This is a genomic window from Rahnella sp. 2050 (genome assembly GCF_040544515.1).
GTDB classification, from domain to species: Bacteria; Pseudomonadota; Gammaproteobacteria; order Enterobacterales; family Enterobacteriaceae; genus Rahnella; species Rahnella aceris.
The window spans coordinates 57672-115342 of sequence record NZ_JBEPKE010000004.1; the positions used below are offsets into that span (position 1 = coordinate 57672).

At 53.0% G+C, this 57671-nt stretch carries 54 protein-coding genes and 1 pseudogene (2 of these 55 cut by a window edge); 25 read left to right on the plus strand and 30 right to left on the minus strand.

Annotated features, from left to right (window positions below; all coding sequences use genetic code 11):
- Both ABIC79_RS16370 and ABIC79_RS16375 read right to left on the minus strand, forming a co-directional pair.
- Positions 1-648 carry the 5' portion of a YopT-type cysteine protease domain-containing protein gene (locus ABIC79_RS16370; RefSeq protein ID WP_121020035.1) on the minus strand. 108 nt of this gene lie to the left of the window's left edge, so the window shows 648 of its 756 coding nt (coding positions 1-648); its start codon is at positions 646-648; its stop codon lies beyond the left edge, outside the window.
- Between the two features lie 358 nt (positions 649-1006).
- Positions 1007-2257, minus strand: coding sequence for a valine--pyruvate transaminase (locus tag ABIC79_RS16375; RefSeq protein ID WP_354567836.1), 1251 nt, complete (start codon positions 2255-2257; stop codon positions 1007-1009).
- Positions 2258-2508: 251 nt separating this feature from the next.
- On the opposite strand from ABIC79_RS16375, the gene ABIC79_RS16380 reads away from it, so the two are divergent.
- Positions 2509-3720: a hypothetical protein gene (locus tag ABIC79_RS16380; RefSeq protein WP_126124554.1), complete on the plus strand. Its 1212-nt coding sequence runs from the start codon at positions 2509-2511 to the stop codon at positions 3718-3720.
- 67 nt (positions 3721-3787) lie between these two features.
- Here the strand turns inward: ABIC79_RS16380 and ghrB are convergent, their stop codons facing one another.
- The 10 genes from ghrB to ABIC79_RS16430 form a co-directional block, all read right to left on the minus strand.
- Positions 3788-4765: a glyoxylate/hydroxypyruvate reductase GhrB gene (gene ghrB / locus ABIC79_RS16385; RefSeq protein ID WP_013573365.1), complete on the minus strand. Its 978-nt coding sequence runs from the start codon at positions 4763-4765 to the stop codon at positions 3788-3790.
- Positions 4762-6054 carry an MFS transporter gene (locus ABIC79_RS16390; RefSeq protein WP_112152000.1) on the minus strand — a complete coding sequence of 431 codons (1293 nt, stop codon included), beginning with the start codon at positions 6052-6054 and terminating at the stop codon, positions 4762-4764. Before ABIC79_RS16390 ends, ghrB begins: the two co-directional genes overlap by 4 nt.
- A gap of 43 nt (positions 6055-6097) precedes the next feature.
- Positions 6098-6847 carry a sugar phosphate isomerase/epimerase family protein gene (locus tag ABIC79_RS16395; protein WP_037033869.1) on the minus strand — a complete coding sequence of 250 codons (750 nt, stop codon included), beginning with the start codon at positions 6845-6847 and terminating at the stop codon, positions 6098-6100.
- Positions 6848-7060: 213 nt separating this feature from the next.
- Entirely contained in the window at positions 7061-8095 is a 1035-nt protein-coding gene (locus tag ABIC79_RS16400) for a LacI family DNA-binding transcriptional regulator (protein WP_354567839.1), read from the minus strand.
- 67 nt (positions 8096-8162) lie between these two features.
- Complete coding sequence (locus ABIC79_RS16405) at positions 8163-9449, minus strand: MFS transporter (protein ID WP_013573369.1); 1287 nt, start codon at positions 9447-9449, stop codon at positions 8163-8165.
- A gap of 58 nt (positions 9450-9507) precedes the next feature.
- On the minus strand, positions 9508-11634 hold the full coding sequence (locus ABIC79_RS16410; RefSeq protein WP_119261060.1) for an alpha-galactosidase: 2127 nt from the start codon (positions 11632-11634) through the stop codon (positions 9508-9510).
- A 140-nt stretch (positions 11635-11774) separates the two neighbouring features.
- A complete protein-coding gene (locus tag ABIC79_RS16415; protein ID WP_014411432.1) occupies positions 11775-12782 on the minus strand; it encodes a LacI family DNA-binding transcriptional regulator in 1008 nt (335 codons plus the stop codon).
- A gap of 103 nt (positions 12783-12885) precedes the next feature.
- Positions 12886-13548 carry an OmpA family lipoprotein gene (locus tag ABIC79_RS16420; protein ID WP_037033864.1) on the minus strand — a complete coding sequence of 221 codons (663 nt, stop codon included), beginning with the start codon at positions 13546-13548 and terminating at the stop codon, positions 12886-12888.
- A gap of 221 nt (positions 13549-13769) precedes the next feature.
- On the minus strand, positions 13770-14213 hold the full coding sequence (locus tag ABIC79_RS16425; RefSeq protein ID WP_013573373.1) for an N-acetyltransferase: 444 nt from the start codon (positions 14211-14213) through the stop codon (positions 13770-13772).
- Positions 14210-14782 (minus strand): DNA-3-methyladenine glycosylase I, encoded by a 573-nt coding sequence (locus ABIC79_RS16430; RefSeq protein ID WP_037033862.1) that lies wholly within the window; start codon positions 14780-14782, stop codon positions 14210-14212. Before ABIC79_RS16430 ends, ABIC79_RS16425 begins: the two co-directional genes overlap by 4 nt.
- 190 nt (positions 14783-14972) lie before the next feature.
- Between ABIC79_RS16430 and ABIC79_RS16435 the strand changes: the two genes are divergently transcribed.
- From ABIC79_RS16435 to ABIC79_RS16490, 12 genes are all read left to right on the plus strand, one after another.
- Complete coding sequence (locus ABIC79_RS16435) at positions 14973-16979, plus strand: autotransporter outer membrane beta-barrel domain-containing protein (protein ID WP_119261062.1); 2007 nt, start codon at positions 14973-14975, stop codon at positions 16977-16979.
- 78 nt (positions 16980-17057) lie between these two features.
- A complete protein-coding gene (locus tag ABIC79_RS16440; protein WP_013573376.1) occupies positions 17058-17306 on the plus strand; it encodes a type II toxin-antitoxin system Phd/YefM family antitoxin in 249 nt (82 codons plus the stop codon).
- Positions 17296-17580, plus strand: a complete 285-nt coding sequence (locus tag ABIC79_RS16445; RefSeq protein WP_013573377.1) for a type II toxin-antitoxin system RelE family toxin — start codon at positions 17296-17298, stop codon at positions 17578-17580. Before ABIC79_RS16440 ends, ABIC79_RS16445 begins: the two co-directional genes overlap by 11 nt.
- 121 nt (positions 17581-17701) lie before the next feature.
- Complete coding sequence (glyQ, locus tag ABIC79_RS16450; protein WP_037033860.1) at positions 17702-18637, plus strand: glycine--tRNA ligase subunit alpha; 936 nt, start codon at positions 17702-17704, stop codon at positions 18635-18637.
- A 7-nt stretch (positions 18638-18644) separates the two neighbouring features.
- Entirely contained in the window at positions 18645-20714 is a 2070-nt protein-coding gene (gene glyS / locus ABIC79_RS16455; protein ID WP_250981040.1) for a glycine--tRNA ligase subunit beta, read from the plus strand.
- Positions 20715-20923: 209 nt separating this feature from the next.
- Positions 20924-21646, plus strand: coding sequence for a DUF3053 domain-containing protein (locus ABIC79_RS16460; RefSeq protein ID WP_013573380.1), 723 nt, complete (start codon positions 20924-20926; stop codon positions 21644-21646).
- Between the two features lie 177 nt (positions 21647-21823).
- The gene (locus tag ABIC79_RS16465) at positions 21824-22618 is read left to right on the plus strand and encodes a DsbA family protein (RefSeq protein ID WP_121020031.1); all 795 of its coding nucleotides are present in this window, start codon (positions 21824-21826) and stop codon (positions 22616-22618) included.
- A 234-nt stretch (positions 22619-22852) separates the two neighbouring features.
- On the plus strand, positions 22853-23032 hold the full coding sequence (locus ABIC79_RS16470; protein WP_013573382.1) for a hypothetical protein: 180 nt from the start codon (positions 22853-22855) through the stop codon (positions 23030-23032).
- A 30-nt stretch (positions 23033-23062) separates the two neighbouring features.
- The gene (locus ABIC79_RS16475) at positions 23063-24607 is read left to right on the plus strand and encodes an anti-phage dCTP deaminase (RefSeq protein ID WP_166861280.1); all 1545 of its coding nucleotides are present in this window, start codon (positions 23063-23065) and stop codon (positions 24605-24607) included.
- A gap of 487 nt (positions 24608-25094) precedes the next feature.
- Complete coding sequence (locus ABIC79_RS16480; RefSeq protein ID WP_013573384.1) at positions 25095-27008, plus strand: PTS mannitol transporter subunit IICBA; 1914 nt, start codon at positions 25095-25097, stop codon at positions 27006-27008.
- Between the two features lie 134 nt (positions 27009-27142).
- Positions 27143-28291, plus strand: coding sequence for a mannitol-1-phosphate 5-dehydrogenase (locus ABIC79_RS16485; RefSeq protein WP_013573385.1), 1149 nt, complete (start codon positions 27143-27145; stop codon positions 28289-28291).
- Between the two features lie 136 nt (positions 28292-28427).
- On the plus strand, positions 28428-28976 hold the full coding sequence (locus ABIC79_RS16490; RefSeq protein ID WP_014411435.1) for an MltR family transcriptional regulator: 549 nt from the start codon (positions 28428-28430) through the stop codon (positions 28974-28976).
- Positions 28977-29106: 130 nt separating this feature from the next.
- Here the strand turns inward: ABIC79_RS16490 and ABIC79_RS16495 are convergent, their stop codons facing one another.
- The gene (locus ABIC79_RS16495) at positions 29107-29715 is read right to left on the minus strand and encodes a LysE family translocator (RefSeq protein WP_014333313.1); all 609 of its coding nucleotides are present in this window, start codon (positions 29713-29715) and stop codon (positions 29107-29109) included.
- A gap of 144 nt (positions 29716-29859) precedes the next feature.
- On the opposite strand from ABIC79_RS16495, the gene ABIC79_RS16500 reads away from it, so the two are divergent.
- Entirely contained in the window at positions 29860-31359 is a 1500-nt protein-coding gene (locus ABIC79_RS16500) for an aminotransferase-like domain-containing protein (RefSeq protein ID WP_354567847.1), read from the plus strand.
- Between the two features lie 65 nt (positions 31360-31424).
- Complete coding sequence (locus ABIC79_RS16505; RefSeq protein ID WP_013573390.1) at positions 31425-31784, plus strand: YibL family ribosome-associated protein; 360 nt, start codon at positions 31425-31427, stop codon at positions 31782-31784.
- A 171-nt stretch (positions 31785-31955) separates the two neighbouring features.
- Here the strand turns inward: ABIC79_RS16505 and yiiM are convergent, their stop codons facing one another.
- The 4 genes from yiiM to fdhD all read right to left on the minus strand — a co-directional run bounded on the left by yiiM (position 31956) and on the right by fdhD (position 36622).
- On the minus strand, positions 31956-32627 hold the full coding sequence (gene yiiM / locus ABIC79_RS16510; RefSeq protein ID WP_013573391.1) for a 6-hydroxyaminopurine reductase: 672 nt from the start codon (positions 32625-32627) through the stop codon (positions 31956-31958).
- Between the two features lie 103 nt (positions 32628-32730).
- Entirely contained in the window at positions 32731-34677 is a 1947-nt protein-coding gene (locus ABIC79_RS16515) for a methyl-accepting chemotaxis protein (protein WP_013573392.1), read from the minus strand.
- Positions 34678-34948: 271 nt separating this feature from the next.
- On the minus strand, positions 34949-35569 hold the full coding sequence (gene sodA / locus ABIC79_RS16520; protein ID WP_013573393.1) for a superoxide dismutase [Mn]: 621 nt from the start codon (positions 35567-35569) through the stop codon (positions 34949-34951).
- Positions 35570-35779: 210 nt separating this feature from the next.
- Complete coding sequence (fdhD, locus tag ABIC79_RS16525; RefSeq protein ID WP_013573394.1) at positions 35780-36622, minus strand: formate dehydrogenase accessory sulfurtransferase FdhD; 843 nt, start codon at positions 36620-36622, stop codon at positions 35780-35782.
- A 145-nt stretch (positions 36623-36767) separates the two neighbouring features.
- Here fdhD and fdnG point away from each other — a divergent pair, with 145 nt between their 5' ends.
- The 6 genes from fdnG to exaC all read left to right on the plus strand — a co-directional run bounded on the left by fdnG (position 36768) and on the right by exaC (position 44667).
- Positions 36768-39815: a formate dehydrogenase-N subunit alpha gene (gene fdnG, locus ABIC79_RS16530; RefSeq protein ID WP_354567851.1), complete on the plus strand. Its 3048-nt coding sequence runs from the start codon at positions 36768-36770 to the stop codon at positions 39813-39815.
- Between the two features lie 12 nt (positions 39816-39827).
- A complete protein-coding gene (gene fdxH, locus ABIC79_RS16535; protein ID WP_354567853.1) occupies positions 39828-40739 on the plus strand; it encodes a formate dehydrogenase subunit beta in 912 nt (303 codons plus the stop codon).
- Positions 40736-41389, plus strand: coding sequence for a formate dehydrogenase cytochrome b556 subunit (fdoI, locus tag ABIC79_RS16540; RefSeq protein ID WP_013573397.1), 654 nt, complete (start codon positions 40736-40738; stop codon positions 41387-41389). The genes fdxH and fdoI overlap by 4 nt, the downstream gene beginning before the upstream one ends.
- Entirely contained in the window at positions 41386-42300 is a 915-nt protein-coding gene (gene fdhE, locus ABIC79_RS16545) for a formate dehydrogenase accessory protein FdhE (protein ID WP_354567856.1), read from the plus strand. Before fdoI ends, fdhE begins: the two co-directional genes overlap by 4 nt.
- An 85-nt stretch (positions 42301-42385) precedes the next feature.
- Complete coding sequence (locus ABIC79_RS16550) at positions 42386-43027, plus strand: glutathione S-transferase (RefSeq protein ID WP_013573399.1); 642 nt, start codon at positions 42386-42388, stop codon at positions 43025-43027.
- Positions 43028-43128: 101 nt separating this feature from the next.
- Complete coding sequence (exaC, locus tag ABIC79_RS16555) at positions 43129-44667, plus strand: acetaldehyde dehydrogenase ExaC (protein ID WP_013573400.1); 1539 nt, start codon at positions 43129-43131, stop codon at positions 44665-44667.
- Between the two features lie 129 nt (positions 44668-44796).
- Here the strand turns inward: exaC and ABIC79_RS16560 are convergent, their stop codons facing one another.
- Positions 44797-46035 (minus strand): MFS transporter, encoded by a 1239-nt coding sequence (locus ABIC79_RS16560; protein ID WP_013573401.1) that lies wholly within the window; start codon positions 46033-46035, stop codon positions 44797-44799.
- Positions 46036-46270: 235 nt separating this feature from the next.
- Here ABIC79_RS16560 and ABIC79_RS16565 point away from each other — a divergent pair, with 235 nt between their 5' ends.
- Positions 46271-47266, plus strand: a complete 996-nt coding sequence (locus ABIC79_RS16565) for an acyltransferase (RefSeq protein WP_013573402.1) — start codon at positions 46271-46273, stop codon at positions 47264-47266.
- Positions 47267-47272: 6 nt separating this feature from the next.
- Here the strand turns inward: ABIC79_RS16565 and ABIC79_RS16570 are convergent, their stop codons facing one another.
- The 5 genes and pseudogenes from ABIC79_RS16570 to ABIC79_RS16590 form a co-directional block, all read right to left on the minus strand.
- Positions 47273-48187: a GlxA family transcriptional regulator gene (locus ABIC79_RS16570; protein WP_013573404.1), complete on the minus strand. Its 915-nt coding sequence runs from the start codon at positions 48185-48187 to the stop codon at positions 47273-47275.
- A 47-nt stretch (positions 48188-48234) separates the two neighbouring features.
- A pseudogene (locus ABIC79_RS16575) lies at positions 48235-48777 on the minus strand (isochorismatase family protein); the annotation flags it as partial.
- Positions 48778-48908: 131 nt separating this feature from the next.
- Entirely contained in the window at positions 48909-49505 is a 597-nt protein-coding gene (locus ABIC79_RS16580) for a DJ-1/PfpI family protein (RefSeq protein WP_014411438.1), read from the minus strand.
- Positions 49506-49592: 87 nt separating this feature from the next.
- Positions 49593-50624: an L-idonate 5-dehydrogenase gene (gene idnD / locus ABIC79_RS16585; RefSeq protein ID WP_013573407.1), complete on the minus strand. Its 1032-nt coding sequence runs from the start codon at positions 50622-50624 to the stop codon at positions 49593-49595.
- A gap of 122 nt (positions 50625-50746) precedes the next feature.
- On the minus strand, positions 50747-51949 hold the full coding sequence (locus ABIC79_RS16590; protein ID WP_013573408.1) for a benzoate/H(+) symporter BenE family transporter: 1203 nt from the start codon (positions 51947-51949) through the stop codon (positions 50747-50749).
- Positions 51950-52087: 138 nt separating this feature from the next.
- Here ABIC79_RS16590 and ABIC79_RS16595 point away from each other — a divergent pair, with 138 nt between their 5' ends.
- Together ABIC79_RS16595 and ABIC79_RS16600 are read left to right on the plus strand one after the other, a co-directional pair.
- The gene (locus ABIC79_RS16595; protein ID WP_013573409.1) at positions 52088-52654 is read left to right on the plus strand and encodes a helix-turn-helix domain-containing protein; all 567 of its coding nucleotides are present in this window, start codon (positions 52088-52090) and stop codon (positions 52652-52654) included.
- A 28-nt stretch (positions 52655-52682) separates the two neighbouring features.
- Positions 52683-53135, plus strand: a complete 453-nt coding sequence (locus tag ABIC79_RS16600; RefSeq protein ID WP_354567861.1) for a GNAT family N-acetyltransferase — start codon at positions 52683-52685, stop codon at positions 53133-53135.
- Here ABIC79_RS16600 and ABIC79_RS16605 read toward each other — a convergent pair.
- The 5 genes from ABIC79_RS16605 to ABIC79_RS16625 form a co-directional block, all read right to left on the minus strand.
- Positions 53119-53601: a GNAT family N-acetyltransferase gene (locus ABIC79_RS16605; protein ID WP_354567863.1), complete on the minus strand. Its 483-nt coding sequence runs from the start codon at positions 53599-53601 to the stop codon at positions 53119-53121. The genes ABIC79_RS16600 and ABIC79_RS16605 overlap by 17 nt on opposite strands.
- A gap of 14 nt (positions 53602-53615) precedes the next feature.
- On the minus strand, positions 53616-54155 hold the full coding sequence (locus ABIC79_RS16610) for a hypothetical protein (protein WP_013573412.1): 540 nt from the start codon (positions 54153-54155) through the stop codon (positions 53616-53618).
- A 217-nt stretch (positions 54156-54372) separates the two neighbouring features.
- Entirely contained in the window at positions 54373-54852 is a 480-nt protein-coding gene (locus ABIC79_RS16615) for an Hcp family type VI secretion system effector (protein ID WP_037033840.1), read from the minus strand.
- Positions 54853-54874: 22 nt separating this feature from the next.
- Positions 54875-55066 (minus strand): hypothetical protein, encoded by a 192-nt coding sequence (locus ABIC79_RS16620; protein ID WP_037033839.1) that lies wholly within the window; start codon positions 55064-55066, stop codon positions 54875-54877.
- A 21-nt stretch (positions 55067-55087) separates the two neighbouring features.
- Positions 55088-55738 (minus strand): Ssp6 family T6SS pore-forming effector, encoded by a 651-nt coding sequence (locus tag ABIC79_RS16625; RefSeq protein WP_037033838.1) that lies wholly within the window; start codon positions 55736-55738, stop codon positions 55088-55090.
- A 295-nt stretch (positions 55739-56033) separates the two neighbouring features.
- Between ABIC79_RS16625 and yfcF the strand changes: the two genes are divergently transcribed.
- Positions 56034-56663: a glutathione transferase gene (gene yfcF / locus ABIC79_RS16630; protein WP_013573413.1), complete on the plus strand. Its 630-nt coding sequence runs from the start codon at positions 56034-56036 to the stop codon at positions 56661-56663.
- Here the strand turns inward: yfcF and ABIC79_RS16635 are convergent.
- Both ABIC79_RS16635 and ABIC79_RS16640 read right to left on the minus strand, forming a co-directional pair.
- A complete protein-coding gene (locus ABIC79_RS16635; RefSeq protein ID WP_014411441.1) occupies positions 56655-57101 on the minus strand; it encodes a GNAT family N-acetyltransferase in 447 nt (148 codons plus the stop codon). The two genes, yfcF and ABIC79_RS16635, sit on opposite strands and share 9 nt — an antisense overlap.
- A gap of 19 nt (positions 57102-57120) precedes the next feature.
- On the minus strand, positions 57121-57671 hold the 3' portion of the coding sequence (locus ABIC79_RS16640) for a LysE family translocator (RefSeq protein ID WP_013573415.1). It continues 85 nt past the right edge of the window; the window shows 551 of its 636 coding nt (coding positions 86-636); its start codon lies beyond the right edge, outside the window; the stop codon is at positions 57121-57123.

The window sequence follows — 57671 nt, forward strand, 5'->3', positions numbered from 1 at the left end:
GTAAGATATTTCACCTATATTTGCATCAAAGAGTTTAATCATGTTCCCATCTGTTCTGATAGCGATGGAATGGCCTCCCTTGCAACCCTCATAAATACCTATTTCATATAAGCTGTCTTGCCTTAACGATTTTACCAGCCCTTCGATTCTTGCAGCGGTAGTACTGGCCTGCGGCAGAGTTGACGTTTTTAAGCAGATCAACCTCCCCTCATTCTTCATTATCAGATGGTATGCGTCTTGAGTACGCATGTAGTTTACCTTGGGGGAATGCTCTTTGCGGTGAAAATTATCAAATAAACTTTTTTGTGCTTTTAATTTAGCTTGTTTATATGCCAACGCAGAGTTCTGTTCCTGAATATTCATTATTCCTAATATCAATCGATGCGATGCGGAGGTATTGATGAAACATTTGAAACTACTCCAATCTCTACCAGTAATTAAATATGCCGCAGAGAGGCCATAACAGGCTCCACGTAATCCGTACTGAATTTGTTTACTTTCTGAGTCTCTATGACTTCCTAACCATGCTCCACCAAGATTTCGGGGGTTGTTAGCTACCCATTTGTTTTGCTGTATGTACGTCACCTGATTAAAAAAACTGTATGTACCGTTTGTTTTATTAATATATTGACGTAATCTGTTAATCATTTTCTCACCTATTTTTTAAATCAAAAAATACATATTGCATAAAAATACGCCAGTGATAATAAAATCCCCATTTAATTGATTATGTAAAATACTAAAACTCTTGACTGGGTTTTTATTTCTTTGATAAATAATTTTATTTTTTTTGTTTAACTGTAAAAAATATAAAGTGATGTATATCTATATATAAAATGAATTGATTTTTTTGAATGAATGTGTATCTGGATGCGTTGAGGGAGATATAAATAACTTTATGATGTCATTGAGAATAAGATTGTTTTCTACTCATGAGTAAGGGTCCTTAGATTGATAAAGTGACCCGAAAGAATATCATTCCTCCTGGTCACTTTATTGTGAAAAATCAGCCTTCAGCGTGGGCTTTTTCTACTTCTTCTGCCAGAATTTTCACGCCGCGCTCGATCTGTTCCGCATCAGGCACGTAATTCATCCGCATGCACTGATGGGTGTGTGGCCACGGATGCTCGAGACCCGGGAAGAAGTAATCGCCCGGTACCATAAGTACCCCACGTTGTTTCAGGCGCAGATACAGCACTTCGGTGGTGATCGGTAAATCCCTGAACCACAGCCACAGGAAAATCGCCCCTTCCGGTTTGTGGATCAGGCAACGTTCTTCCGGCAGATAACGGCGCAGCGTGGCGATAGTTTCCTGCACGCGCTGGAAATAGAACGGTTTGATCACTTCTTCGGAAAGGCGCAGCAAATCGCCACGGACAATCATTTCATGGGCAATCGCAGGGCCGACACTGCCCGGCGACAGACTGATAATCCCGTTCATATTACTGATCGCTTTGATGATTTTTTCATCAGCAATCACGATGCCACAGCGGGAACCCGGCAGGCCGAGTTTCGACAAGCTCATGCACAGGATAATATTCGGATTCCACAGTGGTGTGGCGTCAGTGAATACGATGCCCGGGAACGGCACGCCATAGGCGTTATCGATTAATAACGGAATATCTTTCTGCTGTGCCAGCGCATCGAGGCGGATCAGTTCTTCGTCAGTAATGACGTTACCGGTCGGGTTGGTCGGGCGTGACACGCAGATCAGGCCGATATCATCGGTGATATTCAGATGATCGAAATCGACGTGATATTTGAACTGGCCTTCCGGCAGTAATTCGATGTTCGGCTTGGCTGAAACAAACAGATTTTCGTCCAGACCGGCATCGGCATAACCGAGATATTCCGGTGCCAGCGGGAATAATACTTTTGACATACTACCGTCGGCACGGCGTCCGGCGAACAGGTTGAACAAATAGAAGAAGGCGCTCTGGCTGCCGTTGGTCAGTGCGATGTTTTGCGCGTCAAGCTGCCAGCCGAGTTCTTTCTGTAACATGTCTGCCAGCGCATGACGCAACACATCTTTGCCCTGCGGCCCGTCGTAATTGCACAGCGCTTCGGTCAGCTTGCCTGCGGCGAGCATTTCCGCCAGCAGCGTCTGGAAATAATCCTGCATCTCAGGAATTTGCGCCGGATTACCGCCGCCGAGCATCACCGCGCTAGGCGTGCGTAAACCGTCATTCATGTCGCCCATCAGGCGTGTGATGCCTGAAAAACGGGTAAATTTGTCACCGAAAGCAGAAAACGTCATAGAAAGCTTTGTATGTTATCGAAATGTGATACCCACCATAACGCCTGCAGCAAGGCAGTGCAATCGGACCAGCGGGTTTTGGCGTGGAGAAGTATTAAAAAAGATGAATACGGAAAATCATTCAATGTATTTTTCGAATATCCCTGAACGGAACCCTTTATGCTTAATGACAGAGTAATAAAAAACGGCTTATGATATTTTTTCTTTCTTGGCATAATTATGTTTAAGAATATATATATCAGGTTGATAAAATGAAAAGAAGCATACTTATACTGAATATTTTCACGGCAGGCGGAGGAGACCATGCGCTGGGAAAGAAAATAAAAGACATCGCGCGGAGCACCCAGGCTGAGGGGGCATTAATTACGGTGAATGCCAAAACAAGACATATTAATATGCAGGGAAAGGAAGTGTTCAGTCCGGGTAAAAAATTGGATTATGATGACCCGGTAATTATTGTGACGCCCTACAGTCTCCTGTCTCCCGATGTATTATCGACAGTGCTGGCTGATTTTTTCTATCAGCTGGACATAATCACATGCAACACCGTTATTCTCATTGATGAAATGGATGTCACCCGAGGTGCGGCTTCATCTGATCGTGATTATAAAGCTGCCCTGTTGAGTCTGTGCTTCGAAAACATCATTGTCCAGAGCCTTGGATTCGCTAAGAAATCGATGGGTTATTTACCCATGCCTGAGCAGGAAGTTATCAATATACAAAAATCAGCAAAACAGGAAATCATTAAATTACTGGACGGTTATAACTTATCGATGCCGGCAAATTGTAGCTTATATCTTGCCTATTTAAGTTCTGATACCGTGACAACCTGTGCTCAGATTTTTATTATTAATTCATTGATAGAAGACAGTGGCTTGCTGAATAATTCAGCTTATGTCCTGGTGTGCAGGGAAAAAGGGAGTATTGAACGATTACTGAAAAACCTCAAAGGTTCCTTATCAGGGTCAATTTATAATGATTTGTTTTCTGAATGTCACTATTCAACCATGCAAGACGAAAATATATTCCAGTGCCACGGCTTCTCCCGCGGTACGGGAAAGAAAAAAGTACATATCGTTATTACCCAAACCATTCCCGGCACGACGTTTAAAAATCTGACCAGTATCAGCAAGACTGGCATGATGTCGGGCGATCAAAGCCTTTCCGATTATTTGTCACTGAAAAAGCGGTTACCTTATTACGACAAGCAAACCTGGAAAGACCCTCTTATTAAAGGATTGAAGACCCGTGCCCGTGAACTGGGGGGCGAAGAATTGCTCAACAAATTTAAGTCGATGGTCGCCGGAAGAAAAGCCTTTACTGGCAGCCTTTCCTTTAAGCTTCTGGCACCCGACGATGCCCCGACGCTGGCGCTGAAAAGCAGTCTTCATGCGTTTAACAAGGAAATATATGCAAGAAAAGCTGACGGGAAAATCAGAGAGATATTAATGAAATACCTCTGACCCTTCGAAAATAATCGGGAGACCGGCCGCAGGATTGCGCCCGGACCGGTCTCGCCCATTCTTTATCTTACTTCTTCAGAACTTCCGGGTTCACGCAGAACTGTTTCACGTCACCCCTGAGTGCGGCGATCAGGTTATCCACTGCGCAGGCCGCCATATCGTAGCGGGTTTCATGCGTTGCGGAACCGATATGCGGCAGTGCCACCACGTTTGGCAGGCTCAGCAGCGGAGAATCTTTTGGCAGCGGCTCAGTCTCGAACACGTCCATACCGGCACCATAAATCGTACCGGCTTTCAGCGCTTCGATCAGGGCTGGTTCATCGATAACCGGGCCACGACCTGCGCTGATCAAAATCGCGCTGGATTTCATCTTCGCCAGCTCTTCCTTACCGATCAGATGGAAGGTTTGTTCGGTCATTGGCAGCAAGATACAGACGAAATCAGACTCTTTCAGCAGCTCATCCAGCTCGCATTTACGCGCGCCAAACTTCTCTTCCGCTTCTTTATGCTGGCTGCGTGCATTGTACAAAATCGGCATGTCGAAACCGAAATGCGCACGTTGCGCCAGCGCCAGACCGATACGGCCCATGCCGACGATGCCCATGGTTTTATGGTGAACATCAATGCCGAACCAGTCTTCGCCAATGTTTTCATTCCATTCACCGGCTTTTACGCGCTCGGCCACATTTACCACGCGGCGGGCGGTAGAGAGCACCAGTGCCATCACCGTGTCAGCGACGGTATCGGTCAGCGCCGTCGGAGTATGCATCATCGGGATTTCGCGGCGGGTCAGTTCTGCCACATCGAAATTATCATAACCGACGGAAATGGTAGAAACCGCACGCAGGCGCGGTGCATGGTCGAAAAGTTCTTTATCAATTTTCCCGCCGGAACCCAGTAACCCTTCGGCGTTTTGCAGCGCATCAAACACCTGAGCACGGTTCTTATCCGTAATGCCATCAAATTCAGTGATGGTGAAATGCTCTTCAAGACGCTGATGCAGGTCGGCGGGTAATTTTTTATATAAAACGATAGACGGCTTCATGACTTACTCCCTTGGGTTAAGGAAACTTCTTTCGGCTGAATGTTGGCCTTTCGCGGTCTCACCAGCAGGGTTAAACCTGCGGAAACCAGTAACGACACGGCCATGAAAATAAATGAGGCTGCCGGACTGCCCGTATTGCCGTTGAGATAGCCGACAAACCAGGAGCCAAAGAATGAGCCCAGTGCGCCGAGGCTGTTAATCAAAGCCATCGCGCCACCGGACACATTTTTGGGCAGCATTTCAGGAATAATGGCGAAGAACGGCCCGTACGGGGCATACATTGCCGCAGCCGCAACCACCAGTAAACTGTACGAAAGCCAGAAATTGTTTGTGCCAGCGGCCCATGAACCAAAGAACGCCAGCGCGGCCACCAGCAATAACGGCCAGACAAACAACTTACGGTTTTGCATTTTGTCCGATGCCCAGGACACCAGGATCATGGCGATAGTGGCGGCCAGATAAGGGGCGGAAGATAACCAGCCCGCTTCGACCATGCCCATTGATTTGCCGTCGCGCAAAATCGACGGCAGCCAGAGCACAAAGCCATACACGCCAATGCTCCAGAAGAAATATTGCAGGCAAAGCAGCACCACATTGCGCGAGCGGAAGGCTTCCCGGTAACCGCCCACCGCCTGAATGTCTTTCTGCTCTTTTTCCAGTTGTGCGGCCAGCGCCTGTTTCTCCTGGTCGCTCAGCCAGCTGACTTGTTCAGGTTTATCTTTGACGGTAAACCACCAGATAACCGCCCAGATCACCGCCGGAATGCCTTCGAAGATAAACATCTCGCGCCAGCCAAAGGATTTGATCAGATAGCCGGAAAGCACCGACATCCACAACACTGTCACCGGATTGCCGAGGATCAGAAAGGTGTTAGCACGGGAACGCTCGGATTTGGTGAACCAGTTGCTGATATACACCAGCATGGCGGGCATCACGGCAGCTTCCACCACGCCGAGGGCGAAGCGGATCACTGCCAGCATCGGAATGTTGGTTACCACGCCGGTTAAAGAGGCGAATCCCCCCCAAAGCAATAAACACCAGAAAATCAGTTTCTTAACACTGCGGCGTTCGGCGTAAATCGTGCCGGGGATCTGGAAGAAGAAATAGCCCAAAAAAAACAGTGCACCCAACAGGGACGACATCCCTTTGGTAATGCCCAAATCGTTGTTGATACCGGCCGCTGAGGCAAAACTGAAGTTCGAGCGGTCGACATACGCCAGACTGTAAGTGATGAACACGATCGGCATGATGTACCACCAGCGGCGGGTGGCGATCCTGGACTGGTTCATAACTGTTTCTCCTGATAGTGCATCAGCACGGTCCCGACGGCGCTTACTGACGTAACAGTTCTACGTAATGGCGCGTCACCGCGGTCAGATCATCACCTTCAAGCGGGAATTCGATACCGCGTGGCACATCCTGAGGCAGGCTTTTCAATAAAGGTTCCCAACTGCCATCGCTGTCATCGAGCGCGACGGCATGCCATTTTCCGCTACGTTTTTGTGCAGCTTTGACATGCACATAACCCACATGACGCGCCAGACGCTCAGCGGCCACGGCCGGATCCTGTCCGACCCACAGCCAGTTGGCCATGTCGAACGTCATGCTTAACGGCAGATGCAGCGACTCAGCAGCAAACATAAAAGCGTTAATGCGTGAAAGAATGCCGCAATCCGGCGACTGGTCATTCTCAACCACCAGCTTCACCGGGCTTGACGCCAGCACAACCTTCAGCGGGGTCAGATCCTGGCCCGGCATAAATTCGCCGAGAGAAAACTTAATGGTGCGGGCATTGAGAATGCGCGCCTCTTCAAAATATTGTGATGCATCAGAATTAAGCTTGCCACCGGCTGAAAACAGCGGAAACGGCACGGAATACACCGCAAACAATCCATGACTTTTAATTTTTTCTGCCAGCGCTGGCAACGAATCCAGTTCTCCGGCAGTGAACAATTCGCGACGAATTTCCACACCGTCGGCCTTAGCATCAGCAATCACTGAAAGCAGCTCCGCCTGGCCGCCGCGGGCTTTTACCACGCTGTTGCCGTAGGCTGCGGTAACAATGACGATTTCTCTTTTCATGAATACTTATCCTGTGAAAGCGCCCTGTAATCTGGCGCAGGCAATCATTTCCGAAACCTTATTTTAGTGGAACAAATGACAGGTCGAGCCGTTGTTAACGTTTTGTTTCGTTTTATACAACCTAATTGGAACCGGTTCCAATCGACAGGACAAAAGTGCAAAAATATGATCCCGCTCACGAAGAACGGGCAGGTTCAGGGGGAAGAAGAGGGATCAGCGCGCTGCTGTAGAACCGCGCGCAATGAGTTCGCCGGAAAACTCCAGGTCTTTAACTGGCTCAGTATTGCCCTGAATGCGGGTCACCAGTTGTCTGAGCGCCACCACGCCCATGTCGTAAGTCGGCTGCTTCAGCGTCGTAATGCCGACGCCCGCCAGTTCTGCCCACACCAGTTCGTCAAAGCCGGATAAACCGATGTCCGGCCCCCAGCGCAGATTCAGCCGCTGCATAGCGCGTGCAACCTGTAGCGTCAGTGCGCCGTTCACACACATCACCGCTTTGTGTTTATCCGCGTGCCGTGCCACAAAGTCCTTCAGCAGATTATCCAGCCCTCCGGTATTACTCAGCTCAATTTCACCCTGTTCGGCAATATACTGCGGAGATTGCTGCATGCATTTCAGAAAGGCGTGTAAGCGGTCAAAGCGGGTATTTATATTGGCGGGTTCGCTGATGAAAAGCAGGGCTTCGAACCCCTGCTCCAGAAGATGACCGGTCATCATCTGAGTGGCTTCCACGTTGTTAAGTCCGATCACGTCGCAGGCGAAATTCGCCACTTTACGGTCAATCAGCACCATGGGTAAATTGGCCTGTTGCAGCGTAGAAATCGCCGCCTCGCGCATCCCGACGGCATTCACCACAATGCCATCGACGCGATAACTGCTGAGTAATTGCAGGTAATGCTTTTCCTGATCCAGCTCGTTATTGGTGTTACACACCAGCAGCGTCAACCCTTCCTGACGGCAGGCGGCTTCAACGCCACGCATCACATCGACAGAATACGGGTTGGTGATATCAGCGAGGATCAGCCCGATTAGCCGCGTTTGCCCGCTTTTCAGGCTACGTGCCATCTGGCTGGGCTGATAATCGAGCAGGGAGATAGCCCGTCCGATGCGCTCTTTCAGCGAATCGGACAGCAGGTGTTGTTCACCGTTGAGATAACGTGAAACGCTGGTTTTACCGGTTTTGGCGGCACTGGCGACGTCACGTATCGTGGCGCGAACCGCAGCGCCCGGTTCCTGTTTTTTGCTCACAGCCTTTCTCCCTTCTTGCTCATCCCACGGAGACTAGCACAGAGTGCTGAAAGACTGCATCCGCAAGTCAGCGCAAACCTTCTGCCGTTTGCACCCCGGAAACCGCTTCAGGCTTCGGCCTGCTGCTCAGGGTAAACGCGGAAATGATCGTCACGCCAAAGGCAATACCGCCGAGGATCAGATAAGTATCACTGAATCCGATACGGTCATACAAACTGCCCGCGAAGGCCGAAAGGAAAATCGCCGCCAGTTGTTTGGCAAAGTTAAACCCGATCAGATAAATGGTCGCCGAGAACCGGACATCAAAAATCTGCGTGATGTATTTGAACACGCCAACCAGCAGGAACGGTACTTCCAGCGCGTGCAGCATCTTCAGCAAAATCACTTCAACCGCCGTGGTGGCAAATGACGAACCGACAATGCGGATCGACATAATCGTGCCTGCCAGCAGCAAGGTGTTTTTCGCGCCGATGCGGTTAATGATCCACGGAGAACAGAACATAATCAGTGCGTTACACAACTCACCGGCGGTGGTGACGTAGCCGAACATTTCCGTGCCCTGCTGTGGCGACGCGAAGAAAGTTTTGAAGAACGTCGCGAACTGCTGATCGAACACGTCATACACACAGGCCACGCCGATGACATACAAAATCAGCATCCACAGTTTGCGCTCTTTCAGTAATAAAGCCGCCGTTTTCAGCGAGAATTGCGGCTGATTGGCACCGAGTTTATCCAAAACCTGTGCGTTTTTGTTTTCCTGTGGACGGGCAATCAGCAGCAAAATCATCAAAATGATTGCGGCCCCGGAACCCATCCAGAACACGATATCCGGGTTGATATTAAACAGCACACCCGCCGTCGAGGCGCAAATCCCCCAGCCGAAACAGCCGAACATCCGCGCCTTACCGTATTCAAACGAACTGTTGCGGCTCACTCTTTCGATATACGCCTCAGTCGCGCCCGAACCGCCCGCGAACACGAAACCGATATAGGCGCCGCCGAGAATGGCACCGAGCACAATATTCAGTTTTAACAACGGCGCGAAGACGTAAATGAAGAACGGCGCAAACAGGAACAGCAGTACGGCGATGACCCACAGAAGATGCTTCTTCAGGCCGAGCTTGTCTGAAATGATGCCGAAAATCGGCTGAAACAGAATGGCAAACAACGACATGCTGGAGAACACGATACCGGTTTCCGTCTTACTCAGGCCGATCACGTCAGAAAGCCAGATCGGTAAAAACGGATAACAGGTCGCCATGATGAAGAAATACAGGAAGAAATAGCTGCCAAATATCCAGAAATTAGTATTGTTTTTGTAGAAGCAACGATCGGAGGTTTGTGTAGAGTTCATAGTGATTTCCTTGCCGAAACCATGAAAACCGGCACTGTCGTACCGGCGTTTTTTGTTGTTATCTGATTTCTTCGAAGCCCAGCAGCAGGGCACTTTCCGGATCCAACACCGGCAGTGCCAGCCCGGCATTTGCCAGCCATTCGCCGCTCAATACCGGAGATTCATGCAGCCACGCCGGTTGTACGCGCATGGTGTGACCGCTGCCGCCACCCGCCAGCAATGGCGGTTCATCCAGCACCGTCACGCGATAACGCGCATCAGATCTTAGCCCCGGCACCCGCAACACACCGGGTAACGACCAGGTGGGCATCGCCAGTTGGCTGACCAGGAATACCGCGCGATCGGCGCTTTCACTGACCACGCCATTGATCAGCACCGTCTCGTCGTGTGTATCCACGCGGTAAACGTCGCCGCTGTGTAATAACGGGCGAAGTTGTTGATGAAGGCGGGTGTATTTCGCAAAACCGGCGCGTTCGGTATCGCCTTCTTTCACCGGATCCAGCTCAATCCCCATGTGACCGAACAGCGCCGTCAGGCCGCGAAATTCAATGCTGTGCTGGCGTGAGGTGGCATGGCACAGCTTGTTGCCGATGTGCGACCCCATCACTTCCGGCGGGAAGAAATAGCTCATGCCGCGCTGAATTTTCTGCCGCTCCAGCGCGTCGTTATTGTCGGATGTCCAGAAACGGTGGCTGCGTTTGAGCACCTCGAAGTCAATGCGACCCCCGCCGGACGCGCAGGATTCAAACTCAATCTGCGGGAACCGTTCGCCCAGCGCGTCGAGCAGGCGGTAAAACTGCTGCGTTTGTGACGTCAGTGCCGCGCGACCTTCATGGCCGGGCTGGACAATTTCACGGTTCATGTCCCATTTCACATAATCGACGTCGTGCTCGCCAAGCAGCCAGCTCATGCGTTCCAGCAGATAATCAAAGACCTGCGGATTGTTCAGATCGAGCACGAACTGGTGACGTCCGCTCGGTTGCTGATAGCCCGGCAACGCCAGCAGCCAGTCAGGGTGGGCGCGGTATAAATCGGAATCCGGGTTAATCATTTCCGGCTCGACCCAGATGCCAAATTCCATACCGAGTTTTTTTACATGGTCGATCACCGGTTTCAGGCCGTTCGGGTATTTCTTCTCGTCGAGATACCAGTCACCGAGTGCGGCGCGGTCATGGTCGCGGCCACGGAACCAGCCGTCGTCGATAATGAAGCGTTCCACGCCTAACGCGGCGGATTCGGTCGCCATCTGCATGATGTAGTCAGGATCGTGATCGAAATAAATCCCTTCCCAGGTATTGAGATGTACCGGACGCGGTTTCTCAGCCGGGAAGCGCAAAATCTGTTCACGCACAAACTGGTGGAATTGCTGACTCATGCGGTTCAGGCCGCTGGCGGAATAACTAGCATACAGCCAGGGCGTTTCCAGAGTTTCGCCTTGCCCGAGTCGTTGCTCACCGGGGAGATACAACGCTTCGGCTTGCATCAGACGGCGGCCGTCGATTTTGATGTCGGCGCGCAGCCTGTGGTTGCCGCTCCACCCCAGATGCATTCCCCAGACTTCGCCCTGTTCTTCGCTGAAACCCGGATGACCGATCATCATCGCCGGAAAATATTCGGAAGAGGTTTTGCCGCGACGGTTTTCCTGAATGATGCCGCCGTGATCCAGCCGTGTGCGGTGCGGCTGGAATTCTTTGATCCAGCGGCCATGAAAGGCCATCACTTCGGCGGCACGTTCCGGCAGCGGCAGCGTCACGGCCAGTCGCGTCACCTGATACGTGCCGGGTTTGAGGTTGGTCAGGCTGTTACGTGCCTGTAAAACGCCGATGTCATCGAGGCGTAACTCGCTGCGAAATTGCAGTCCGGCGATCGGGTCTTCGGTGGTAATGGTGAGCTGGTTTTCATCATGCTTTACCTGCGTGGTATTGAATACCGGCGACCAGTCCAGCCCGTCGCGATGGCCTTCCATGCCCGGTGTGCCGAATGAACCGCGCCCTGAGTCGGCACTGACATTCACCGGCGCTTCGACATCAATCCGGCCATTGGGCACCGCGCGGCTCAGCGAAATAATGTCATTCGCTGAAAACTGGCTGAGGCGGTTTCCCCAGTAAAGAATTTCGGCGTAAGGCATGCAACGCACGATCAGGCTGGTATTCCCGCCGGTTAAATGAACAATCTGGTTTTCCATATAGTCGCTGCTCCAAACAAAGATTTGCGCTGATAAGACGCGATCAGGTGGAGTAACTATTGATCCGAAACGTTTCGGATGGGAAATGTAAATCGTCAGATTTGTGATATAGGGTGGAAAAATAACCGAAAGGGGAAGTATCAGCGTGGTGGATGTGCGGTAACGCCCGCCTGCAGTTCAGGCTGCCAGAGAACCTGTAAATCTTTCAGTGGCTCGTTGCGGATCAGCGACATTGTCATGGTGGCGATTTGCAAACCGACCGCTTCGCGGGTGCCCTGGCGGACGGCGGTCACCGCCACATCCGGCACGCTGTCACGGGGTAATCCGTCAAAAATGATGAGTGATATACCGCCACTGAGCAGTAAACCGGCTTCATGTAACGCCAGTGCTGCGCCTTCGCCGTGCATATTACAGTCGCAGACAATCGCCGTTGGCGGTACCGGTAGCGCCAGCAATGCCTGCGTGGTCTGATAACCGGCGCGACGGCTTGGGCTGATTTTATGCATGTAGTCCGGGTTTTCCGGCAGGGCGTTGACCTGCAACCCGTCGAGATACCCCTGATAACGCTGTCCGATAAACGATTGCTGATTATTTTCGCCAAGAAACGCGATGCGCTGATGGCCGAGTGCGGCGAGATGATCGACCGCCATTTGCATACCGGCGCGGTTATCGAAATCAAACCAGGCATAATCCTGCGTCAGGCAACCGCTGCGGCCCAGTGCCAGAAACGGGAAATTGCGTTGCTGCAAATCCAGCAGGCGAGGGTCGTTATCGAGCGTATGCGCCACCAGCATGGCATCGACGCGTTTGCTTTCAATCAGACGCCGCCACGAAAAGGTGCCCAGTTCATCCGGCACCAGTAACAGGTCGATTTCATGTTTGGCCAGTTCACGGGTGATACAACCGACCATTTCGATAAAAGCAGAATTACTTAAAGGGTGGGAAGTGAAGGGAAAAATGAGGCCAACGGCGTCGATCTTGCCCATTTTCAACCGGCGGGCGAGGGTGTTGGGGCGGTAACCGCGCACATTTGCCGCCGCCTGAACACGGGCTTTGGTCTCTGCTGAAACGTCATCGTAACCGTTCAGCGCGCGGCTGACGGTGGTCACGGAAATACCGAGATCTTTCGCGATAGCTTTCAGAGACATACTGACACCCGTAACGCCGTTGAGGAGACACATTGCGGGAGAATATCACATGCCAGACAAAACGGGGCCATAAGGCCCCGTGATGAATAAGGATATTCAGAGTTTACTGCAACGGACTTAGCGTGATTTCTACACGACGGTTTTGCGCTTTCCCGGCTTCGGTGCTGTTGCTGGCAATCGGATTATCCGGGCCGGCGCCGGTGGTGTGTACGCGGCTGCCTTCAACACCTTGTGTAATCAGCGCACTGCCCACGCCGTCAGCACGTTGCTGCGACAGTTTCATGTTGAGCGCGCGGGTGCCGGTGCTGTCGGTGTAACCGATCACGTTAACGGCAGTTTTCGGATACTCTTTCAGTACCATCGCCACGCCGGTCAGCGTGTTAGCGCCTGCCGGTTTCAGCGTGCTGCTGTTGGTGTCGAAGGTGACGTTGTTCGGCATATTCAGCACGATGTTATCGCCCTGACGGGTCACGCTGACGCCGGTACCTTTCATTTTGTCGCGCAGTTTAGCTTCCTGCACATCCATGTAATAACCTGCACCGCCGCCCAGTGCGGCCCCGGCTGCGGCACCGATCAGCGCGCCTTTGCCGCGGTCGTGTTTAGAGGAAGACAGCATACCGACGCCTGCGCCGAGCGCGGCCCCAAGACCTGCGCCAATGCCGGATTTCCCTGCTTCTGATTCGCCGGTGTAAGGGTTAGTGGTACAGGCCGACAGGCCCAGGGTGGCGCAAAGTACGCCCGCAACCACAACTAATCTTTTGCTCATCTTATTTCCTTCAGGATGTTTATTATTCAGAACTTAACCGCTGCATTATGACTTCGCGCTTTCTGAGAAGTTGCACAGAAAAAGGTGTCAAAACATAAACAAATGCAACGGGAGGACATCAGTCCTGCGGCGTTCTGGCGCTCTTTATGCGCAATTTCGGCACGTTAAGCAGTAGGAGAATTCCGGATATCCGTTTTTGTATTTTTACGGATTTTTGGAACTTATTCAGAAAGGGGATGATGCCAGCGCAGAATGTACGTTGGCATATCCGTGCCGGGATGGCGGGTGTTCGCGGTTATCTCAAAATTTTCCTTGCGATAGAACGAGACGGCGCGATCATTTTGTTGGTAAACCTCCAGCAGCAGCACCGGATATTCCTCCTTTGCCGCCGCCATCAGACGCTGCGCGGTGCCATCGCCGTAGTGTGAGGCTTCTACAAACAGCGCACCGATAAACTGCTGATTCATCACGCTGATAAATCCGCAAACCTGATCATCTTCGTCGCAATCGACCCAGGTTCTGGCTTTGGGCAGAAAATCTTCTCTGACCATTTGCAGGCTTTCAATCCAGTAGGATTCGGCGATGAACGCATGTGAAAGCAAAGAACTGCGCAGCCAGAGCATCAGAATGGCTTCGGTGTCGGCGGGCCGCGCTGCACGGATCATGACGGCTGATTCGCCGGATGGCAGAAGCAATATGACTGATGATCGTTCACCAGCCCGGCTGCCTGCATAAAGGCATAACAAATTGTCGAACCGGTAAACTTAAAGCCTTTCTTTTTCAGCGCCTTGGACATGGCATCGGATACTGCGGTGGTCGCCGGAACCCCTTCCGGGCCAAGCGGATTATTGATGACCGGTTGGCCGCCAACAAAATTCCAGATGAATTCAGAGAAGTCTTCGCCACCGGCCTGCATCGCCAGATACGCCTGTGCGTTGCCGATAATGGCTTTGATTTTGCCACGATGGCGGATGATCCCGGCGTCGAGCACCAGCCGCTCCACGTCGTCATCGGTCATTTTCGCAATGCGCACCGGGTCGAAGTGATGAAAATTCTGGCGATAGTTTTCGCGTTTTCTCAGCACGGTGATCCACGACAGACCGGCCTGCTGGCCTTCCAGACACAACATTTCAAACAATTCGCGGCCATCTTTAACCGGCACGCCCCATTCTTTATCGTGATACTCGAGGTAAATCGGTTCTTTCGAAACCCAGTTGCATCGGGTAGTCGCCATTCTGTCGTCCTTATAAGAGGCTTAAATGCGTGGTGTCAGTGTGTGGCTTCTCGGATAACTCTGCAACGTCGCAATTTCTAAATCCCCACCTTGACGCTGGTCGGATCTGAACAATATTTAAAGCCAATCATTACGTAATCCTTACGTTTAATCCTTGCGTTGAGCGTCATTATTGAGGGAAATCACCGTTATGGCAGGCAAGAATTCGTCGATTTTACGACTCTCTCAGGGAGCATTTGCCGTGGCACTGTGCCTCGGTTTACAGGCTCCCGCGAAGGCTTTTGACCAGCTTTATGTGTTCGGCGACAGCCTGAGCGACACCGGTAACATTGGTCGCTGGACCTTCGACAGCAGCACGCATCCGCTTTATGACGAGATCCTGGCGAACAACATCGGCACAACCTTAGCTCCTTCTTCAAAAGGCGGCCTGAACTATGCCGAAGGTGGCGGTGTGGCGGTGCCGGGGCTGGATTCTGATTACACCACCCAGGATCAGGTTAAAAGCTATCTGACGTCGACCGGCGGCAAAGCCGATCCGAACGGGCTGTATGTTCACTGGATTGGCGGCAACGATCTGGCCGCTGCGGCGCTGAGCCTGAATCCGGTTACGGCGGTCGAAATTGCCACCAACAGCGCGACGCAGGCGGCCTCACAGGTGAACGATTTACTGAAAGCCGGTGCTGGCACGGTTGTGGTGCCGACGGTGCCGAATATCGGTCTGACACCGGTGCTGATGGAAGGCGTGATCCAGGTCGGATTGCTGCCGGTGCAGCAACAGGCGCTGGCAGCGGCGTATCAGTATTTGAATGCACAAAATACGCCGGATGCCGATGCCCGCACCGAGGCCATTCACAATGCGCTGGCGGCCGCTGCGGCGAAAGGCTCGGGCATTCCGCTGGTACAGGACGTGATCGCCAAAGGGCTGGCGGCCGCGTATGACGCGCTGAAAGACGTGGCGGGCGGCCTGACCGACACCTACAACACCACCGAAGATATCGCGCTGGCGAAAACCGGCGGCAATATTGCACGCGTGGATATCAACGGGCTGTTCAACGAAGTGGTTGCCGATCCGGCGCGGTACGGTTTTGCCAATACTGCCGGTACGGCCTGTCCGGTCGGGACATCCGCCTCGGAATGTACTTCGAATCTGCCGGGTTTCGACAGCAGCAAAGCTTTCCTGTTTTCTGACCATTTCCACCCGACGCCTCAGGCGCACGCGCTGATTGCGCAATATATGCAGTCGGTGCTCGACGGCCCGCTGGAAGCTTCTGCGCTGAGTCAGGGTTCACTGGCGCTGGCGCGAAATACACAAGGCTTGCTCGACAGCCGTTATCAGCAGTTGCGTACGCAGGATAACGATGCGGGAACCTTCGGCATGTTTGGCGGTTATGCCGGGCAAAGTGCGGACAGCAAATTCAGCCCGTCGATGGGGCTGGGTGATGGCGACCTGACGGCTAACTCGCTGAATATCGGCATGGATTATCAGATGACCGATCGCTGGATGATGGGGCTTATGCTTTCCGGCTCCGATGATAAAGACGATCCGACAGATCATTACAGCTACCGTACGCGCGGCTGGATGGCGACCGCCTTCACCGGCATTAAAATCGCCGAAAATGGCTGGATCAACGGCGATGTGCACTACGGCTCGCTCAATTATGACGATATCAAACGCCGCATTACGCTCGGGCCTACCACCCGGACGGAGCGCGGTGAAACGGACGGCAAACAGATCGGCGGACGCGTCACCGCAGGCTGGGACTTCCCGGTTCTGCCGGTGCTGAAAACCGGGCCGGTGGCGCAATACAGCTGGGATTACAGCAGTGTTGAAGGTTACAGCGAGAAGGGCAACAACAGTACCTCGATGCGTTTTGGCGATCAGACTTCTCATTCACAAATCGGTGCGCTCGGCTGGCGGGTGAATGCCGAACTCGGCATCGTCAATCCGTATGCGCAGGTCACCTATGACCGCCAGTTTGGCGATAAAACCTACACCACCACCGGCGCGATCAAATCCACCCGCACGCGGTTCAGCCGCACCACCGGCGAACAGGACGACGACTGGGTGGATATGACCGCAGGCTTAAACGTGCAAATCACCCACAGCATTTCAGCATTTGCGGCTATTTCACAAACCACCGGACTGGATTCCGGCGAACAAACCTCCTACAACGCCGGGCTGAGTGCGCGGTTTTAAAAGATATTATTAAGAGTGCTTTAAATGATGTCTTTAAAAGCTATACTGACGGCATAGTATGAAAAAAGGAGAAAAACTATGCCGTTTGAAATACTCACTTCCTCAGCCGCCAGTATTACTGAACTAAAACGCGACCCGATGGGAACATTTAGTGCAGGCGAAGGCGAAGCGGTGGCGATACTCAATCGTAACGAGCCCGCTTTTTATTGCGTTCCGCCCGATGTTTACGCCTATTTTCTGAGTCTTGCAGAAGACGTTGAATTGAACCGCATAATGGATGCGCGGCAGGGTGAAGAAAGGATTAGGCTGACACTGGATGACTTATAAACTCAATTTTTTCAAATCAGCTTTAAAAGAATGGAAAGCACTTGCCCCAACGATCAAGGAGCAATTTAAAAAGAAACTGGCCGAGCGGCTGGAGAATCCTCACGTGGTTTCTGCCCGCTTATGTGGCCCCAAAAATAACCGCTATAAAATCAAATTAAAGAGTCTTGGTTATCGCCTGGTGTATCAGGTAGAAGATCAGGAAATCATCGTGACCGTTGTCGCGGTGGGTAAACGCGAAGGCAACGAAGCGTATAAACTGGCTGAGAAGCGCTAAATACTGGCGTCCCGAAAGCAAATCCGGCTGAACTGATGTGTCATTCTGGCTGATTATCTTCCGTGCAGCGGGTATACTGTCGCACTCTCTTTACACCCACTTTCTCGCGTGCGAATCCAACATGCAAAAGTTTGATACCAAGACATTTCAGGGCCTGATCCTGACACTGCAAGATTATTGGGCGCAGCAGGGCTGCACCATTGTTCAACCGCTGGATATGGAAGTCGGCGCGGGGACCTCGCACCCGATGACCAGTCTGCGCGCACTCGGCCCTGAGCCTTTTGCGGCAGCCTATGTTCAGCCATCACGCCGTCCGACCGACGGCCGCTACGGCGAGAACCCGAACCGTCTGCAGCACTATTATCAGTTCCAGGTGATGATCAAACCTTCACCGGAAAACATTCAGGAGCTGTACCTCGGCTCACTGAAAGAGCTGGGTCTTGATCCGCTGATCCACGATATCCGCTTCGTTGAAGACAACTGGGAAAACCCGACGCTCGGCGCCTGGGGTCTTGGCTGGGAAGTGTGGCTGAACGGCATGGAAGTGACGCAGTTCACTTACTTCCAGCAGGTCGGGGGCCTGGAATGTAAACCGGTAACCGGCGAAATCACTTACGGTCTGGAACGTCTGGCGATGTACATCCAGGGCGTGGACAGCGTGTACGATCTGGTGTGGAGCAACGGTCCGCTGGGTAAAACCACCTACGGCGACGTGTTCCATCAGAACGAAGTGGAACAATCGACGTATAACTTTGAATACGCCGACGTCGATTTCTTGTTCACCTGTTTTGAACAGCACGAGAAAGAAGCGCAAACCCTGCTGGCGCTCGAAAAGCCACTGGCACTGCCTGCTTACGAGCGCATCCTGAAAGCGGCCCATTGCTTCAACCTGCTCGACGCGCGTAAAGCGATTTCTGTGACTGAACGTCAGCGCTACATTCTGCGCATCCGTACCCTGACTAAAGCGGTAGCTGAGGCGTATTACGCTTCCCGCGAAGTGCTGGGCTTCCCGATGTGCAAAAAGAACGATGATCATCCGAAACTAGAGAATGAGTGAGCCATCCATGACTGATAAAACTTTTTTGGTGGAAATCGGCACGGAAGAACTGCCACCGAAGGCTCTGCGCAGCCTTGCTGAATCTTTTGCCGCTAACCTGACTGCGGAGCTGGATGCGGCGAATCTGCCTCACGGCGACGTAAAATGGTTTGCCGCACCGCGCCGTCTGGCGCTGAAAGTCTCTGGTCTGCATGAATCCCAGGCTGACCGCGAAGTTGAAAAACGCGGCCCGGCTGTGGCGCAGGCATTTGATGCCGAAGGCAAACCGAGCAAAGCCGCTGAAGGCTGGGCTCGCGGTTGCGGTATCACCGTTGATCAGGCCGATCGTCTGGTCACTGACAAAGGCGAATGGCTGGTTTACCGTGCGCACGTCAAAGGTGAAAGCGCGCAACAACTGCTGCCTGCGATGATCGCCACGTCACTGTCTAAACTGCCAATTCCTAAACTGATGCGCTGGGGCGATTCCGACGTGCAGTTCGTGCGTCCGGTGCATACTGTCACCCTGCTGTTAGGCGATGAGCTGATCCCGGCGAAAATTCTCGGTATCGATTCTGCCCGCACTCTTCGCGGTCACCGCTTCATGGGCGAGCCTGAATTCACGATTGATAATGCCGATCAGTATCCGCAAATTCTGCTGGAACGCGGCAAAGTCATTGCCGATTACGAGCAGCGTAAAGCGCTGATCAAACGTGACGCGGAAAAAGCGGCAAAAGAAATTGGCGGTATCGCTGATCTGAGTGAAAGTCTGCTGGAAGAAGTCGCGTCTCTGGTTGAATGGCCGGTGGTGCTGACCGCGAAATTCGAAGAGAAATTCCTGGCTGTTCCGGCTGAAGCGCTGGTTTACACCATGAAAGGCGACCAGAAGTATTTCCCGGTGTACGACGCCGCAGGCAAACTTCTGCCGAACTTCATCTTTGTCGCCAACATCGAATCGAAAGATCCGCAGCAAATCATTTCCGGTAACGAGAAAGTGGTGCGTCCGCGTCTGGCCGATGCCGAATTCTTCTTCAATACCGACCGCAAGAAACGTCTCGAAGATAACCTGCCGCGTCTGGAAACCGTATTGTTCCAGAAGCAACTGGGTACGCTGCGCGACAAAACCGACCGTATTCAGGCGCTGTCTGGCTGGATCGCTGAGAAAATCGGTGCCAACGTTGAGAACGCAAAACGCGCCGGTCTGCTGTCTAAATGTGACCTGATGACCAACATGGTCTTCGAGTTCACCGACACGCAGGGCGTGATGGGCATGCATTATGCACGTCACGACGGCGAGCAGGAAGAAGTCGCGGTTGCGCTGAACGAGCAATATCAGCCACGCTTTGCGGGCGACGAGTTACCGGCTTCGCTGGTAGCGTGCGCGCTGGCAATCGCTGACAAGATGGACACCCTGGCCGGTATTTTTGGCATCGGTCAACATCCGAAAGGCGACAAAGACCCGTTCGCACTGCGCCGTGCCGCGCTGGGTGTTCTGCGTATTATCGTTGAGAAAAATCTGCCACTTGATCTGCAAACCCTGACCGAAGAAGCGGTGCGTCTGTACGGCGACAAGCTGACTAACGAGAAGGTAGTAGATGATGTGGTTGATTTCATGCTCGGTCGTTTCCGCGCGTGGTATCAGGAAGAAGGTCACGCAGTTGATACCATTCAGGCTGTGCTGGCACGTCGTCCGACCAAACCGGCTGATTTCGATGCGCGCGTGAAAGCGGTGAGCTACTTCCGTACGCTGGATGAAGCGGCCACGCTGGCGGCGGCCAACAAGCGTGTGTCCAACATTCTGGCGAAATCCACGGATGTTCTGCTGGATCACGTCCACGCGTCCGTACTGAAAGAACCTGCTGAGCTGAAACTGGCGACGCATCTGGTGGTTCTGCGCGACAAGCTGGAACCGCTGTTTGCCGCCGGTCAGTACAAAGAAGCGCTGGTGGAACTGGCTGCATTGCGTGAAACCGTCGATACGTTCTTTGATACCGTGATGGTGATGGATGAGAACGAAGCGGTGCGTATCAACCGCCTGACGCTGCTCTCCAAACTGCGGGAGTTGTTCCTGCAGGTGGCGGATATTTCGCTGCTTCAGTAAGTTAAGTTTTTGCTCCCTCCCCCTGCTAAGGGGAGGGTTGGCCTCCCCTTAGCAGGGGGAGGAGCAAGGCAGCTTATCGGATGCCAATTTCTACGCTTTTTTAAAAAGCGTTCTCCCCCCAATTGTTCTATCCTATAACCCGCATGGAATGCACAGCATCGGCAGGGAACTGGCCGGAAGAAGAACATTGAAATCAGGAGTCAGGACTCATGGCTGTAGGGATCAGAAGCGGTGCATTTTCTCGCTGGCTGGCGCCGTTTATCGCACTGCTGGTGGTGTTTCAGCTCACTGCATGCGGCGATAAAGAACCGGAGCAACGCAAAGCCTTTATCGATTATTTGCAAAATACCGTGATGCGTAGCGGGCAAAATCTGCCGTCGCTGAGTGAAGATCAGAAACAACGTTTTGGTAATTACGCGAATGACTACGGCATCATTCTGTCATTCTCCCGCCAGATGAAAGGTGCCGTTGAAGGTAGCCTGGTGCCGGTGGTGAGCGCGATTGGTCAGGTGCGTACACCGCAGGATTACATGACTCAGCGCAGCGCGTTGCAACAGGCGGCCAGCACGCTGAGCTTGCTGAATGCGCAGTTGCGTGACTCAAAAGTGAAAGCCGACACCGCGATGGCGGCATTGAAACAACCGGACGATCTGAAAGCGGTTTATAGCCAGGTATACAACAGCGTGGTGACCCAGCCTGCTAACGTGCTGACACCACTGGTGCCTGCGCTGCAAAGCTTCACGCAGGATATCGCGTCTGTGGGTGATTTCCTGCAACAGCAGGGCACGCAGGTTGCTTTCGCCAACGGCGGCGTGCAGTTCCCGACGCAGCAACAGGCCACGCAGTACAACACCATGATGTCGAATCTGGTGGGTAAACAGCAGACATTGCTTCAGGCGCAAAAAGTCGCACAGGGCGATTTTAGCAACTAAGCCTGACTGATATCAGCAACGAAGCCACGTCATCTTGTACGTGGCTTTTTTATTGACTGAGATCCTGTCCGCCTGTTTATAAAAAATGACAATTTTTTGCCTGCAAATCCGGCTGAGTTCCTCTACTTTTGAAGGTAACTGTCAGTTTTTTCCCGTCTTTCACTTTAAGGATTTTTGATGAAACGTCAGATGATGACTCTGTTGGCTTCTCTGGTGCTGGCGCCGACGCTGGCTTTTGCTGCCGACAGCGCAACCGCAGATTTTACCCCGGCGCAACAGGAAGCCATTGGTAAAATTGCGGCGGATTACATGTTGCAGCACCCGGAAATCCTGGTGCAGGTCAGCCAGAAATTGCAGGCACAGCAGGCTGATCAGCAACAACAGCAAACCCTGAGCGCGGTGTTGGCAAATTCTAAAGCTCTGCTGAACGACCCTGCGACCCCAAGCTACGGCCCGAAAGATGCAAAAGTCGCGTTCGTGGAATTCTTCGATTACCAGTGCCTGTATTGCAGCCACATGGCGCCGGTTGTTGAGCAGACCGTGAAAGCCAATCCGAACGTACGTTTCGTCTTCAAAGAATGGCCAATCTTTGGTGACCGCTGGAAAGCGTCCATCACTGCGGCTGAAACCGGTATGGCTATCTGGAAAGAAAAAGGCGCTCAGGCGTACTTTGATTACCACAACAGCATTTACCGCACCGGTCATGACGAAGGTAAGCTTACGGATGCCGATATCGCCGGTGCAGTGAAAGCCGCGAAAGCGACAGCGCCAACCGATGCACAGCGTAAAGCGACGCACGAAGCCATCGCCGCTAACGATGAGCTGGCCCGTACGCTGGGCTTCAGCGGTACGCCAGGGTTCGTGGTGATGCCAACCAGCGGCGCGACCGCTGAAAACACCAGCGTTCTGCCTGGTGCTGTGTCTGCTGAAGAATTGCAGGCAGCCATTATGAAGGCGCAGGGCGGGAAGTAATTTTTGTTTCAATCCGGCAGCCTGTGCTGTCGGATTTTCTTCTCAGGTATAGTTTGGAAAGCACTTCTCAGTATCGAATGTAACGGCTGAAACTGAGTAAATTTTTACTCACTTCGTGGGTTTTGACGTGGTAACCTTCTTTTCTTCATGGATATTCATCCAATGAAACAATCTCTGATTCTGGGATCTGCCAGCAGAGTTTACTCAATTTTTTACTGATTACATGGATAGCTTATGATTGTTCAATTCGCTGATTATGCTGCGTTGAAAACGGATGAACAGCATTCCGAATTCTCAGCAGTGGAGAGCACGGGATCAGAGCACGTTATTGATCTTTCGGCCCGGCGTCAGTCTGCTGCATATAAAAAGGCCATGGCTCAGGTTTTGGAAGAAGCAGCCAAGCTAGACTGGTAACATTCAGGCTGTCCAGTCATTGGAGTGTCTATGGCTGAACCGGCAAAAAAAATCATTTCATTACCTGCATCAAATCAATCATTCGGCAACAATAACAGCATTGATGATATTCGTGAGCGCCGCTCACAAGAACTGGTCATCGGACTTTGTGGGGCGAGTGGATCAGGGGTTAAAACCCTTAAAGAAAAAATCATCACTAAACTTAAAGCCTGTAATTATCATGTTGTGCATATAAGAATTAGCGATTTAATGGCAGACACCCTGTCAGCTGCTGAAGCGGCAGAGTTAAAGAAACTTGAAGGTTATGAGCATTTTATCCAGTTGCAAAATCTCGGTAATACTCTGCGTGAAAAACATGGCAATATCATTAACTCCGAATTGGTTATCCGGAAAATAAAAGTTATCAGGACGGCAAATTTAAATACGGGAGATTTTAAAGGAGCCTCAGGAAAATCAACCAGTAAAATAGCTTACATTGTCGATCAATTAAAACATCCTGAAGAAGTTGATCTCTTTCGTGAGGTGTATCGTAATAATTTTTATCTGATCGGCTTAGTGAGAACGATTAATGAAAGAGTTATTAATTTGAAAAAGGATTTTCTTAACGATCATCAGATTGCCGAAATAATCAGGCGCGACAGGCGTTCCGAGTACCCTTATGGTCAACATGTCGAGGACACATTGCAGTGTGCCGATTATTTTATCAGGAACATAAATAATGATCAGATTAAAAAATCGATAGCCCGATTTATCGACCTTGTACATGGCGCAAATAATGTGAGTCCCAGCCAGGATGAAACCGGCATGTTCACCGCGAATTCAGCCGCATTACGCTCTGCCTGTTTATCGCGTCAGGTGGGGGCTGCTATTACGGATGATAATTGCAATATCCTCTCCACTGGCTGCAACGATGTACCTGCTGCAGGTGGTGGGCTCTATTCCTGTGAAAGCAAGAGCGATAAACGCTGTTATAACAACGATGGCTGCCATAGTGATATGCACAAGGATTTAGTCAGGCGTGAGGTCGAAGCAGTGATCGCCCGTAGTGATCCGTCACGGGCGAATGAACTTGCAATACAGATTATGAAAACCCCAAAAATAAAGTCCCTGATTGAATACTCGCGTGCTATTCATGCCGAAATGGATGCAATTACTACGATGGCGCGTCTTGCGAATGCAAGTACTTGTGATAAGACACTTTATTGCACAACTTATCCTTGCCACAACTGTGCACGACATATTGTTGCCGCTGGATTGAAGAGGGTGGTTTATATCGAACCTTATGCCAAGAGTCTGGCTGAAGACCTTCACGGTGATTCGATAGCTCATGCCGACAGTACGGATAAAACTAAAAAGGTTATTTTCGAGAATTTTGAGGGAACGGCACCGAGACGGTATACAAAATTTTTCGGTTATAGCCGTCCGAGAAAAGATGACAGAGGCAAGCCAATTTCTTATGAAATCCCTGCTTCCCATCACGTTGATCCACAATATCTGGATAGTTATGGTGATTCTGAATCAAAAGTGATTTTGAATGTTACTAATAAGCTTCGTGATGAACCTGTCCCCGATTAAAGAAGAAGCGGGTATTCCGGATACCCGCTCCCCCTGTAATTTTCTTTCAACATCTCTCCCGTAAACTCAGTTTTCCTTTCCTCAGACACGTCTGAATGCTTTTTAAGCGAAATACACAAGTCCGGCGAAAAATACTTTGTGATCAATATCACGTTTTAATGATAAAGACTCGTTAACAAAAAGTGACTTAAGTCACATATTTGGCAGGGGTGCGCTCAAATAATCGTCAGTGTAGCTCGGTTACAGGCTGTTTTTGTGATGATGATCACCAAAATGCAGGGGGTGATGGCTGTATACGTGTGATCTGCGTCACGGGCTGTCGGGTGGCTACGCGAGGCCTATAATCACGTGGTAGAGTCCGCCTCGCAGACAGCAATTCGACGGACGGATTTTTAAAGCAGTGGCACAAAAACCGAAACAACCGTCACCGATAATTAACTGATATCACGCGCTCTATTGTCAGCGCGTATCAATAGGGGTGCGTTTTATGTTTTCACCAGACGTTAAGATCAAAGTTCAAAACTTTGGTCGCTTCCTGAGTAACATGGTAATGCCCAACATCGGCGCGTTTATCGCCTGGGGTATCATTACTGCTCTGTTCATTCCTACCGGCTGGATCCCTAATGAAACATTAGCGAAACTGGTTGGCCCGATGATCACTTATCTTCTGCCATTGCTCATCGGTTATACCGGTGGTCGTCTGGTCGGTGGTGATCGCGGTGGTGTGGTCGGCGCAATCACCGTAATGGGTGTTATCGTTGGTGCGGATATGCCAATGTTCCTCGGCGCAATGATTGTAGGTCCGCTGGGCGGCTGGTGCATCAAGCGTTTCGACCGCTGGGTTGACGGTAAAATCAAAAGTGGCTTCGAGATGCTGGTCAACAACTTCTCGGCCGGTATTATCGGTATGCTGTTGGCCATTCTGGCCTTCCTGGCAATCGGTCCGCTGGTAGAAGCACTGTCTAAAGTGCTGGCTGCAGGCGTGCACATCATGGTTATTCATAACCTGTTGCCGCTGGCGTCTATCTTTGTTGAACCGGCGAAAATCCTGTTCCTCAACAACGCTATCAACCACGGTATCTTCTCTCCGCTGGGTATCCAGCAGGCGACTGAAACCGGTAAATCTATCTTCTTCCTGATCGAAGCGAACCCGGGTCCGGGTATGGGCGTCCTGATGGCGTACATGTTCTTCGGTCGTGGCAGTGCTAAACAATCAGCTGGCGGTGCGGCAATCATCCACTTCCTGGGTGGTATCCACGAAATTTATTTCCCATATGTTCTGATGAACCCACGTCTGCTGCTGGCAGTCATTCTGGGCGGTATGACTGGCGTGTTCACCCTGACTGTGCTGAACGGCGGTCTGGTGTCTCCGGCTTCTCCGGGTTCCATCCTGGCGGTTCTGGCGATGACACCAAAAGGTGCGTACTTCGCTAACATCGCGGCTATCGTGGCAGCCTTTGCGGTGTCCTTCGTTATCTCTTCTTTCCTGCTGAAAACCACCAAAGCGAAAGACGGCGACGATCTGGACGAAGCAACACGCCGTATGCAGGATATGAAAGCCCAGTCTAAAGGCGGCAAACCTGCTGTTGCAGGCGTGGCGGGCGACCTGTCTACCGTACGTAAAATCATCGTTGCCTGTGACGCCGGTATGGGTTCCAGCGCAATGGGTGCCGGTGTGCTGCGCAAAAAAGTGCAGGATGCCGGGCTGACCAACATCAGCGTCACCAACAGCGCGATCAACAACCTGCCTGATGATGTGGATCTGGTGATTACTCACCGTGACCTGACTGAACGCGCCATGCGCCAGGTGCCACACGCACAGCACATTTCGCTGACCAACTTCCTCGACAGCGGCCTGTACACGGACCTGACTTCACGTCTGGTTGAAGTGAACAAAGCCAGCCAGTACAAAGAGAAAGTGACCACCACGCTGGGCGACAGCATCGTGACTGACAATGAAAACGAAAACCTGTTCCGCATTAGCGAAAGCAACATCTTCCTCGGCCTGAACGCGGCGACCAAAGAAGACGCGATTCGTTTTGCCGGTGAACAACTGGTGAAAGGCGGGTATGTTCAGGCAGAATATGTCGACGCGATGCTGGCTCGTGAGCAGCTGACCTCGACGTATCTGGGCGAATCCATCGCTGTGCCGCACGGTACCATCGAAGCGAAAGATCGCGTGCTGAAAACCGGTATCGTGTTCTGCCAGTATCCGGCGGGTATCCGCTGGGGCGATGATGAAGATGACCGTGCACGCCTGGTCGTCGGTATCGCAGCGCGCAATAATGAGCACATCAACGTGATCACCAAACTGACCACGGCGCTGGACGAAGAAGGTGTTATCGAACGTCTGGCGAACACCACCAGCGTTGAAGAAGTTCTGACTATTCTTCGCGGCTAAGGTTGAGTAATCAGTAGAGCGTTACTAAGCGGGTCTTGATAAAAGACCCGCTTGTTGATTCGGAGCCGGGCGGCTCCCAGCTTTACCCAAAGCTTTTTACCATAAAGTATGGCCCCCGATTTGAAGGAAATATTATGAAAGCATTACATTTTGGTGCAGGTAACATTGGTCGCGGTTTTATCGGTAAATTACTTGCTGATGCCGGGATTGAGTTGACGTTTGCGGATGTCAGCCCTGCCTTACTGGATGCGCTGAACAGCCGTAAAGGTTACGACGTGCACGTGGTCGGTGAACAGGCCACCGTTGAGCCTGTCAGTAATGTGAATGCCGTGAACAGCGCCGGTCAGGAGGCAATCAACCTGATCGCTGAAGTCGATCTGGTGACCACCGCCGTCGGTCCGACCGTGCTGGAAAAAATCGCGCCGAACGTCGCTAAAGGTCTGGTGCTGCGTCATCAGCAAGGCAACGAAAAGCCGCTGAACATTATCGCCTGCGAAAACATGGTGCGCGGTACCAGCCAGTTTAAACAGCACGTATTCAACGCCCTGCCGGAAGATGAAAAAGCCTGGGTTGAAGCGCACGTCGGTTTTGTCGATTCCGCCGTAGACCGCATCGTTCCCCCTGCGGCAGCGGGCACCACCGATCCGCTGGAAGTCACCGTTGAAACCTTCAGCGAATGGATTGTGGATAAAACCCAGTTCAAAGGAGAATTGCCGGAAATCGCAGGCATGGAACTGACGGATAACCTGATGGCGTTTGTTGAACGTAAACTGTTCACCCTCAACACCGGTCATGCCATCACCGCCTATCTCGGCCAGCAGGCAGGCCACGCGACAATTCGTGATGCGATCCTCGACGAGAAAGTGCGTCTGGTGGTTCGCGGTGCCATGGAAGAAAGCGGGGAAGTGCTGATCCGCCGTTACGGTTTTGACCCGGAAAAACATTTCGCTTACATCGAAAAAATCCTGACCCGTTTCGAAAACCCGTACCTGCATGACGATGTTGAGCGCGTTGGCCGTCAGCCACTGCGTAAACTGAGTGCGGGTGATCGTCTGATCAAACCCTTGCTGGGCACGCAGGAATATCGCCTGCCGAACGACAATCTGGTGAGAGGGATTGCGGCCGCGATGCATTATCGCAGCGAGCAAGATCCGCAAGCTAAAGAACTGGTAGAATTGCTGGAGAAAGTCGGGCCAAAAGCCGCCCTTGCCCAGATTTCAGGTCTGCCAGAAGATGGCGAAGTTGTGGCGAAAGCCGTCGCTCTCTACGAATCGATGCACTGATACTGCGTTTATTTTGATTTCGCCAACACCAGGCAAAGAAAGCCCTGTCGGGCGGGATGTTTCTGCCCGACATGCGCGCATCATGGATGACGCCAGGGGCGCTGTCAGCATCGGCTCTTTAATGCAAGTAAGCCCTATGGAAAAAGCTCAGGCGTTTGAAAACCGTGTACTTGAAAAGCTTAATGCGGGTAAAACCGTGCGCAGCTTTTTAATGACCGCTGTGGAGTTACTGGCCGAAGCGCTGGATATTCTGGTGGTGCAGGTTTTCCGTAAAGATGATTATGCGGTGAAATATGCAGTCGAACCGTTACTGACCGGCACCGGACCGCTCGGTGATTTGTCTGTACGTCTCAAACTGATTTATGCGCTGGGCGTGATCAGCCGTCATGAATACGAAGATGCAGAATTACTGATGGCGCTGCGTGAAGAGCTGAATTACGACGGCGAAGAGTATCGTTTTACCGATGATGAAATTCTCGGCCCGTTCGGTGAATTGCATTGCGTGACAGAACTGCCGCCAGCGCCCACTTTCCTGAAACCGGGCGAAGCCGACGAGTCGCTGATCGCCATGCAACGTCAGCGCTATCAACAAATCGTCCGCTCCACCATGGTCCTTTCCGTGACAGGGCTGATCGCCCATATCAGTAATCAGCAGCCTTCCAGGCTTTCTCCGGTGCAAAAATAAATCCCCGTCATACTTCGAGCCACAGATGCGTTGGCTGCGTTCAGTCACCCGAATCACTTACATGAGTAAGCTCATCGGGACTCCATCACTTGCCGCCTTCCTGCAACCCGAACTATTTTGGGGATTTGTTTTAGTTAAGCGCATGGCGCACTTCGCCGACCAGCAACCACAGCGCGGTTAATGCCATCATGCCGCCCATGATTGTGTTAAACATTTTCAGCTTCCATTCCACACGTAGCGCCTGACGTAATCTGTCACCCATCACGACCCACACCAGAATGCAGGGCAGATTGATCAGCGCGAAGCCGATACAAATCAGCAGCGTGTGATGCAGCATGTTGCCATCCGGCGGGGTAAACAGAATCGCCACGTTGGTCGCCATCAGCCACGCTTTCGGGTTCACTGCCTGAAATAACGCGCCATTAATCATGTTCATCGGTTGCTGTTTTGCGCCTTCTTTCGGCGAGCCGGAACGGTAAATTTTCCACGACAGCCAGAACAGATACGCACAGCCCACTGCCGCCATTGGCAGACGCACAACAGTCATCCAGCTCAGCAGAATCGCCAGCATGGAGGTCATCAGCGCACACTGCACCACGCAGCCCAGCGTAATTCCCAGCATCATCGGCACGCTGCGGCGTAGCCCGAAATTCACCCCGGAAGCCGCCAGCAACAGATTGTTCGGGCCGGGTGTAATTGACATCACGGTGACGTAACTGACAAAAGCGGTATCGATCATTTTGTTTTCCTGCATCCCCTGTTTTCCAGATAACCAGAGTAAACACTGCACAGGAAAGGTAACAGAACCAGAAATACGCTATTGTTATGGTTACAGATAGCATAACTAAAAACTGTACCCATGACTTTTCACGGAACTGACACCATGACTGATACAGCGGATTTCAGCGACACGCGATATAACCAACTGGCGGAACAACTGGCGGACGCTATCCGCCGTGGCACACTCGCACCGGGCAGTCGTTTGCCGTCCGTGCGACGCAGCGCACAAACCTGGTCAGTCAGTATCAACACCGTGGTAGCTGCTTACCGGCGGCTGGAAGATCGCGGCTTTATCGAGGCACGTCCGCAGTCCGGTTTTTATGTGCGTGCCGCGTTGCCCGCGCTGGACCATCAGCCGCAGGAACAGCCGCAGACGCCAGCGGCAGAACCGGCAGATGAAGTGCTGGATCTGATCGACAAAGTGTTCGCCTCGCAAATTGACCCCACCTACACCAACTTATCGCTGGCCTGTCCGCAGTCGAACGATTTTTACCCGACCGGAAAACTGGGGCGGATTATGTCGTCACTGCTGCGTCGTCAGCCCAATCTGATCGGGCAATACGCGCTGCCGCCGGGCAGCCCGGCGTTACGCCAGCAAATTGCGCGCCGTGCACTGACGCTCGGCATGATTTTAGAGCCTGCGGATATCACGATTACGCACGGTTGTATGGAGGCGTTACAGCTGGCATTGCGCGTTACCACCAAACCCGGCGACAGTATCGGGCTGGAAACGCCGACCTATTTTTATCTGCTGCCGATGCTGGCGAGTCTCGGACTGAAAGCAGTGGAAATCCCCACCGATCCGCAAACCGGCCTGTCGCTGGATGTGCTGGAAATGCTGCTGACCGAGAAACGGCTGAATGCAGTGATCGCCATGCCGACGGCGCAAAATCCGCTGGGCTTTACCATGCCGCTGGCGGCGAAAAAACGGCTGGCGCGGCTGATGAACGATCACCAGGTCCCCCTGATTGAAGACGGGCTTTACGCAGAAATTCAGTTTGGCGCGACGCTGTCTCCGGCGGTAAAAGCCTTTGACCGGGACGGCTGGATCCTGTTTTGCACCAGCTTTACCAAAACGCTGGCACCTGATTTTCGCATCGGCTGGGTGGACGGCGGACGCTTTGCCGATAAGCTGCATAAACTGAAAGCGGTATCGTCAATGGCAGAGTCCGCCTTGCTTTCCCAAACGCTGACGTTGTTTCTGGAATCGGGCGGTTACGATCATCATCTGCGGGTTTTACGCAAACGCTACGCGTCGCAGGTGGAACAGGCGCGCGCGTTGATCGCCCGTTACTTCCCGCAGGGCACCCGCGCCACGCAACCGGCAGGCGGCTTTGTTATCTGGGTGGATTTCCCGCCGGGCGTCGATTGCGTCACGCTGTTCCGCCAGTTACTGAAAGATAAAATCTGCATGACGCCGGGACAACTGTATTCACCGAGCGGTCGCTACGCCAATGGCCTGCGTTTATCGTGCTGTTATGTTTTCGATACCCGCTATATTTCGGCGATGATCCGCATTGGCGAGCGGGCGTGTGAGATGTGTGGTTTGCCGCCGGGGCTGGCAGAAACGCAGGAGCAAGCTGAAGAATCGCACACTTCCTGATACACTGACGTTTATTATTCCCAATTTACAGTCGTGCCCGCTGCGGCATGAACGGATCTGAAACCATGAAAGAAGTCGAAAAAGCCGAGATTAAACGCCTCAGCGACATGCTGGATGCACTTAATCACAAAGATGCGACCGTGATTCAGGCAGGTAATGCTGAGTTAATCGCCAAGCACGAAGAAGAGAAAGAAAAACTGGCTGCCGAGATCGCGCGTTTGAAAGAAGTGCGTGAGAAAAAACTCAGCACCGAAGCGCAGAAGCTGGAAAAGCTGTTCAGCCGTGAAATCACCAAGAAAGAACAGGCTGATATGGGCACGCTGAAGAAAACCGTTCGCGGTATCGTGGTGGTTCACCCGATGACTGCGCTGGGCCGCGAAATGGGCCTGAAAGCGGTGACCGGTTTCGCTAAGAAAGAATTCTGAACTAACACGCCCTCCCCTACGAAGGGGAGGGTTGGGGTGGGGTATTAAAGCAGAATCAAAGAGTTGAAGTGTGCTTTGACTCGGGTTTTGTCTTTATAACCCCCTCCCAGCCTCCCCCTTCGCAGGGGGAGGAGCAAAGAAAAACCCCTCCAGCCATACCCGTTCTGTTTCTTACTTCCCAAACAATCTCCGCCCAAAATCCTCGATCTTGCGATTTACCAGCCGCATCTGCATGGTTTTACTCCAGCTCGCTGAAATCCCTGCAGCAGACATCAGACGGCGATACTGTTCCTCATCAAACGGCATGTTGAAGGCGATAGAAATCGCTTCTGCGACGGACACCTCACTGTTGCGCGTCAGCAGTTCCAGCGGCCGGTCGCCACTGACATTCCCCGTACTGACCACCCGATATAACCAGCCGCAGCGGCCGCTTTGTTGTAACAGCGGCGACAGGTTTTTGCAGTCGAGAAAATGGTTCAGTTTGTAGCAGGGCGCACGGGGTTGCGTGACCTGAATCAGCGCGTCGCCCCAGCGGAAAATATCACCGATATACACGTTATCTTCGGTCATGCCGAGTGTCGAAAGGTTTTCCCCAAACGCAGGCGGATGAAAACGGTCCTCTTCTTCGGGAAACTGCTGGCGCAACCAGGCGTAATGCTCGCGGGGAAAATGACACAGCGCGCGGTCAGCGCCACCGTGATAAGACTTCTCGGCCTGCTGATCGTTCTCCAGCCCGAGAGGCGTCAGAGCGACAGCGCCATCAACCTGACGTTTGGCAATCGCACTGGGTGAAAAGTCGGGATAATGTTCGATGGTACCGATGTACACGTCGGGATAATGCATAAGCTCTCCGCTGCTGAAATGTCACTCGCTCAAGCATAACCTGCATTCGGCAGCGGGAGTAGAAGGAATACCTGCGCACATGCGGGGTGCGCAGGTTCATCAGTCAGAACGTTTCCCAGTTATCCTGACTGGTTTTGCCTTGAACTGGCAGCGGCAGGGCCGGACGGCGCAGCGCGGCGGATGCCGGTGCGGCCAGCATATCGCCGTTATCGGCCAGGCGGAATACCGAGACTGCCTGCGTCAGCGTCGCGGCCTGATCTTCGAGTGAATCGGCGGCAGCGGATGACTGCTCAACCAGCGCGGCGTTCTGCTGTGTCGTGCTGTCCATTTCGACAATCGCCTGCGAAATCTGGCTGATACCACGGCTTTGCTCGTCAGAAGCAGAGGCGATTTCACCCATGATATCGCGCACATGCGAGACGGATTTCACGATGTCCTGCATGGTACGTCCGGTATTTTCCACCAGCTTCGCGCCGGTGTTAACACGTTCAACCGACTCGGCAATCAGCCCTTCGATCTCTTTCGCTGCCTGCGCACTGCGCTGTGCCAGTATGCGGACTTCCGAGGCGACGACTGAGAATCCGCGGCCCTGTTCACCGGCACGCGCGGCTTCAACCGCAGCGTTCAGCGCCAGGATATTGGTCTGGAACGCGATGCTGTTGATGACGGACGTAATTTCGGCGATACGTTTTGAGCTGCCGGAAATCTGCTGCATGGTGTCGACCACTTCGCCGACTTGTTTGCCGCCGAGCGTTGCGGTGCCCGAAGCCTCGCTGGCCAGTTTGCTGGCGTGATGGGCGTTATCGGCGTTCTGTTTCACCGTCGCGCTCAGTTCTTCCATGCTGGCGGCGGTTTCTTCAACCGCGGCGGCCTGCTGTTCGGTGCGTGAGGAAAGATCGGTATTCCCGGCGGCGATTTCAGCCGCCGCGTGAGAAACCTGTGAAACGCCGGAGCGGATTTCATAAATCATCGTACTGAGATTCTGGCTCATCGCGGACACCGCGTTCATCAGCATACCCAGCTCATCGCGACGTGTGGTTGGATGCGCGACAGTCAGATCGCCCCGCGCAATCGCCTCCGCCGTTTTCAGCGTATCGCGCAGCGGCTGGGCAATCTGGCGGGTGATTCGCCATGCAATGATAATCCCCACCAGCATTACGATCAGCGTAATCACCATCATGATCATCTGCGCATTACTGATGTCTTTATGCGTGTTATCCAGTTCATTTTTGAATATTTTTGCGACCAGTGTGTTCATCTCAGCGGCTTTTACTGTCAGCAGCTGCGAGTTCTTTTGTTCATCTTCGTAAGCCGGCATGTAGGCCATAACGTGATCTTTATAGGTCGCCAGCGCACTCATCAGCGGGGCGAGTGTGGCCTGCTGATCCGGCAACAGTAATGCGTTCAGCTTTTTAGCATTGGCCTGCGTATCATCAATTGACTTTAACAGCCTGGCTTCCGATTCCTTGTTGATGTTGAGCAACAGGCCGCGCACGTCATAACGCACGTTGATCAGTTTTTGAATGACTTCGGCCAGTGAAAGACGAATGGAAGGATCGGCATCTTCCACACGCAGCTGATCTTGTAAACGTTTCACAACGGCTTCGGTTTCGGAAAGATTCCAGCTGGCGCGTACCGCATCTTTGCGGTCGACGGCTTCTTTAAATGCGGCTTGTGCCTGCTGATATTCATGAATTTTTACCGGCACCTGCTCCAGTTCTGCCTGCCCAGCGGCATCCCATTTCAGCTTGTCTTTCGACTGCTCAATCAGTTGCGACAGCGCGTCTATGTTGTCCTGATTTTGTTTGAGATATGCCGGATTGTAATTGAGCTGATAAAGCGTACGGCTGAGACGGGCATCATTGAGTAATGCGTTCATCTGATTACTGAAATCGACTTTTTCCGCACGCTGACTGATGTCGTTAAATTTAATCATTCCCGCAGTGGTAATGACGGCCGCGATCAAAAGCACCAGCCCGAAACCCAGACCCAGTTTGGTGCCGACCTTGAGATTGTTCATCCACTGCGAAAGACCCGATCCGTTACTCATAATCATTCTCCGTCAAACATCCCTTTTAAATAGACATGCGGTTTTGTGACGCCTTTGTGAACAATCTATCGGTAGGTTGTTTAATAAACTTTATAGGATCTGTGGCGTATTTTTGATTAATGCGAGCGGGGTCTAATAATGGTGGGAAACGGAAGAATAATTCGCTGTAAAACAGTGATCATGCATACAAATTCAGGACATAAAAAAGGCGGGTCACTGACCCGCCATTGGCGAAAACATCATCATGCCCGCGAAGGGCGGCAGTGCGAAATTACTTCGCTTCAGCCAGACGTTTTGCTGCTTCGTCCCAGTTTACAACAGCCCAGAAGGCTTTGATGTAATCAGGGCGTTTGTTCTGATATTTCAGGTAGTAAGCGTGTTCCCACACGTCCAGGCCCAGCAGCGGGTAACCGGAAGCGCCGGAAATGGCTTCGCCCATCAGCGGGCTGTCCTGGTTAGCAGTAGAAACAACCGCCAGTTTGCCGTCTTTCAGCACCAGCCATGCCCAGCCTGAACCGAAACGAGTGGTCGCTGCTTTCTCAAAAGTTTCTTTGAAAGCGTCAACGCTGCCGAAATCGCGTTCGATCGCAGATTTCAGTTCGCCCTGCAGGGTGGTGCCGGTTTTCAGGCCTTTCCAGAACAGGCTGTGGTTAGCGTGGCCGCCTGCGTTGTTACGCAGTGCAACTTTCTTGTCTGCAGGAACCTGATCCAGTTTGGTGATCAGTTCTTCAACCGGCAGTGCAGCCAGTTCCGGCAAGCTTTCCAGCGCAGCGTTAGCGTTGTTCACGTAAGCCTGGTGATGTTTAGTGTGATGGATTTCCATCGTTTCTTTGTCGAAATGCGGTTCGAGTGCGTCGTATGCGTAAGGCAGTGATGGCAGTGAATAACTCATGTTCATCGTCTCCATAGTGTAGGGCGGCACCGTCATTGTGAGCACCGCGTAATCAGTCGGATCATTATAGTTAATTAAATGATATTGAAAATGATTATCTATGCTCCATGCTTTGTGCGGGTACTCGTAAGCGCCTGTTATACGGGGCTTAGAACCAGATAACCGCAAACAATCCTAAATTGTCTAAAGGCACGCGGTGCTTAGAGAGAGTTAACGTAACCGCTGCGGATGCGTATACACCGTTGCCCGTCCCGGTTTACTGAAACCGACCAGCGTCAGATTGCATTTTTCGGCAACGTCGACTGCGAGCGTGGTGGCGGCGGAGACGGCAAACAGGATTTCGATGCCGCACATCGCGGCTTTCTGCACCATTTCATAGCTGGCGCGGCTTGATACCAGCGCGGCGCCGGATATCCAGTCGTTTTGTCTGGCACGCATACCGAGCATTTTATCGAGCGCCACATGACGGCCCACATCTTCGCAGCCACCCAGTAATTCACCTTCCGGCGTGATCCACGCGGCGGCGTGGGTACAGCCGGTGAGCTGGCCGATTTCCTGCACGGATTTCAGCTGGTGCAGCGCGTTGTCCAGATTTGCCAGATCAAAGGTTTGGCTGAACGGCAGCGGCGCGAGCGGGCGGAATAAATCGCCTAACTGTTCGATGCCGCAGACGCCGCACCCGGTGCGGCCTGCCATGGCGCGGCGGCGTTCTTTCAGCCCGGCGAAACGGCGGCTCGATAATTCGATGTTAACCTCAATCCCGTTACAGTTTGGTGTCACCTCCATCCCGTAAATATCACTGACCGATTCAATAATCCCTTCTGACAGCGAAAAGCCCAGCGCAAAGGCGTGCAGATCTTTCGGTGAAGCCATCATGACCACATGCGAAATGCCGTTATAAACCAGCGCAACGGGCACTTCCTGAGCAATCCAGTCATCTTCCGGCTCATTGAGATGTGCGCGCTGCATCACCGTTTTTTGGCTGGCTCCGATGATCTGAGTCACTTTTTTGTCATCTTTTTCGCCCAGTTCGTTTACTTGATGGACATCCATTAGCAATAACCTTATAAACATTCCGGCTACATAAGCCGTACAAAAATTATGGGTACTTGGCTTTAATTTTAACGCTTCCGCATCAGCTGCGGAAAGCGCCAATTTGAAAAGCAATGTGTTAACAGATGATGGGAAGGAGTCTTTCATGCAAGTCAGCAGAAGACAATTATTCAAAATATGTGCGGGTGGTATGGCCGGCACCACGGCGGCATTATTAGGATTTACTCCTACCATGGCGCTGGCGGAAACCCGCCAATACAAACTGCTTCGCTCCCGTGAAACCCGCAACAACTGCACTTACTGTTCCGTAGGTTGCGGAATACTGATTTACAGCCAGGGCGATGGAGCGAAAAACGTCACTGAAAATATCTTCCACGTAGAGGGTGACGCCGATCATCCGGTCAGTCGTGGCTCGTTGTGCCCGAAAGGCGCAGGCGTGCTGGATTACATCCACAGCGAAGGCCGTCTCAGATATCCGGAATACCGCGCTCCCGGTGCCGATAAATGGCAGCGCATCACGTGGGACGAGGCGATTTCCCGTATCGCCCGCCTGATGAAAGATGACCGCGACGCCAATTTCGTCGAGAAAAATGAAAACAACGTGACGGTCAACCGCTGGCTGACCACCGGCATGCTGTGTTCTTCTGCGGCCAGTAATGAAACCGGTCTGCTGGATCAGAAATTCACCCGCGCACTGGGTATGGTGGCGATCGACTGTCAGGCCCGTCTGTGTCATGGCCCGACCGTGGCGGCATTAGCGCCAACCTTTGGTCGCGGTGCGATGACGAACAACTGGGTCGACATCAAAAACGCCAATGTGATTTTAATTATGGGCGGAAATGCGGCAGAAGCGCATCCGGTCGGATTCAAATGGGTGATTGAGGCCAAAACCAAAAATAACGCTAAAGTCATCGTCGTCGATCCGCGTTTTAACCGCAGTGCTGCGGTGGCCGATATCTACGCGCCGATTCGCGCTGGTTCTGACACGGCCTTCCTGCTCGGCATGATCAATTATCTGATCACCCACAATAAAATTCAGACCGAATACGTCCTGGAATACACCAATGCCAGCCTGCTGGTACGTGAAGATTATGAATTCAACGACGGTCTTTTCAGCGGTTTTAACGCGGCGAAAAAATCCTATAACAAAGAAAGCTGGCACTATCAGCTGGATGAAAAAGGCTTCGCGAAACAGGATAAAACGTTGCAGGACCCGCGCTGTGTCTGGAACTTGCTGAAAGAGCATGTTTCCCGTTACACGCCGGAACTGGTGGAACGTCTGTGCGGTACCTCGAAAGAAGATTTCCTGCTGATCAGCTCCATTCTGGCGGAAACCTGCGCGCGCGATAAAACCTCGACCATTTTGTATGCGCTGGGCTGGACGCACCATACCGGCGGCGCACAAACCATCCGCTGTGCGGCGATGATCCAGTTGCTGCTTGGTAACATTGGTATGCCGGGCGGCGGCGTGAATGCCCTGCGTGGTCACTCCAATATTCAGGGCTATACCGACCTCGGTTTGCTGTCGCTGAACCTGCCGGGTTACATGCCTTTGCCGTCGGAAAAACAGACTAATTTCACTGATTATCTGCATCAGATTACGCCCGCACCGCTGGTGGACGGACAGGTCAATTTCTGGAAAAACACGCCGAACTTTTTCGTCAGTATGATGAAAAGCTTCTGGGGCGATCACGCCACGGCGGAAAATGACTGGGGCTTTGACTGGCTGCCGAAATGGGACAAAAGCTACGACGTGCTGCAACAGGCCGAGCTGATGACCGAAGGCAAGCTGAACGGGTATATCGTGCAGGGCTTCAACCCGCTGGCGGCCTTCCCGGACAAAAACAAATCCTCGCGTGCACTCTCGAAACTCAAATATATGGTGGTGATCGACCCGCTGGTGACTGAGTCCTCAAACTTCTGGCAAAACCACGGCGCGATGAATGACGTGCAGACCGCCGATATACAGACCGAGGTGTTCCGTCTGCCGTCTTCCTGTTTTGCAGAAGAAAACGGTTCGATTGTGAACTCCGGCCGCTGGCTGCAATGGCACTTCCAGGCCTCTGAGCCACCGGGTGAAGCGCTGCACGACGGCAAAATTATCGCCCGTCTGTTCATGAAACTGCGTGAGCTGTACCAGAAAGAGGGCGGTGCCAATCCGCTGCCGGTAATGAATATGGCGTGGGATTATCAGGATCCGCTCGACCCGCTGCCGGAAGAAATCGCCCGCGAAGCCAACGGCAAAGCGCTGGCTGATATTCATGATGACCAGGGCAATCTGCTGGCGAAAAAAGGCCAGCAACTTTCGACGTTTGCCCATCTGAAAAATGACGGCAGCACCGCCAGTTTCTGCTGGATTTACACGGGAAGCTGGACGGAAGCCGGTAACCAGATGGCGCGCCGCGATAACGCCGATCCTTCCGGTCTGGGCTGTACGTCCGGCTGGGCGTGGTGCTGGCCGCTCAACCGCCGCATTCTGTATAACCGTGCGTCCGCTGATCCGCAGGGCCAGCCGTGGGATCCGAAACGCGAAATCATCCGCTGGGATGGCGCGAAGTGGATTGGTTTTGATGTCCCGGATTACAGCACCGCCGCGCCGGGGTCCGGTGTCGGGCCGTTCATCATGCAACAGGAAGGCGTCGGCCGTTTATTCGCCACTGACAAAATGGCCGACGGCCCGTTCCCTGAGCATTACGAACCGATCGAATCGCCGATTGGCACTAACCCGTTGCATCCGGCGGTGATTTCCAATCCGGTCGCGCGCATTTTTGCCAGCGATTTGCCGAATATGGGCACCGCCAAAGACTTCCCGTATGTGGCGACCACCTATTCGATCACCGAATTGTTCCGCCACTGGACCAAACACGCGTTGCTGAACGCCATTGCGCAGCCAGAACAGTTTATCGAGATCGGCGAAGGTCTGGCCGCCTCGAAGGGTATTGCGCAGGGCGATGAAGTGAAAGTGTCTTCGAAGCGCGGATTCATCGTGGCGAAAGCCGTGGTGACCAAACGCATCCGGCCACTGACCATCGACGGTAAGCACGTTGATACCATTGGCATCCCTTGCCACTGGGGCTTTGAAGGCGCGACGCGTAAAGGTTATTTAGCCAACACGCTGACGCCGTCAGTCGGTGACGCTAACTCGCAAACGCCGGAGTTTAAGGCGTTCCTGGTTAACGTGGAAAAGGTCTAACGGAGGCGAATTATGGCAATGCAATCACAGGACATACTTCGTAAGTCCGCAACCAACGGGTTCACGCCAGCGCCGCGTGCCCGTGATTATCAGCAGGAAGTGGCGAAACTCATCGATGTCACCACCTGCATCGGCTGTAAAGGCTGTCAGGTCGCCTGTTCCGAATGGAACGACCTGCGCGATGACGTCGGGTTTAATACCGGCGTTTACGATAACCCGATGGATCTCAGTGCGAAATCCTGGACGGTGATGCGTTTCTCCGAAGTGGAACAAAACGGCAAGCTGGAATGGCTGATCCGCAAAGATGGCTGCATGCACTGCGCCGATCCGGGCTGCCTGAAAGCCTGTCCGGCGGAAGGCGCGATTTTGCAGTACGCCAACGGCATCGTCGATTTTCAGTCAGAACATTGCATCGGCTGCGGTTACTGCATCGCCGGTTGCCCGTTCAACATTCCGCGCATCAACAAACAGGATAACCGTGCCTACAAATGCACGCTGTGCGTTGACCGTGTGAGCGTCGGCCAGGAACCGGCCTGTGTGAAAACCTGCCCGACAGGTGCGATTCATTTTGGCACTAAAACCGCGATGCAGGATTTGGCTGCAGAACGCGTCAGCGAGCTGAAAGGCCGCGGGTTTGAACATGCCGGTTTATACGATCCGCAGGGCGTTGGCGGCACGCACGTGATGTACGTGCTGCATCACGCCGACAATCCTGAGCTGTATCACGGCCTGCCAAAAGATCCGGCCATCAGCGCGGCGGTTACCTTGTGGAAAGGTGTCTGGAAACCGCTGGCCGCCGTCGGCTTTGCAGTGACCTTCGCCGCGGCGGCATTCCACTTCCTCGGCGTGGGGCCGAATTACGTGAAAGAGGAAGAGCATACGGAAGGGGAAGATAAACATGACGATGAGGAGAAACGACCATGAAAAAAGAGAAGTTAATCCAGCGCTATAACCTGGTGGAACGTCTCAATCACTGGATCGTGGCGTTTTGTTTTGTGACGCTCGCGCTCAGCGGCATCGGCTTCTTTTTCCCGTCGTTTAACTGGCTGATGAACGTTTACGGCACCCCGCAACTGGCGCGTATCCTGCACCCGTTTTTCGGCGTGGTGATGTTCGTCTCTTTCCTCGGTATGTTCTTCCGCTACTGGAAGCACAACCTGCCGGAAAAAGATGACATTGTGTGGGCGAAAAATATCGGCAAAGTGCTGACCAATCATGAAGTCGGCGACACAGGCCGCTATAACTTCGGCCAGAAATGCGTGTTCTGGGCGGCGATCAGTTGCCTTGTGCTGCTGATGGCGAGCGGCGTCATGATCTGGCGTCCGTGGTTTGCTGGTTACTTCCCGATCCCGCTGATCCGTCTGGCGCTGCTGGTGCATTCACTGGCCGGTATTGGCCTGATTCTGGTGATCATCATGCACGTCTACGCGGCGACCTGGGCGAAAGGGTCGATTTCGGCCATGACCGGCGGCAAAGTGCCCGCGTCATGGGCGAAGTATCACCATCCGCGCTGGTATCGTCAGGTGCGTGCTGAAGAGCTGAAAAAAGAACAAGATAAGAGGAAAGCCGGATGAGCATCCAGATTGTTCAACAGGACGAACTGACAGACGATAAAACCACGGCGGGGAACATCCCGCCGGTACTGTTCGCCAACCTGAAAACACGGTATCAGCGCCGCGCCGATCGTCTGCGCGCGCTGGCTGAAAACAGCCCGCTCGACGGATATCTGAACTTTGCTGCGGCGATTTGCGACGCCCAGCAGCGCGTGCTGAAAGAGTTTCCGCTCAGTATCGACCTGAGTGGCGAATTAGAAAAAGCGGCCGGTAAACCGCCACTCGACTGCCGTCTGTTTCCGCGCACGCCGCACTGGCTGACCTTGCTGGATGCGCTGATCCTGGTGCTCAAACATGGCGCATCAGAGCCGGTGTCCGGCGTACTTGAGCGCCTCGAACATTCCCCGAGCCTGCAGCGGGAAATGATGGCGACGCAGTTGCTGAATCAGGATTTCAAACACGTTCCGGCCGATGAAGCCCCGTTTATCTGGGCCGCATTGTCGCTGTACTGGGTGCAGATGGCGGCGCAGTTGCGGGGTGTCGGGCGGGCGGATTATGGCGAAAATCGTCAGTTCTGCCCGGTATGCGGCAGCGTGCCGGTTTCTGCGGTGATCGCGTTTGGCGCCCACAGCGGCCTGCGCTATCTGCACTGCAATCTGTGTGAAAGCCAGTGGCATGTGGTGCGCGCCAAATGTAGCAACTGTGATGAAATGGAGCATCTGAACCTTTGGTCTATCGACGATGAGCAGGCGACGGTGAAAGCCGAAGCCTGTGACGATTGCGGCGCTTACCTGAAAGTGATTTATCAGGATAAAGATCCGCAGGCAGACGCCGTGGCGGACGACCTCGCCACGCTGCTGCTCGATGACCGGATGGAAGATAAAGGTTTTTCCGGCAGCGGTATCAACCCGTTCCTGTTTCCCGCCGGGTAACCTGTAAATCTGGCAGCCGTGACTGGTAAACCCCGGCATGGCTGCTAGCTTTAAAAGAGGTTCCGGCGAAAACGAGGAGGGTCTGATGAAGTTGATCGGTAGCTATACCAGCCCGTATGTGCGCAAGATTTCGGTGATGTTGCTGGAAAAGGGCATCCCGTTTGATTTCATTAATGACACCCCCCACGAACCTGGCTGCAAAATCACGCAGTACAATCCTCTCGGAAAAGTCCCCGCGCTGGTCGCCGATGATGGCGAAATTTTCTATGATTCCCCGATCATTGTGCAGTTCATCGAACTGATGAATGTCGCGCCCACGCTGTTGCCGTGGCAGCCGCTGGAAGCGTTACGCGTGAAGCAAATTGAAGCGCTGGCCGACGGCGTCACTGATGCTGCCGTGGCGCTGGTGCTGGAAGGCCGCCGCGATGCCGATAAACGTAACGAAGCCTGGGTTTTGCGCCAGCGGGAAAAACTGCTGCGCGGGCTGGATGCGCTGGAAAAGCATGCGGCAAACCGTACATTGCTCAATTCTGAAAGCCTCAACGTGGCCGATATTGCCGTCGCCTGTTGTCTGGGCTATCTCAACTTCCGGCGTATTGCGCCGGGCTGGTGTGTCGAGCATCCCGAACTGGTAAAACTGGTTGAACGCCTGTTTCAGCGCGAGAGTTTTGCGCGCACCACACCCCCCGGAAGTGGTAACGCCAGCTTTGCAGCGAAAAAGGTGTGAGGCCGCTCGAAGACTTCTCTTTACAATCTGCCGGTGAGATTTTTAAAGCCTAAGCTTTGTGCAGCGCTCTGCTAATCCCTGTTGCATAAAGGAGTTCCATCATGGCCTATGATAAAAATCCTCATGCCGTCAAACCGGAAGAATACGGTTTCCCGCTGAAACTCAAAAAACAATACGACAACTTTATTGGCGGTGAATGGGTCGCGCCGGTAAAAAAAGAGTATTACGACAACCTGACGCCGGTTACCGGCGAAGTGCTGTGTAAAGTAGCCAGTTCCAGCACCGATGACGTCGATCTGGCGCTGGATGCCGCCCATCAAGCCAAAGACGCATGGGGAAAAATGCCGGTGCAGCAGCGTGCAAACTTACTGCTGAAAGTCGCCGATCGCATGGAACAAAATCTTGAACTGCTGGCAAATGCCGAAACCTGGGATAACGGCAAACCGATCCGCGAAACCAGTGGTGCAGACGTGCCGTTAGCCATCGACCATTTCCGTTATTTCGCCTCCTGCGTACGCGCACAGGAAGGCGGGATCAGCGAAATCGACAGCGAAACCGTGGCCTATCATTTCCACGAACCGCTGGGCGTGGTGGCACAAATTATCCCGTGGAATTTCCCGCTGCTGATGGCGTGCTGGAAAATGGCACCGGCGCTGGCGGCAGGTAACTGCATCGTACTCAAACCGGCCAAACTGACGCCGCTGTCGGTTCTGTTGCTGATGGAACTGGTGCAGGACATTCTGCCTGCTGGCGTCATTAACGTGGTCAACGGCGCGGGCGGGGAAATCGGCGAATATCTGGCGACCTCCAAACGTATCGCCAAAGTCGCTTTCACCGGTTCGACGGAAGTCGGCCAGCGGATCGCCGGCTATGCTGCACAAAACCTGATCCCGGCTACGCTGGAACTGGGCGGTAAATCGCCGAATATTTTCTTCGCCGACGTGATGGATAAAGAGGACGAATTCTTCGACAAAGCGCTGGAAGGGTTCGCGCTGTTTGCCTTCAATCAGGGCGAAGTCTGTACCTGTCCGAGCCGTGCGCTGGTGCAGGAGTCCATCTACGAACGCTTTATGGAACGGGCAATCAAACGCGTGGAAGCGATCAAAACCGGTAACCCGCTGGATATGGAAACCCAGATGGGCGCGCAGGTGTCTGCCGGACAGATGAAAACCATTCTGGATTACATCGAAATCGGTAAAAATGAGGGCGCGGAAGTCCTGACCGGCGGTGCGAAGAAAAAACTTGAAGGTTCACTGAACGAGGGTTATTACCTGCAACCGACCATCTTGCTGGGTAAAAACAACATGCGCGTCTTCCAGGAAGAAATTTTCGGACCGGTGCTGGCGGTAACGACATTCAAAGATATGGATGAGGCGCTGCAAATCGCCAACGATACGGCTTACGGGCTGGGGGCGGGTGTCTGGAGCCGTGACGGCAACGTGGCGTATCATATGGGGCGCAACATTCAGGCTGGCCGTGTCTGGACCAACTGCTATCACGCCTATCCGGCACATGCGGCATTCGGCGGTTACAAACAATCCGGTATCGGGCGCGAAACCCATAAGATGATGCTGGATCACTATCAGCAAACGAAATGTTTACTGGTGAGTTATTCGAGTAAACCGATGGGGCTTTTCTGATTCTGAGTTGCCATTAATACCCCACCCCAGCCCTCCCCTTCGCAGGGGAGGGAGCAGGTCGGCGTTTTTACTCCTCCCCCTGCGAAGGGGGAGGCGGGGAGGGGGTTTTGCAGGCGACTCAGATCGAAATCACACCACGCTGTTCGGCGGCAGCACCACCTGACGGCTGCGCAGGAAAACCACCACCAGCGCCAGCCAGGCGAGGCCGCTGATCAGGTTGAACATGTTAAACATCCCCGCACCGCCTTCGACATAAGCCACTTTTGCCAGCTCAATCCCAACCGTGAAAATCATCATGCTGATAACGCCCATGGCGGCGGAGACAGTCCCTTTGCTCATGTCGCTGGAGAACAGCGTCAGGCGGTACAAACCGGCATTCGCCACACCAATTCCGAACGCATACAGGCTCAGACCGGCGGTCATCCACAGATAGGCATGCGCAGAAAACATCGTAGCCACCGCAGCGATCAGCAAACCGACCACCATCGGGCCTGCGCCCAGTTTAATCAGATATTCGACGGTACGTTTGCCCGTCAGGCGCGCCAGCGTAACGTTACCGATAATCAGTGCGCCGAAAATCGGCACCTGTAACAGGCCATAATCGTAAGCGGCTAAGCCTTCGCCGCTGATTAAAATCACCGGCGACTGTGCAATCCATGTCAGCAACGGCAGGCTGGCAAAACCAATCGCCAGCGCGCCGCATACGAACTGACGGTTCTTCAGCACGTGCTTGTAATCGCGCAGCAGGCTTGGCATCGAGAACGGTTCGCCAAGGCGGGAAGCTGTTTCCGGCATCGATTTCCACAGTCCCCACAGCGCGATAGCGGCGAGCACGGCGAAAATTACAAACATCGACTGCCACGGGGCAATGTGGATCAGCGCCGCACCGGCCAGCGGCCCGAGCAGCGGGGCAATCAGCGCGACATTCGCCATCATGGCCGTGATTTTAATACACACCGATTCTTCGAAAGATTCCTGTATCGCCGCGTAGCCGACCGCGCCGATAAAGCACAGGCTGATGCCTTGCAGGAAACGCATCACCATAAACTGTTCAATGTTTTGTACGAACAAAATGGCCAGACAGGTGATGATGAAAAAGCTCACGCCCGCCAGCATGACCGGACGACGCCCGCGCCTGTCTGACAGTGGCCCGAGCAGCCATTGCAGGAACATGCCGCCAGCCAGATAAGCGGTCATGGATGTTGGCACCCATTCTTCCCCGGCATTAAAATTAGCCACGACGGCCAGCATGCCCGGTTGGATCATATCGTTACCGATATAAGTCGCGAATTCGAACAGCACCAGGCACAGAGGGAACAAAAGCGCCTGCCGACCCAGAAGGGACGCAGTATTTGGAGAATTATGCATTTTAGTTATTCACAGACGTAAGGCTAATCGGTTGAAAATTAGCAGAAAATAAGAGACTGTCCGGGCGGGTTTCGCAAGCGAGGCAGTAATGCTGGCTATTTTGCCGATTATTTGAGCGCAACGCAATCTTCAGATTCACGTTCAGCACAATCTGAGAACGGCACTTTTACCTTGTTAGCCCTCCAAAAGCTGGCTACGCTGCCAACAACCATCGGTAAGAAGGAAATTGCAGGGAATGAGCCAAAAAATCAGCTGGATAGATAATCTGCGTGCGCTCGCCTGCATGATGGTGGTGATGATCCACGCCAGCACCTCGCTGGTGGTCAATTTCGCTGCGGTCCATACCGCTGAATGGACAGTGGCAAACCTGCTCAATTCCGCCTCGCGCGTCTGTGTGCCGCTGTTCTTTATGATTTCCGGTGCGCTATTTTTGGGTGAAAAAAGTGCGCAAAAACGGCATTTTTGGCGCGTCACATTATGTTTGCTGTTCTACAGCGCCGTCTCGCTGATGTATATCCTCACCATGACAAAAATAGGATTTTGGCCGTCTTTGCGTCTGATTGTGGAAAAACCGGTGTTTTACCATCTTTGGTTTTTCTACGCCATTATCGTGATTTACCTGATTTCCCCGCTGATTAACGTTAAAGCCGTATCCGGCAGATACCTGCTGATCGCCGGAACATTGCTTGGCGTCCTGGCGAATCCGCAACTGCCTGCCGTGACATGGCAGAAAATCCATCTTTTGCCGCTGGATTTATACATCAGTGGCGATACCTTCTATTACGTGCTTTACGCCCTGATGGGCCGCGCCATCAGCCAGCTCAATACTGAAAAAATGGTAATCACGCTTACCGCCAGCGCCCTGTTTATCCTCAGCACGCTGGCGATTGCCACGGGTACGTACCGGCAGATGCAAATTAACCAGAATTTCGCCGACACTTTTTACGTCTACAGCGGCCCGCTGGTGTTTATCTCCGCCATCGCGCTGTTCGTGGTGTTCAAAAACGCGCTGACACACCGCATGCTGCCGGGATTTGCCCTGATCTCCCGTCATTCCCTGGCCATCTACGGCTTTCATGCACTGATCATCATTGGGCTGCGCAGCCAGCATCTCGACTTTCCGCAATATCCGCTGCTGAACATCGCCTTTTTGTTTATCTGCGGACTGGGTGGTGGATTATTACTGGCGATGGGGCTTGGGAAAATAGACCGGCGGAATTGGGTGAGCTGAATCCCTTTAACGCCACCGCTCCTGCGCACGGCGCAATTGTCTTGCGGATGAAAATCCGGCGGCGAGGGCGGCTTTTTCGATGCCTGATCCCTGCTGAAGGCGCTGTTGCGCCACGGCGATACGCAGTTGCTCGTGGTAGTCACGCACGCTGATACCCAGATGCTGGCGGAACAAACGGGTGAGGTGGCGTGCGCTGATGTGCGCTCTGGCAGCGACCTCTTCCACCTGCCAGGCGGATTCCGGTTCGGCGGCCATCAGATTTTGTGCGCGGTGAACGGCGGGGTGCAGATGATTACGGTAACGCAGCCACGGAGAGAGTTGCGGATCATCACCGCCACGACGAAAATAGACCACCATTTCGCGGGCGACATCCAGCGCCGCCTGTGGCCCCAGATGCGTGGCGATCAGGTGCAGTGCCAGATCGATACCGGCGCTGATGCCCGCGCTGGTCAGCACGGAACGGTCTTCAACAAATATCCGGTTATCTTTTACCTGTGCGGCGGGGACCTGCTGGCGCAACTGCCCGATCACGTCGTGATGTGTCGTGCACTGATAGCCGTCGAGCAGCCCGGCTTTTCCGGCCAGCAGGCTGCCGGAGCAGATACACACCAGCGTTAAATTCCCCGCTTCAATGGCGCTTTTCTGCTGATGCAGCCAGTCGCAGGTCGTCTGCGCCACCATTGAGCTGAAGTTTTCAGCGGATTCCGCCACGCCCGGCATGATCAGAATGCTGCCCTCTGGCAGGCTTTGCGGCAGTGGCTGCAAATGGCTAACCATCAGGCCGGTAGACATCATGACTTCCGGCTGCGGCCCGATGTAGTGCAGCCGGAATTGCCCGCTCAGGCGCAGCGCTTCCGCCGGGCCGGTGAGATCTAACGACATCACGCCGGGGAGCGTCACAAAGTAGACATTTCGCTGCATAGTGCTTCATCCGTCCGCAGGGGAAAACGCTATCTTCACACAACGCGGTCAAGTTCCGCCAGCGCACCGGTCACGTCGGTGAGGGTGGCAAAGCGGTCGTCGAGCACCAGTTCGGTACGCAATTTGATCTCCTGCGCGCTCAGCGTGAGTCCGCTGGCGTGGGTCATCGGGAAGGTCAGTGTCGCTTCGGTGACAAAAGTCACCGAATAGCCGAGGTCGGACGCCACGCGGGCCGTGGTTTCGCAGCACTGCTCGGTACGCATACCGGCGATAATCAGATGCGTGATGCCTTTATCGCGCAGCCAGCCGTCGAGGCCGGATTCCGTCAGGGCATTGTGGACGTGTTTATGGACGACATGTTGCGGCTGGTGTGTGAGGAACGTCATCGGCGTGACCAGACCGGAAGCCAGCGAAAAGTCGCCATCAGGATTGACGTGAAACACGTCGATAACCGGCACGTTGCGGGCCTGACAACCATCAATCAGGCGGGTTAAGGCTGCGCTGAAAGCCGGTAAATCATCCTGCTGCCAGAAGTCTTTATGTTCGAAGGAACGTTGAACGTCGATATTTAACAGGGCGCTTTGGGTCATTTCCGGACTCCATCTGGTGAGTGTGAAGCCAGTGTGCGCCTGAATTGAAATGAGAAGAATGCCAAAAACGGACATGATGCTGACCAGGGCGGACGACCTGCGCCATCCGCCGTCGGTTCAGAATTTTTTGATCAAAGCTTCTGATCGGCGCGCCAGTGGTGATAGTCGATATGGTCGGCCTGGAAATTGGTCGTTTCAGCATCGCCGGTCAGGCGGTACGCAAGCTGAAACGCAAAATCAAACGCCAGCCCTAATCCTTTGCCGCTGAGTAAGTTGCCGTCTTCCACAAAAGACTGATTGAGGTAAACGCCGTCTTTCACGTCTTTGTATAAATCGCCGGAACAGACATAGCGACGACCTTTCAGCAGCCCGTTTCCGCCCAGTACGCGCGCGGCAGCGGAGCACAGCGGGCAAATCAGTTTCCCGGCGTCGTCATGACGGCGGACAAATTCCACCACCTCTTTACTGGCCGCCAGCGCCACTGAACCTTCCGGCCCGCCGGGCATTACCACGGCATCGAATAAACGATCACCCTGCGCGGACAGCAGTTCGTTGGCCTGCATCTGAATGCCGTGATAGGTGCGCAGCGTCAGGCTTTTCTGGCAGGCTAATGTGGTGACCTGAATCTCCAGCCGCTCGAGAATATCGAGCACAATTACCGCTTCACCTTCTTCAAATCCGTCGGCCAGCAGCAGAGCGACCTGCTTTTTCGCGTTGTCCTTTACCATAATGCAAATGTCCTCTGAGGATAAAAATCAGAGGACATAATAAAATGAAACGGTGTTTTGATATTGTGACTGGTATTGCAGACCCGGTTAGAAAACCAGTTGCACTTTCGAGGCTTTGGATTTATCCAGGGCGTACTCCAGCGCTTCCACCAGGCTTTCCTGCGGGAATTCCGCCGACAGCAGCGGCATCGGATCGACCGTTTTATTCGCCAGCCATTCGACCGCCGTGTTGAATTCTTCGGTGAAGCGGAAGCTGCCGACCCAGTTAATTTCTTTGGCAATGAGCATCATCAGCGGGAATTCATTCACCACCGGTCCCATGCCGACCTGAACCAGCGTGCCGCGCGCGCGGGTCACTTCCAGACAACGGCGGATGGAAGACGGATGGCCGGAGGCATCAAAGGAGACATCGAAAAAGCCTTTCTCCGCCTGATATTCACTGAAATCACCCTGTGCGGCGTCCAGCGCTTTACCTGCACCCACCGCCAGTGCCAGCGTGCGGCAACGTTCGCTCGGGTCCGTCACCACGATTTGCGCGGCGCCTTTGGCTTTCGCCGCCAGCACGATCAGGCAACCGATCGGACCGACGCCGGAAACAAACACCGTTTTGCCATGAATATCGCCTGCCTGATTGACGGCATGAATGGCGACGGCCAGCGGCTCGGCGAACACCATCAGACGGTCACTGACCTGATTGTCGTAAGGAATGCACTGGTTGCTGTCGACGATCTTATACTGCGTAAACGCGCCATTGATGTGCGGGAAATACATCGCGCTGCCGAAGAATTTCATGGTGGTGCACTGATTTTCGTCGCCGGAAAGACAGTATTTGCAGGCTTTGCACGGCTTACTCGGGTTCAGCGCCACTTTCTGACCAGGCTGCAAACGCGGGTTATCCGATTTCTCCACCACACCCACCACTTCGTGGCCGAGTACCATCGCCTCGCGCACTTTGAAATCACCCACCGCGCCGTGTTCATAATAATGCAGATCCGAGCCGCAGATGCCGCCGCGGGTGATTTTCACCAGCGTACCTGCTCCGGTGTAGTCGAGGGTCTGGTTGATCACCGAAACGTCTTTTTTCCCGGTTACGACGCAGGATTGTGTGGCAATAGTCATGGAATTCTCGCTCTTTAAAGGGCCTGATTGCGCCCAGTAAAGAGGGTTTGCCGGTCATAAAATGTGATCGTCGTCACTTTGCGTCGTGTTACGAAAACCTGTTACCCATAACTTGAACGGACTCAACTTTTCCCGGCAGATTTATCACGATTGCGCGCCGGAATGCTGAGGATCAGATGGGTTATCACACCACCGGCCAGCCCCCAGAATGCCGAACCGACTCCCAGCAGCGTGACGCCGGAAGCGGTGATCAGAAACGTAATGATTGCCGCGTCGCGCTGACGCTCATTTTCCAGCGCGCGGTACAGGCTGCCAGCAATGGTGCCGAGCAGCGCCAGCCCGGCGATGGTGTGGATCAGCGCCTCCGGTAACGCAGTAAAGACCATGCCGATGGAACCGCCAAACACGCCCGCAATCAGATAGAAAACGCCTGCCGAGACGGCCGCCATATAGCGTTTTTTGGGATCAGGATGAATATCCTCACCCATACAAATCGCGGCGGTAATGGCGGCGATACAGATGGTAAAACCGCCGAACGGCGCTAAAACTAACGCAGTCAGCGCTGTCCAGGAAATCAGTGGCGAAACGGGCAGATGATAGCCGTGCGCTTTCAGTGTGGCGATGCCCGGCGCATTCTGTGAGGCCATGGTCACCACAAAAAACGGAATGCCAATGCCGATAATGGTGGAAAGTGTGAAATGCGGCATCACAAACGCCGGTGCGGCGAAGGTCAGCGTCTGACCGTGCAGGGCAATATCACCCTGTAATGCGGCGACGATCAGCCCGGCAACCAGCGCCATTACCACCGCATAGCGCGGCAGGGCGCGTTTTGCCAGCAGATACACCAGACACATGGTCCCTGCGAGGGCAAAATTGCTTTGCAGTGAGGTAAAGGCGTTCAGCCCGAAACGCAACAGAATACCGCCGAGCATCGCCGCTGACAGCGCCTGAGGAATGTAATGCATCAGTCTGGCGAATAAGCCGGTCACGCCACACAGCAGGATCAGCCCGGTGGCAAACACAAATACGCCAATGGCTTCGTTAAGCGAAGTGCCGGGCAGGCTGGTCACCAGCAGCGCCGCACCGGGCGTTGACCAGGCCGTCACCACCGGCGTGCGGTAATACAACGATAGCCCGATGCTGGTAACGCCCATGCCCAGCCCGAGCATACTCAGCCAGCCGCCAATCTGCGCTACGCTGGCGCCCGCCGCTTCCGCCGCCTGAAAGATAATCGCCGCGGAGCTGGTATACCCGACTAAAACCGCGACAAATCCGGCGATTACCGCCGAAAACGTTAAATTCTGCAAACTGAGACGCGAGGCCATGGGCGAAATTCCTTCTGGTTAGCGGACGCTGGCGGTATGCTGTTGTGCGTTATAGCGCACATCTGCTGCGCTCAAGATATCACTGTGCGTTATAGCGCACAATCGCGATCGGTAAAAACGATTGCCAGAGGAGTCAGGATGCAGGAACTCACCCACCATATTGGCAGCCAGCTGAAAGCCGTGCGCAGCGAACGCGGCTGGAGTCTCAGCCAGACGGCAGAACATACCGGCGTCAGCAAGGCGATGCTCGGGCAAATCGAGCGCGGCGAATCCAGCCCGACCGTCGCGACGCTGTGGAAAATCGCCAGCGGCCTGAATGTTTCGTTCTCGGAATTTCTCGAAACGCCGCCCGCGCAGTCAGCGGCGTTGCATCGCCACGGCTTACTGACTACGTTCAACAGTGACACTTCGGGCATGCGCGTGGTGCCGTTGTTTCCGTTCGATACCACGCTGCGTATGGACATGTTTGTTATCGATCTCGAGCCGGGCGGATGCAGCGAATCCACACCACACGAAGCCGGAGTGATTGAGCATGTGATTGTTATCGAAGGTGAACTGACGCTGACGGTTGACGGCGTGACGCGTGTGCTCAGCGCCGGTGAAGCTTTGCGTTTTGTTGCCGATTGTCCGCACGCTTACCGCAATGAAAGCGGTCATTCCGTGCGCTTCCACGACCTGATACATTATCCGCAGTCACGCCCGTAACGTTTTCATTTCCTGAGGAGAATGCCCGATGAGCCAGCCGCACGATGTGATGATCCGTCTGTTAACCCCCGCAGACCGCGAAGGTTGGGAAGCGTTATGGCGTGATTATCTGGATTTTTACCAGTCGGAGCTCGATCCGGCGCAATTTGATTACACTTTCCAGCGTTTATCACAGCCTGATTACGCCAGCATGTTTGGCTATGTGGCGGAGTACGAGGGAAAACTGGTCGGGCTGGTGAACTGTATCAATCACGATCATGGCTGGCACATGCAGCAGGTGGTGTATTTGCAGGATTTGTACGTTGACGACCGCGCCCGCAAACTGGGGATCGGGCAAAAACTGATTGAAGCGATTTATGCTTACGCCGACGAAAACAATAAAGCCAACGTCTACTGGACTACCCAGACCTCAAATCATACTGCCCGCAAACTGTATGATCGTATTGGTACGCTGACCGAATTTATTAAATATTCCCGTTAAGTGGTTTACGCATATTCATTTTCGTTGTGACGTAACCGAGGCTGGCGTACAGCGCCTGCGCACCGGGATTGCTGGCAAAGACATTCAGTTCAATTGCCACACAACCCTGTTCCTGCAGGCGTTCTTCCATCAATCTGAACGCTGCCGCTGCATGACCCTGACGGCGAAATTGCGGATACACCGTCAGTTCGTACACGAACGCGCTGCGCACGCCATAACGTTCCACATTGGAAAACCATAAATAGCCCGCTGTTTCGCCGTTCTCTTTGGTTTTAATCTCAAAAAGATACTGATCCGGCGTATCAGTACCTTGCGGCAGTGCACTTTGCGTAGAACTGCGAGCCCGTTCCAGCGCGGTATCCGCCTGCCAAAGACCGGCTGTTACGTTCTCTTCTGCATAATCTTTTGCCAGCTGTTCTGCGAAACCCTGGTAAAACGCAGCACTCATCGGCGCTAAAATAGTCATCCTTTCCCTCTGATTTATTTGTTGTTTTCCGGCTTCTTATAAGGCGTGACGTAGCATTCGCTGATGGTGGTGGAATGACTTTCCATCTGCGTGATGATGTAGCCTTTATCGGTCAGCGCCACTGAACTGTAGGGCGTTTCATTATTTTTATCTGAAATCACGTCTTCAAAAGACTGAATGATTTTGGCTTTTTCACTGGCGCGCGTCGGATCATCCATCCCGTCGACCCGGATCATCGCCTGTTTAAACTGATTACGGAATCCTGTTTTCCCCGCCTTGCTTTCAATCACGGCCTTGATGTTCACCGTGATGTCATTACCGAGCAGAAATAAGGTGTTGCTCTGATAAACCAGCACATTCTTGCGTTTCGAAACCACGAAGCCGTTCTCGATAACTTTCATTTTGCTGTTGTTGGCGTAAGTCACATCATCCAGGCAAATGGTTTTATCGCCGACCTTAAACTGGCTGAACCGCGCTTTGATTTCTTTCGGCGTAGATGCCGCCTGCGAGCAGAGCGGTGCAAGCAGCAAAAGAGGTAAGAGCCATGACTTCATAGGAGTTTCCTGAACAGGTGCTGAATCAGCCGACATAACAGCAGTATAGGGAGACGTGCGCAGGATGCGAACGTTTATCTTTGGCGGACCTCATACTTATTCATTGCTACAATGAATAAGTATGAGGTGGGTTGGAGGCGTAAAAATGCCGACTTTATATGTCGTTTTTGGATTTCCGAAGCAGAGATGGAGGCTGTAGTGGGTTGTCGCCGATCTATTAGGCGGTTATGCGTTCATTCCAGATATCTTTATAAATGATATTCCCGTTTACATACTTCCATGTAATGCTTTCATAGCGTAGCTGGATAGTTTCAAAATGTGTCCCAGTCTGGTTGCCTGGGTATAAATTGGGTGCAATGGATGTAACTTTTACATTTTCCAAAATGATATTGAAGTATTCGGCTTCTATTCCCGCCTCAAGAATATGATACATTTTGATTGTAGCAGACTTCAGCGTTTGTCCTTCACTCAGTGCTCGATACAAAAGCGGCGTTGTCCTATCGAATTCTTTTTGCAAGGTGATCGGAGAATGTATTCGTGTCCCTGTTAGTTTACCCGTGTTTCTGTCGGCTGGGATATGCATATTATGAGTCACTGATTTTAACTCTATCGCCCCTTCTCTGCCTGAAACCAACGAACCACCAACAATGGGTGAACCATCTACTCCGGTTAGAAATAAATATGCCGGATTTGACATGAAATATCCTTATTTTTAATGTTTAGTTATCTTGTGGGTAATATTTATCGACTAGTTTACCAATAATCCATATGACAAATACCATAGCTGAAATGGCGAGCAATCTCTCCAGCCAGGTATCAAAATAAAATACAAAGAATAACGAAAACCAGACTGATGCACCGCCAAGGATAGCGCCTATTTGACCTACTGCAGCATTTGCAGCTTTCTTCATAAAACTGGGTTTCTTATCCACTTATCCACGGCCTCCAACTTTTGAATCTACAATTTTTAGGATCTTATCAAACGCGGGAGAGCCTTGTTGGTGTCGAACATACAGGGCGTCAACAAAAGGTGACAGGGCAGGCTCGAACAGGAAATAAAGCAGATCATAATCTTTTAACCGCAAAATAGCGTAGAGTTCAGGCACTTCCACGCTCAGCTTTTCTGATGCCCGAATGCAGCGTTCTTTCATTCCTCCGACTAATAATATGTTTCCAATGACCCCGCCTCTTACTTTCACAAAAAAGCTTGTTCCTTGAGCTATCGCGATAGCAACTTTCCCGGCAATAACTGTATTAGTTGCAGTTCTGCCGACAACTGAGAAAACAGAGCGGCTGTATGTTTTGTTTTGTTCGCTTTCTGAAACGTATTTATTGAAATCGTTAAGTATAGTTTGTATCGCGTCCGTAATCCGATCATGTTCCAGTATTCCACGTTTAATCGCTTCTATTATTCTTATTGTTTCTGTTTCATGCGCGTGGTATGAATCTGTATCAAAAAAACCATAGGCAAGATATCCAAGATCAACTGGCACGGAAAGTATTCCATGTACCAAACCAATAGCTGAATCAGGGGAAATAATTATGTCGGCAATGCGCTGTGCTATCTCTTCTGAATTATCCATAATGCGCCCTTTGAAGTCCGTTTGTTTGGCGGTTTTTTAGAGGATATATTGACTTAAGCCAAATGGCAATGGTTAAAAAACGTGCGAAAGTTTGGTGCGGAAAATATCTTGTTTAATCAGTTTCTCAAAATTAGCTTAATGTATAAGATGATGTACGCATTCTTTAGAATGAGAAAATTTGCCCGTATCCCAACAACTCCACTCGGGTTTATCATCTGAATGAGTTTTTAACGACACCTCCCTCTTTCTGCGCTATGTTTTTCTTCCTTTGTTTTATTTCTTTCAGGAGTTTGCCATGAGCCAGCCTTCGCTGATTTTGTATTCCGATGCCAATTTTTTCAGCCCATACGTGATGTCTGCTTTTGTCGCGCTGACCGAAAAAGGCATTCCCTTTGAACTGGAAAAGGTAGATCTGGCTAACGCGGAAAACCTGAAGGAAAATTATTCGGCGATTTCCGTCACCCGCCGCGTACCGACATTAACCAATGGCACGTTTGTGTTATCCGAGTCTTCTGCGATTGATGAATATGTCGAAGAGTTGTTCCCTGCGCCCACGTTCCCGGCCATTTACCCGGCTGACCCTGAAAACCGCGCCAAGGCCCGTGAAGTACAGGCATGGCTGCGCAGCGATCTGATGCCTATTCGCGAAGAGCGTTCAACGGAAGTGGTGTTTGCCGGTGCGAAACGTCCGGCGCTCAGTGCAAGCGGACAGCAGGCGGCTGAAAAATTGTATGCCGCCGCAGCGTTTTTACTGGGCGACAAAGAATATTTATTTGGCGAATGGTGTATTGCGGACGTGGATCTGGCGCTGATGCTTAATCGTCTGCATCTGAACGGCGATCCGCTGCCGGAGAAACTGGCCGCTTACGCAGAGGCGCAATGGCAGCGGCCATCGGTGAAGGAATGGCTGGCGCTTTCAGCTTAACGTTTTTGTCAGAAAGAACCGCGTATGCGTCGAGGGCGCATCGTCCGGCGCGCGGGAATCAGGGATGTAATCCTCCAGCGCCATTTGCATGCTATAGCCCATACGTTCGTAGAAAGGCCGCGCCTGGAAACTGAACGTATCAACCAGCGAGTAACGGCAACCCCGTGCTTTGGCTTCCTCTTCCGCTTCCCTGATGAGCTGCGTGCCGACATCTTTGCCGCGCAGCGTTTCATCGACCCACAGCATCTTTATGTACATCCAGTAGCCGACGGTTTCAGCCACGATACCGGCCAGTTTCTTGCCATTCTCATCTTCCACGAAAATGCCTAACTCGCGGAAGGTCGGTTTCGGGATAAAGTTTCTGTTGAAATCCCGCAGTGCCGTTTTGATCTCCTCGAGATCGCTTTCGGTCGGGGCATGGGTGAGACGAGTCTTCATGACATTTTTCCTTTTTCCGTTAACGTTTTGTCGTAGCGAGGCGAACTGCAAAAGCGATAAACACGGTGCCGGTGAGCCGGTCCAGCGTTCTGACCACTGCCGGACGGCGCAACCAGCGCGACAGCGGGCGGGTGGCCGAAATCATGGTGACCGACCATAACGTCCCGATCACCGCATGCATGGCCGCGAGGCCGAAAATGTACGGCCCGACCGGATAGCCGGTGGCGACGAACTGCGGCAGGAAAGAGACATAAAACACACCGACTTTCGGGTTAAGCACGTTGCCAAAAAGGCCTTTAACGAACGGCGAGTTCCCGATGCGTAAGGCGGTGCGGCGGCTTTGCGGCGCATCCATGTTCATTTCGTTGCGGGGTTTGAACAACATCTGCAGGCCGAGCCAGGCCAGATACGCGGCACCGATCCATTTCAAGACATTGAAGGCGATTTCAGAGGCAGCGAGCACGGCGCCAAGGCCAAGTGCTACCATCGCGCCCCAGACCAGACAACCGGTGCTGATGCCAAAAGCGGTGGACAGCGCCTTTTTACTGCCCTGACTGGCGGCAGTGCGCA

Coding starts and splice junctions, on each gene's coding strand:
- ABIC79_RS16515 (WP_013573392.1), bottom strand. CDS start 34,677: ATGAGTAACGGATCGGGTCTTTCGCAGTGGATGAACAATCTCAAGGTC.
- ABIC79_RS16465 (WP_121020031.1), top strand. CDS start 21,824: ATGAAACGTCAGATGATGACTCTGTTGGCTTCTCTGGTGCTGGCGCCG.
- glyQ (WP_037033860.1), top strand. CDS start 17,702: ATGCAAAAGTTTGATACCAAGACATTTCAGGGCCTGATCCTGACACTG.
- ABIC79_RS16410 (WP_119261060.1), bottom strand. CDS start 11,634: ATGGAAAACCAGATTGTTCATTTAACCGGCGGGAATACCAGCCTGATC.
- ABIC79_RS16605 (WP_354567863.1), bottom strand. CDS start 53,601: ATGACTATTTTAGCGCCGATGAGTGCTGCGTTTTACCAGGGTTTCGCA.
- exaC (WP_013573400.1), top strand. CDS start 43,129: ATGGCCTATGATAAAAATCCTCATGCCGTCAAACCGGAAGAATACGGT.
- fdoI (WP_013573397.1), top strand. CDS start 40,736: ATGAAAAAAGAGAAGTTAATCCAGCGCTATAACCTGGTGGAACGTCTC.
- ABIC79_RS16430 (WP_037033862.1), bottom strand. CDS start 14,782: ATGGCGACTACCCGATGCAACTGGGTTTCGAAAGAACCGATTTACCTC.
- ABIC79_RS16480 (WP_013573384.1), top strand. CDS start 25,095: ATGTTTTCACCAGACGTTAAGATCAAAGTTCAAAACTTTGGTCGCTTC.
- ABIC79_RS16570 (WP_013573404.1), bottom strand. CDS start 48,187: ATGCAGCGAAATGTCTACTTTGTGACGCTCCCCGGCGTGATGTCGTTA.
- fdxH (WP_354567853.1), top strand. CDS start 39,828: ATGGCAATGCAATCACAGGACATACTTCGTAAGTCCGCAACCAACGGG.
- ABIC79_RS16595 (WP_013573409.1), top strand. CDS start 52,088: ATGCAGGAACTCACCCACCATATTGGCAGCCAGCTGAAAGCCGTGCGC.
- ABIC79_RS16600 (WP_354567861.1), top strand. CDS start 52,683: ATGAGCCAGCCGCACGATGTGATGATCCGTCTGTTAACCCCCGCAGAC.
- ABIC79_RS16405 (WP_013573369.1), bottom strand. CDS start 9,449: ATGAACTCTACACAAACCTCCGATCGTTGCTTCTACAAAAACAATACT.
- fdhE (WP_354567856.1), top strand. CDS start 41,386: ATGAGCATCCAGATTGTTCAACAGGACGAACTGACAGACGATAAAACC.
- ABIC79_RS16435 (WP_119261062.1), top strand. CDS start 14,973: ATGGCAGGCAAGAATTCGTCGATTTTACGACTCTCTCAGGGAGCATTT.
- ABIC79_RS16580 (WP_014411438.1), bottom strand. CDS start 49,505: ATGGTAAAGGACAACGCGAAAAAGCAGGTCGCTCTGCTGCTGGCCGAC.
- sodA (WP_013573393.1), bottom strand. CDS start 35,569: ATGAGTTATTCACTGCCATCACTGCCTTACGCATACGACGCACTCGAA.
- idnD (WP_013573407.1), bottom strand. CDS start 50,624: ATGACTATTGCCACACAATCCTGCGTCGTAACCGGGAAAAAAGACGTT.
- ABIC79_RS16425 (WP_013573373.1), bottom strand. CDS start 14,213: ATGATCCGTGCAGCGCGGCCCGCCGACACCGAAGCCATTCTGATGCTC.
- ABIC79_RS16380 (WP_126124554.1), top strand. CDS start 2,509: ATGAAAAGAAGCATACTTATACTGAATATTTTCACGGCAGGCGGAGGA.
- ABIC79_RS16620 (WP_037033839.1), bottom strand. CDS start 55,066: ATGAAGAAAGCTGCAAATGCTGCAGTAGGTCAAATAGGCGCTATCCTT.
- fdnG (WP_354567851.1), top strand. CDS start 36,768: ATGCAAGTCAGCAGAAGACAATTATTCAAAATATGTGCGGGTGGTATG.
- ABIC79_RS16635 (WP_014411441.1), bottom strand. CDS start 57,101: ATGAAGACTCGTCTCACCCATGCCCCGACCGAAAGCGATCTCGAGGAG.
- ABIC79_RS16375 (WP_354567836.1), bottom strand. CDS start 2,257: ATGACGTTTTCTGCTTTCGGTGACAAATTTACCCGTTTTTCAGGCATC.
- ABIC79_RS16565 (WP_013573402.1), top strand. CDS start 46,271: ATGAGCCAAAAAATCAGCTGGATAGATAATCTGCGTGCGCTCGCCTGC.
- ABIC79_RS16440 (WP_013573376.1), top strand. CDS start 17,058: ATGCCGTTTGAAATACTCACTTCCTCAGCCGCCAGTATTACTGAACTA.
- ABIC79_RS16590 (WP_013573408.1), bottom strand. CDS start 51,949: ATGGCCTCGCGTCTCAGTTTGCAGAATTTAACGTTTTCGGCGGTAATC.
- yfcF (WP_013573413.1), top strand. CDS start 56,034: ATGAGCCAGCCTTCGCTGATTTTGTATTCCGATGCCAATTTTTTCAGC.
- ABIC79_RS16625 (WP_037033838.1), bottom strand. CDS start 55,738: ATGGATAATTCAGAAGAGATAGCACAGCGCATTGCCGACATAATTATT.
- yiiM (WP_013573391.1), bottom strand. CDS start 32,627: ATGCATTATCCCGACGTGTACATCGGTACCATCGAACATTATCCCGAC.
- ABIC79_RS16490 (WP_014411435.1), top strand. CDS start 28,428: ATGGAAAAAGCTCAGGCGTTTGAAAACCGTGTACTTGAAAAGCTTAAT.
- ABIC79_RS16460 (WP_013573380.1), top strand. CDS start 20,924: ATGGCTGTAGGGATCAGAAGCGGTGCATTTTCTCGCTGGCTGGCGCCG.
- fdhD (WP_013573394.1), bottom strand. CDS start 36,622: ATGGATGTCCATCAAGTAAACGAACTGGGCGAAAAAGATGACAAAAAA.
- ABIC79_RS16560 (WP_013573401.1), bottom strand. CDS start 46,035: ATGCATAATTCTCCAAATACTGCGTCCCTTCTGGGTCGGCAGGCGCTT.
- ABIC79_RS16500 (WP_354567847.1), top strand. CDS start 29,860: ATGACTGATACAGCGGATTTCAGCGACACGCGATATAACCAACTGGCG.
- ABIC79_RS16415 (WP_014411432.1), bottom strand. CDS start 12,782: ATGTCTCTGAAAGCTATCGCGAAAGATCTCGGTATTTCCGTGACCACC.
- ABIC79_RS16550 (WP_013573399.1), top strand. CDS start 42,386: ATGAAGTTGATCGGTAGCTATACCAGCCCGTATGTGCGCAAGATTTCG.
- ABIC79_RS16615 (WP_037033840.1), bottom strand. CDS start 54,852: ATGTCAAATCCGGCATATTTATTTCTAACCGGAGTAGATGGTTCACCC.
- ABIC79_RS16420 (WP_037033864.1), bottom strand. CDS start 13,548: ATGAGCAAAAGATTAGTTGTGGTTGCGGGCGTACTTTGCGCCACCCTG.
- ABIC79_RS16610 (WP_013573412.1), bottom strand. CDS start 54,155: ATGAAGTCATGGCTCTTACCTCTTTTGCTGCTTGCACCGCTCTGCTCG.
- glyS (WP_250981040.1), top strand. CDS start 18,645: ATGACTGATAAAACTTTTTTGGTGGAAATCGGCACGGAAGAACTGCCA.
- ABIC79_RS16495 (WP_014333313.1), bottom strand. CDS start 29,715: ATGATCGATACCGCTTTTGTCAGTTACGTCACCGTGATGTCAATTACA.
- ghrB (WP_013573365.1), bottom strand. CDS start 4,765: ATGAAGCCGTCTATCGTTTTATATAAAAAATTACCCGCCGACCTGCAT.
- ABIC79_RS16470 (WP_013573382.1), top strand. CDS start 22,853: ATGATTGTTCAATTCGCTGATTATGCTGCGTTGAAAACGGATGAACAG.
- ABIC79_RS16445 (WP_013573377.1), top strand. CDS start 17,296: ATGACTTATAAACTCAATTTTTTCAAATCAGCTTTAAAAGAATGGAAA.
- ABIC79_RS16485 (WP_013573385.1), top strand. CDS start 27,143: ATGAAAGCATTACATTTTGGTGCAGGTAACATTGGTCGCGGTTTTATC.
- ABIC79_RS16475 (WP_166861280.1), top strand. CDS start 23,063: ATGGCTGAACCGGCAAAAAAAATCATTTCATTACCTGCATCAAATCAA.
- ABIC79_RS16395 (WP_037033869.1), bottom strand. CDS start 6,847: ATGAAAAGAGAAATCGTCATTGTTACCGCAGCCTACGGCAACAGCGTG.
- ABIC79_RS16505 (WP_013573390.1), top strand. CDS start 31,425: ATGAAAGAAGTCGAAAAAGCCGAGATTAAACGCCTCAGCGACATGCTG.
- ABIC79_RS16390 (WP_112152000.1), bottom strand. CDS start 6,054: ATGAACCAGTCCAGGATCGCCACCCGCCGCTGGTGGTACATCATGCCG.